The organism is Rhodococcus sp. NPDC054953, assembly GCF_053609225.1.
Genome location: NZ_JBSGXD010000021.1, coordinates 24979 through 82649 on the forward strand (window position 1 = coordinate 24979; position 57671 = coordinate 82649).

Consider the following 57671-nt stretch of genomic DNA (forward strand, 5'->3'; position numbering starts at 1 on the left):
CCCGGGGAGGGAGGGGGTGGGAACCTGGAATCTTGGGTGTGTTTTTCGTTCCTTTGGGGGCCCCCCTCAACACCGCCTGGCACCACCGGGGCGTTTCTCTTGGGTCCCCACGGTCGTCTCACGCCATGGCTTCGATTCGCCGCCCAGCATTGGCAGCGAACTGCCAGGTTCATCCCATGAAGCGACAAGGTGAAGCCGGTGTGATCGGTTGGTGAACGTCGTCCGACGTTCGACCGAGACCGAGGAAGGCCGATCCGATGGGACTGTTCGACCGTTTCCGCACCCCCTCCGCGGAGGGCAGGCACCGGACGGAGGATGTCCCCACCGATCCCACCGGTTACCAGCAGACCGCGAGCAGGCTGCACGCGTTCAACCGGTACGAGATCAAGTACTTCGTCGACGAGATGAAGGTGCCCGAACTGCGGGCCGAACTCGCCGCGCGGATGGACACCGACCCGTACTCGCCGCACGGCGGCTACCCGGTGACGTCGCTGTATTACGACACCCCCGATCTGCGGTTCTACTGGGAGAAGATCGAGGGCCTGAAGTTCCGGCGCAAGCTGCGGCTGCGGCTGTACGGCCCGCCTGCCGCGTGCACCGACGAGACCCCGGTTCAGATCGAGATCAAGCAGCGGGTCAACCGGGTGACCCAGAAGCGCCGGATCGCGTTGCCGTACGGGCTCGCTCAGCGCTGGCTGAACGGCCGCGAGGAGATCGACGGTGATCCGTCGCAGCGACCGTTCGTGAACGAGGTGACCACGCTGATCGGGAACCTCGATCTGCGTCCGACGGTGACCACCGGCTACCTGCGGGAGGCGTTCGTCGGCAGGGAGGCGGATCTCGGGCTGCGGGTCACGATCGATCACAAGGTGCACGGCCGGGATCGGGACTTCCATTTCGCCTCCGGTGCCGAGAACCGCTACATCATCCCACCGAAGCTGGCGATCGTCGAGCTCAAGGCGAACGAGCGGGTCCCCTACTGGGCGACGGATCTGACCGCGCGCCTGAACATGTCGGTGATCCGGGTGTCGAAGTATTGCCAGTCGGTGGAGGCCTTCGGGATGGCGCCGCGATCGCGGCACGGTGCGCCGGAGCTGGTGCTCCCGGACGGGTTCGACCGTCGGGTGCGGGCCGATCCGCTTCCTCTGTAACCCAGTGCGCTGCACGGAAAGCAAGACAGGAAACCCATGAATCTCAATCTCCAGGACCTCAGCGGTACCTTCAGCACATTCGACATCATCGTGTCGCTGTCACTGTCGTTCGTGCTGTCGGCGATCATCGGCTGGGTCTACCGGTACACCCACAAGAACGTGTCGTACAGCCAGTCGTACGTGCAGACGTTGGTGATGGTCGGCATGATCATCTCGCTGATCATGCTGGTCGTCGGCTCCAACATCGCCCGCGCCTTCGCTCTCGTCGGCGCACTGTCGGTGGTCCGATTCCGCAACGCCATCAAGGAAACCCGCGATGTCGGGTTCATCTTCCTGGTGATGGCGATCGGCATGACGACCGGCACCAGGTTCTATCTGCTGGCGATCGCCGCGACCGTCGCGATCTGCCTGGTGCTGCTGATCATGAACAGGTTCAGCTGGTTCAAGCTCGACGTGCAGCGCCAGGTGGTCAAGGTGCAGGTGCCGCCGGAGCAGGAGTACGCGGCCCTCGTCGACGACGTCCTCATTCGGTACTGCTCCGAGTTCGAGCTGGTGTCCACGGAGGCGGTCCGATCGGGTGCCCTGAACGAGATGTACTACACCGCCCAGCTGAAGAAGGGTCGCACGCCCGCAGAGCTGATCGCCGCCCTCGGCGCCGTCAACACCGGGCAGCGCGTGACCGTACTGACCGGATACGACCAGACGGACATCTGATGCCGCCGACGAACGCCGCCCGGCCTCCTGGTCCGAAACTCGGTCTCCGGCACCGGATCCCGACATCGCTCCGACAGCATTGGAAGTTGCTGGTGGTGTTCGTTGCGTTCGTGACCGTGATGGCCACCGTCTTCGGTGGCACCCGCATCCGACCGACGATCACCGGCGACGCCTCGGTGATCGCGTCCCCGATCACCGACAACATCATCGGCACGGTGAACCTGTTCGACGATGCCGTGACGCACCAGGTGTCCCTCGAGATCACCGATGCCGAGTACGACGACATGATCACCGAGTTCCAGACGACCGGGGACAAGAAGTGGGTCACCGCCGACCTCACGATGGACGGCACCTTCGTCAACGACGTGTCGATCCGGCTGAAGGGCAACTCCACCCTGATGGGGGTCAGCGGACGGGGCCCCGGCACCGACGGATTCGAACCGCCGGACGGCATGGGACCACCCGAGGGCATCGAGATCCCCGAGGGTGCCGACCCGATGGGCGCGATGGGTGAGCAGGCCTCGGAGGACGACCCGACCTCGCTGCCGCTGCTCATCAGCTTCGACGAGAACGAGGACGGGCGGGCCTACCAGGGCATGACGGAGCTGTCGGTCCGGCCCGGCTCCCCGGTGCTGAACGAGGCGATGTCGCTGTCGCTGACGGCCGGGACTGGGCAGCCGTCCCAGCGCTACGCGTACACGGTGTACTCGATCAACGACAGCGTCACCACCACCCGGCTGCTGCTCGAACACCCCGACGACACCTACGCCAACGCGCTGTTCGACTCGGACGGCTACCTGTACAAGGCGGATGCGAACTCCCGCTTCGAGTACGCGGGCGATGACCAGTCCGCCTACGCCGACCAGTTCAAGCAGATCAACGCCGTCGGCAGCGGGAACCTGCAGCCGATCATCGGCTTCCTGCGGTGGCTGGACACGGCGTCGGACGAGGAGTTCGACGCGCACCTGGCCGACTGGGTCGACGTCGACTCGTTCGCCCGGTACCTGGCAACCCAGAACCTGATCGTCAACGGCGACGACATGAGCGGGCCCGGGCAGAACTACTACCTCTGGTATGACCTCGACACCGGCAAGTTCACCGTCGTCTCGTGGGACCTCAACCTCGCGATGCAGGGGGACGCGACGGCCGGCCCGCACGACGAGGTTGCGTTGGCGATGGGGGCGGGCGGTCCGGGAGCAGGACCGGACGCCGGTGCGCCCGGTGCGGGCATGACCGCGCCGCAGGGCATGGCCGCGCCGAATGGCATGCCGCCGAGCGGCATGACCCCGCCGCAGGGCGGGCCGCCCGGGACGAGCAAGGACAACGCGATGAAGACCCGCTTCCTGGAGTCGGCCGCCTTCACCGCCGCGTACGAGGACGCCTACTGGGCGCTGTTCGACCAGATGTATGCGGGCGGGCTGGCCGCCGACCTCCTCGATCGGCTCGCGGTCACCGTCCCGGTCAGCGACGGGCTCACCGCGGAGGATCTGCGGGCCGACGTCGACGCGATGCGTACCTGGATCGACCGCCGCACCGCCGCGCTGACCGGGCAGCGCACCGGCTGAGCGACGCGCCCGGTTGCCTGCCCCGGAGGGCGCGCATGGTATTTGTGTTCCGCCTCGCCGACCAGCGGTCGGCCGGGGTAACGTTTCTTTACCGCTTGTGCATCTTTTCGACACATCCCGGTGCGACGATCGCGGCGTCGTTGTCGGGAGTGCAGGAAGTAAGGGGTTGGCTGAATGGGGCCGAGGAAGTTCGTGGCGATGGCATCGGCGGCCGTCGCGGCGGCAGCGGGGCTGCTGGTGGGGGCGGGTGCCGGTGCGGCACAGGCGGACCCGGCATGTCCCAGTCTCTACGTCGTCGCCATTCCCGGGACCTGGGAGACCGGCGTCACCCCCGACAAGCAGGCCGGTGGCGGCATGCTCGCCGACGTCACGAACCGGCTGCGCGGCGCGGACATCCGCACCGACTACGTGCGGTACGTCGCGACCGCCTTCCCGTGGGAGGGCGAGATGTACGGCGCGTCCAAGCAGCAGGCCACCGACTTCGCGCGCGGCATGCTCGAGGCGATGCAGGCCCGCTGCGCGGGCACCCGCTTCGGGATCATCGGCTACAGCCAGGGCGCCGACGCGGCCGGGGATCTGGCCAACGAGATCGGCACCGGGCTGAGCACCATCCGGCCGGAGCGCATCGCGGGCATCGGGCTGCTGTCCGACCCGAAGCGGTCCCCGACCGACGCGCTGATCGGCCCGAGCGTGCCGGGCGCCGGTGCGGGCGGGGCACGTCCCGGCGGCTTCGGCTGGGTCAGCGACCGCACCGTGACGTTCTGCGCGCCCGGTGACCTGTACTGCGCCACCGAGTCCGACGACTTCGTGACCCGGATGGCCGGCTTCGCCGCGACGAACGCGGACCCCGGCTCGTCCGATTCGCCGGACTACGTGCCGGAGGCCGGGGTGATCCTCGGTGATCTCGCCGGGGCGGGCGGCATGCCCACGCTGCGCGGCCAGTTGACCGAACGGGCGAACCTGGAGCGGGCGGCGGACCTGGCCCGGTTCTACGGTTCCGGCGCGCACCAGAACTACCAGGGCTATGCCGTCGACGCCGCGGGCACCACCCCGACGGCCTGGCTCGCCGGATGGCTGCGCGAGAAGGCCTGACGCCGACGGGTCATGCGGCGCGGTGGGTGATCCCCGTCGCCGCGTGACCGACGGTGGCGTCGCCGTCGACCATCGTGCGCATGAACGCGCGCTGCTGGGCGGCGCCGCGGGCCGCGGCACGGTCCCGTCCGCCGCGGCGCAGGGCAAGGACCGATCGAAAAGCGTTGAGCGGAAACCTGATCAGCGGGTACCAGGGCAGGGCCAGCGCCGGGAGGCCCAGGGTCCGCATCGCGCCGGGCCCGAGGAAGGCACTGGTGACCGACAGGTGCTGGGACCGCGCGATGCGTCTGCGCAGCGCAGGGAGGACGCGGTAGTTCCAGGACAGCGGGTCGTCGATCATCGGGACCGCGAGCTGGCGCGTGGTCTCGTCGGGTGTCGAGAGCGCGTACGAGGTGTGCAGCAGCACCCGCACCGCGTCCCGGAATCCGGTCGGCAGGAACTCGTCCTGCACCCCGATCAGCCACCCCACGTACCGCGTCAGGTGCGCGACGGCGTCGTACTCGGTGGGGCGGTACACCGTTCCCATCGCGATCGCGCCCATGCTGGGGGCGACGAGCGCGCCGACGACCGTCGCCGCCATGTCGGTCTGGTTGATCGGCAGCCCCCAGGCGCCGGGATCCCAGTCGGGGAGCGCCGCCACGTGCCGCCGGACCATCGCGTGGATCAGGCGCACCCGCAGCGTCGACCGGTAGCCCGCCCCGCCCGGCCGGAGCCCGTCCTCGCCGATCACGTCCAGCGCCCACTGGGAGGTCTCGGCGAACCGGGCGTTTGAGCCCTTCTCGAGGGCACCGGTGCGCAGCAGGGTCTGGTTGAATCCGGCGAACATGTAGCCGCCGAGCAGGGCGACGTCCCTGGCGATGTACAGCCCATCGGCGCCGCCGCTGCGCATCACCGCCGCGCCCAGCTCGATCGTCGGCCAGTCGACCCAGTCCGGGACCGCCTCGACCCCGGAGAAGAACGCGCGCAACGGTTCCGGCGCGTCCTCGATGGCGCCGATCCCCTCGGACAGGGCCCGCTCGAACAGCGGGCGCGCGGCGGACATCCCGGCCGCGTACATCCACTCGACCAGTCGGTCCGCGGGGGCGTCGCCGACCGTCAGGCAGTCGCCCATGCGGCGGAACTCGGCGGCATCGGGTCGTCGCAGTCCCAGCATCAGGCCGAACATCCGGATGCCGGGCGGGACGGTGCACGGTGCGTCCGGGTGACGGGTGGGCGGCGCGGACGTCATCGGGAGCCCTTCGATCGGCACGAGTTTTGGGCAACGCATGTTTTCCAAAACATAGGGCGACGGTAGAGTGCTGTCAATGGCACGGGGAGATGTGGTGCGGTCCTACGGCGGGGTCAGCGCGGACGACCGCCGCGCCGACCGGCGTCGCAAGCTGGTCGGCGCCGCCCGCCGGTCCTGGGGGCATGCGGGCCTCGGCGAGGTGACGGTGCGCGGGGTGTGCGCCGCGGCCGGTCTGCAGCCCCGCTACTTCTACGAGCAGTTCGCGAACCGTGATGCCCTCATCGTGGCGGTCGCCGACGAGGTGCGCGGCGAGCTGTTCGCCACCCTCGTCGACTCCAGTCGGGACGCCGACGGCACCCTCGAGGACAAGCTGCGCGCGGCGCTCTCGGCGTTCCTAGGCGCCATCGCCGCCGACCCCGACCTGCACCGCATCATGCGGACCGACCTCGCGGGCATACCCGGCCTGGAGAACCGCCGGGTGGACAGCCTGAACATCGTGGCGGACCTGATCCTGCAGTACGGCAGCGGAATCCCCGGTTTCGGGACGCCCGGCGGCGCCGACCCGCGGCGGTTCGCCCGGTTCGTCGCGGGCGGCGTCAATCACCTCGTCGAGAACTGGCTGGTGCATCCCGACGAATCACCCGAGGAACTCGCCGACGTGTGCACCCGGCTGTGTCTCGGTTTCGCGGGCAGGCCCGGTCGCCCGCTCAGCGGTAGCGGGGCAGCAGATCCCGCACGTGCCCCGTCTCGTTGACCGATGCCGGTCGGGCCTTGCCGTTGCGGGAAAACAGGATCCGGCTGACCGACGTGTAGTCGACCGGGAAGGTCAGCGGACGGTCCAGTCCGAGCAGGTGCTGCAGGTAGATGTTGATAACGCCGCCGTGCGCGACGACCGCGACGGTGTGCTCGTGGTCGGCGGCGGCGACGATCCGGCCCATCGCGGCGAGGACACGGGCACGGAAGGCGGGCTCGTCGACGAACCCGGGCAGGTGGCCCGCAAGGATCCGCGCGTACGCCTCGGGCGCCGCGGTCTTCGCCTCGTGGATCGGGATGTAGTGCGAGAGCTCGCTGTCGTACTCGGCGAGGCCGGGGTCGACGCCGACCTCGATCCCGAGCGTGCGGGCGAGCGGCGCGGCGGTCTGCCGGGCCCGCAGCTGCGGGCTGCTGATGATCCGGGCGACCGGATACGGCGCCAGCGCACCGGGCAGCCGCTCGGCCTGGGCCCGGCCCTCCGCGGTCAACGCCGGATCGGCGGGGCCGTCGACGGTGACGACGTGGTCGGGGAGGGCGTGGCGGATCAGGAGCAACTGCACCACCTCACCCTGTCATGCCCCGTGCCACCCGCCGCCGCGAAACGTCCCCCCGTGTCACGGGGGGACGTGCCGCGGGCCGGGTCAGGCGAACCGGCGCCGGTAGATCATCACCGCGGCGGCGTAGGCGACCACGAGGAGACCGCCGCACCAGGCGAGGGCGACCCAGACGTCGGAGCCGGCGGGGTGGCCGGCAAGCAGGCCGCGGATCGCGTCGACGATCGAGGTCACCGGCTGGTTGTCGGCGAGGGCCCGCACCGGTCCCGGCATCGAGTCGGTCGGGACGAAGGCGGAGCTGAGGAACGGCAGGAAGATCAGCGGGTAGGCGAACGCCCCCGCGCCGTCGACCGAACTCGCCGACAGGCCCGCGATCACCGCCAGCCAGGTCAGGGCCAGCGTGAACAACACCAGAATGCCCACAACCACAAGCCATTCGAGAAGGTTCGCCCCCGAGCGGAATCCCATCAGCAGCGCGCCACCGACCACGAGGACGAGCGCGCCCAGGTTCGCGACCAGCGAGGTGAGCACGTGCGACCACAGCACCGACGGCCGGGCGATCGGCATCGACTGGAACCGCTCGACGATGCCGCCCTGCAGATCATTGAAGAGCCGAACGGCGGTGTAGGCGACGCCCGAGGCGATCGTGATGAGCAGGATTCCGGGCAGCAGGTAGGTCGCGTACTCCCCGGTGCTCGTTCCGGTGCCGGAACCGGTATCGATGGCACCGCCGAAGACGTACACGAACAGGAGCATCATCGCCACCGGGGTGATGGCGGTCGTGATGACGGTGTCCGGGCTGCGGGTGATGTGCCGCAGGGATCGCCCGGTGAGGGCGGTGGTGTCGGCGAGAACGTGGGTGGTCATGACGGGTCCCTTCCGTCGGTGCCCGCCCGCGTGCCCGCGGGACGGCTGTCGGTGCCGACGAGGCTGAGGAAGACCTCCTCGAGGGTCGGCTGCTTCTCGACGTACTCGACCGTCGCGGGCGGTAGCAGCGCCTTCAGTTCGCCCAGCGTGCCGTCGACGGTGATCCGCCCCTGATGCAGGATCGCGATCCGGTCGGCGAGGTGTTCGGCCTCCTCGAGGTACTGCGTCGTCAGCAGCACCGTCGTGCCGTTCGCGGCGAGTTCCCGCACCGCCTGCCACACCTCGTTGCGGGCCTGCGGGTCGAGTCCCGTCGTCGGTTCGTCGAGGAACACGATGGGCGGGTCGCCGATCAGGCTCATCGCGATGTCGAGGCGTCTGCGCATGCCGCCGGAGTACGCGCCGACCTTTCGGTCGCACGCCTCGCTCAGGGAGAAGCGCGCGAGCAGACCGTCGGCGACCTTCGCGGGATCGGCCAGGTGCCGGAGCCGGGCGATCAGTACCAGATTCTCTCTGCCCGTGAGTATCTCGTCGACGGCGGCGAACTGTCCGGTGAGGCTGATGGATTCGCGCACCCGGTCCGGTTCGGTGCCGATGTCGCGCCCGTCGACTGTTGCGGTGCCCGCGTCGGCGCGGAGCAGGGTGGCCAGGATCTTGACCAGGGTGGTCTTGCCCGCGCCGTTCGACCCGAGCAGCGCGAAGATGCTTCCCCGCGCGACCTCAAGGTCGACGCCGCGCAGAACGTGCAGCTGGTCGTACGACTTCTCGACGCCGCGCACCCGGATGGCCGTGGGCGTGCTCATTGCTCGTCCTCCCGCTCGAGGTCCTCGATGGTCCGGGTGAGGCGGGTGCGCTCCTTGTCGATCCACCGCTTACCGGTGTAGGCCTGCGCGAACGTCTCGGCGAACTCGACCGGATCGTCGCCGACGATCGCCCGCACCGTGGTGCCATCGGCCGCGGCGCGTTCCCAGAGGTCGGCGGCGTCGACGTACATCGTGACGAGGGTGTCGCCATCGGTGACGCCCGCGTAGTAGGTCAAGTACCGCTCGAGCGCCTTCGCTGCCGCCGCGTACGGCTCGGGCAGCGCCTCGATCCGGGCCCGGTACTGCTTGAACTGCTTCTTCTGTTCGAGCGATCCGGTGATGCTCTCAATCCACTTCGCGGCCATGATCACTTCTCTCCTTCGTGGAGCTGCTCGATCCGTTCGGCGAGGAAGCTCCAGGTCCTCCAGAACTCGGTCAGTTGGTCTCGGCCCCTGTCGTTGAGGGTGTAGACCTTGCGCGGCGGCCCCTTCTCGGACGGAACCTTCTCCACGTCGACGAGGTCGCGCTGCTCGATCCGCACGAGCAGGGCGTAGATGGTGCCCTCCGCGATGTCCGCGAAGCCCTGATCGCGCAGTCGCGCGGTGATCTCGTATCCGTAGGCGGGTCGTACCGACAGGAGCGCGAGAACGATGCCCTCGAGGACTCCCTTGAGCATCTCGGTTGCCTGCTTGCCCATCGCACCTTCTCCAGTACTCGGTGTTGCTGACTACCGGTACAAAGTAACGCTGAGTAGTGGTACTTGGCAATACTTAGTAGCGAACTTTCTTGCGCTGCCACCACGCGACCGCCGCGGCGTAGGCGATCCACCCCGACACCGCAAGCAGCTGCAGCCGCTGCGCGTACCCGAGCAGCCAGACCTCGTCCCCGCGGCCGTCCGCCCGCACCGCCCACAGCGTCCACGCCAGCCCGGCGACGTACCCGACGACAATCGCGATGCCGGTCCAGCGCAGCCACCCCGGCCACCCGTAGCGATACGCGGCCAGGATGAACGCGAACACCGACACCGCAGCGGACGTCGCGGCAACGGTGCTCGTCGACGCGTGCAGCAGCCGGGCCTGGTCGTACACCCCGGCCGCCTCGAGTGCCGCGCATCGGGCGCTGGCATGCGCCGAACAGTGCAGCGGCATCCGCGAATCGGCGGCGGTCGCGATCCCGAATATCCCGAGCGCGACCCAGCCGGTGGTGGTGAGCGGCCGCCGCGGCAGCAGCGCGGCGGCCAGCAGTGCTGCGGTCAGCAGGATCGCGCCGGTCACCAGATCCGCCGTCCGGAACCAGAATCCGTACGGCTGGTCCAACGCGGCCAGCTCGCTGGTGTACGCGCGGGCCGGGTCGAGCCCGGTCGGCAGCACCAGTTCGAGCAGCCACGAGGTGTAGCTGACGGCGCCGACGGCAAGCAGCACCACGACAACGACCCGGACGCGGGCCGCGCCGGTCACTGCTTCGGCTTCGCGAGCGGGAATGCGAGGGTCTCGCGGATGCTGCCGCCGGTGATGAGCATGACCACCCGGTCCACCCCCATGCCGAGCCCGCCGGTCGGCGGCATCGCGTGCTCGAGGGCCTGCAGGAAGTCCTCGTCGAGTTCCATCGCCTCCTCGTCCCCGCCCGCCGCGAGCAGCGACTGTTCGGTCAGCCGGGCCCGCTGGTCGATCGGGTCGGTGAGTTCGCTGTACGCGGTGCCGAGTTCGACGCCCCACGCGACGAGATCCCACTTCGCGGCCACCCCAGGGATCGTCGGGTGCGGCCGGGTCAGCGGCGACATCGACGTCGGGAAGTTCGTGTAGAAGGTGGGGAACTCAGTGTGATCCTCGACGAGGTGCTCGTACATCTCCTGCGCCACCGCACCCTCGTCCCAGTCCGTCCGGTACGGGATCTCATGTCGGTCACACAGACGACGGAGATCGGAAAGCGGTGTCTCCGGACCGATTTCGACCCCGATTTGCTCCGACACCGCGCCGTGCATCGTCTTGACCGGCCACACCCCGGAGATGTCGACCTCGACCATCGCCCCGTCCGGCCCGGGTCGCAGGATGACCTCCCTGCCGTGCGCGGCGACCGCCGCCGCCTGGATCAGTTCCCGGCACAGCACCATCATCTTCTCGTAGTCGCTGTGCGCCTCGTACGCCTCGAGGATCGTGAACTCGGGATTGTGTTTGAAGTCGACCCCCTCGTTGCGGAACACCCGGCCGATCTCGAAGACCCGTTCCATCCCGGCGACGCACAGGCGCTTGAGGTACAGCTCCGGCGCGATCCGCAGGTACAGGTCCAGGTGGTAGGCGTTGATGTGGGTCAGGAACGGGGCCGCGTTGGCGCCGCCGTGCACCTGCTGCAGGATCGGCGTCTCCACCTCCAGGTACCGCCGTGCGGTGAGGGTGTCCCGCAGCGACCGCACCACCGCGCTGCGTGCCACCAACAGGTCCCTGGCCTCGGGATTGATCGCCAGGTCCAGGTACCGCTGCCGGACCCGGGTCTCGGGGTCGGACAGACCCTTCCACTTGTCCGGCAGCGGGTGCAGGCACTTGCCGTTCATCCGCCACTCCGCGGCGAGCAGTGACAGCTCACCGGTGCGGCTGCGGCCGGTCGTGCCGCTCACCTCGATCAGGTCGCCGAGGTCGAAGTCCGCAGTGAACTCGTCGAGCCGGTCGCCGACCGTGGCCCGGTCGAACAGCACCTGCAGATCCCCGGACCAGTCCCGGACCACCGCGAACGCGACCCCTCCGTACGGGCGGATCCGCTGCAGCCGACCGGCAATCCGGAGTCGGGTGCCGGCCGGGGACGCGGCGGCCGCCGCGACCGTGTGCGTCGGCGGGGACGCGACGGGATAGGCGTCCACGCCCTCGCCGGCGAGCCGGGCCAGCTTGGCCATCCGCACCCGCACCTGCTCCGGCCGTCGCGGCCCCGCCCCGGCGTTGGGGGCCGGTGCGGCGAGGGACGGGACACCGTCGGGCGCACTGCCGTCCGCGTGCAGCGTCCCGGAGCCCGCCACCGCGGCGGGGACCGCCTCGTGCACCCCGGTGTGCCTGCTCGCGTCGCGGCGGCGCAGGCTGGGCACGGCGAGGAACCCCTCGGCGATCGCGGACGCGACCCCCACCTTCGGCAGCACCCGGCGGTCCGCGAAGCACAGGTAGCGCGGCACCCAATCGGGTTGGTACTTCACGTTCGAGCGATACAGGGCCTCGAGCTGCCACCACTTGGACGCGAACATCAGCAGCGACCGCCACAGCCGCAGCACCGGTCCGGCACCGATCCGGGCGCCCTCCTCGAACACCGAGCGGAACACCGCGAAGTTCAATGAGATCCGGGTGATCCCGAACCGGTCACCGCCGGTGGCGAGGTCGGTGACCATCAGCTCCACCACCCCGTTGGGCGCCGTCGGATTCCGGCGCATCAGGTCGAGCGACACCCCACTGGCGCCCCACGGCACCAACGACAGCAGCCCGAGCGCCTCGTCGTCGGATCCGAGCGCCTCCACGAGCAGGCAGTCGCCGTCGGCGGGGTCACCGAGCCTGCCGAGGGCCATCGAGAACCCCCGTTCGGCATCGGTGTCCCGCCAGGCGTCGGCGAGGTCGATCACCCGGCGCATATCCTCGGGTGGAAGGTCCCGGTGTCGCCGGATCCGGACCGTGACGCCCTGCTTGCGGACCCGGTTCACGGCCTGACGCACCTGCCGCATGTCCCGGCCTGCGAGGTCGAAGTCGCGGGTACGGACGATCGCCTCGTCGCCGAGTTGCAGCACGGTCAACCCGGCCCTGGCGTATGCGGTGGCGCCGGCCTCGCTCGCCCCCATCACGGCGGGCGTCCAGCCGTAGGTCGAGGCGAGCGCGAGCCAGGCGTCGATGGCATGCGGCCACGCCTGCTCGTCGCCGATCGGGTCGCCGCTCGCCAGGCACACCCCGACCTCGACGCGGTAGGTGACGGCGGCCTTGCCCGACGGCGCGAACACCACCGCCTTGTCGCGTCGGGTCGCGAAGTAGCCGAGCGAGTCGTCCCCGCCGGAACCGGCAAGCAGTCCACGCAGCGCGGACTCGTCGTTGCCGGTGAGCGCGTTGGAGGCGCGCTGCGACCGGAACAGGACCAGCACCGCGGCGAGCAGCGCGACGGCCCCGAACAGGCCGAGCAGGGTGTTCACGAAACCGTGTGGGCGGCCGTCGAATTGCTCGTTGTCGAGCACCGCGAGCGCGGTGACCCGGTTGACCGACCACAGCAGGCGTTGATCCTGTGGGAGGCTGCCGGGGAACAGTTCCACCAGGCCCCACCCGAGCAGGGTGCCGACGGCGAGCCCGGCAACCAGCACCCCGAGTGCCTTCCACACCGCGCCCCGCCGCACCCGGGTGTAGAACTGCGGCCGCGCGGCGATCAGCACCGCGACCACCGCCACGTGCACGCCGCAGGCCACCCCGGCATTGATGTTGCGGTCGGCGACGGCCACCACGAGGTTCGCCAACCCGCTCAGGGACAGGTAGACCGTCAGCAACCACCACGCGATCCGCTTCCGGCTGGCGAGCGCCGCGGCAAGCAGTCCGAGCACCAGCGCCCACGCGACACTGGTGTCCGGTGCGTCGAAGTAGTACTCGTCGACGTACACGCGCACCGGATGGATCAGGTAGCGCAGCACCGGCGACAGGCTCCACAGGAACACCAGGACCGCGTAGACCCCGAGGGTGAGCCCGGCGATGTGCGGGACCCGGGTCAGCCGCGTTCCGGGCGGACCGGGCAGCACCCGCGCGGGCGTCGGAGTTGACGGTGCACCCACGGTGATCGGCGGCATCGTCCCAGTGTGAACGGTCCCGCGCCCGGGTGCCGGATGACATGGCCGGGTGCGCGAGAATGGGGTCATGTCCGCCGCCGAAGACGTCCCCATCCGCGACGAGGTCATCCGCCTCGGCCAGTTCCTCAAGCTCGCCAACCTGATCGAGTCCGGTGCGGAGGCGAAGGAGGTCATCGCCGACGGCCTGGTCACCGTCAACGGCGAGGTCGAGGTGCGCCGCGGCAGGCAGTTGCGGGCCGGTGACGTCGTCGAGATCGGTGGCATGCGGGCCCGCGTCGCGCACTGAGCCGCAACCCGACGGCTACCGTTTGGCGCGGCAACACTGTTGGCGGGCAGGCAGTTTCGGGATGGCCACCGGCGGCGGAAATTGTTCCGCGGTTCACCGGCCGGACACGCGGAATCCACCGGACCCGGTGCTCGGCCGCCTACCGTCCTGGCGTCCCAGCTCACCGACGGAGGTACCGCACCGTGTCCACCACACCGCTCAACCGTCGCTCGTTCCTCGGGCGCACCGCACTCACGGGGCTGGGGGTGGCGCTCGTGGGCAGCGTCGACACCCTGTTCCGGCCTGCCCTCGGATCGGCGGCCCCCGGCCCGCTGGTCGGCTACGGTCCGCTCGTGCCCGACCCCGCTGGGATCCTGGCGTTGCCGGTCGGATTCACCTACACGATCGTCGCCCGATCCGGGGAGACCCTGCTCGACGACGGCTCCCCGGTCCCGAGCGACCCCGACGCGAACGGTGTGTTCGCGCACGGCACCGGCACCGCGGTCGTTACCAACCACGAGATCGGCGGCGACGAGCCGTTCGGTGTTCCCGTCGTCGACGGCCTCACCTACGATCCCGGCGCGCGCGGCGGCACCACGACGACGATGATCGGTCCGAACGGGGAACGCCTCGGACAGTACGTCAGCGTCGCGGGCACGGTGAACAACTGCGCGGGCGGCATCACCCCCTGGGGCACCTGGCTGACCTGCGAGGAGACCGAGGACCGCGCCGGAAAGGACGGCGCGACCCTGGACCACGGCTACGTCTTCGAGGTCGACCCGGTCAGCAGGGACGCCAACATCGGCAAGAGCGGCATCCCGCTGAAGTTCCTCGGCAGGTTCGCGCACGAGGCGGTCGCGGTCGACCCCGGCAGCAACGCGATCTACCTCACCGAGGACGCGTCCAAGCCGAACGGGCTGTTCTTCCGGTGGACGCCGCCGCCGGGATTCGTCGGCGGCCGCGGCGCGCTGCACGCGCTCGCCCAGTCCGCGGGCGGCGACACCGCGGGCGGCTTCCAGGCGATGCGGTGCCTCGCCGACGGCGTCCATGTCCCGGACCTGTCCCAGGCGACCGTTCCCGGCGTCCGCTACCAGGTGCAGTGGGTCGACGTCCCGGACCGGGACGCGACGTCCACCTCGATCCGCAAGCAGCTCGCGAACGATCAGGTCACCCGCAGCCGCAAGCTCGAGGGCCAGTGGTGGGGCGACGGCGGCGCGTACTTCGTCGCCAGCTACGCCCGCACCTCCGACGGCAGCGCCGCCGAGCACGACGGTCAGGTGTGGTTCTATGACCCGGCCAGCGAGACGGTCGAACTGAAGACGCTGTTCGGGGTGAACCCGGATCCGTCCGTCGACACCGGCAACTACGACGGCCCCGACAACATCACCGTCTCGCCCTACGGCGGCGTGATCCTCGCCGAAGACGGCGACGGCATCAGCCACCTGATCGGCGTCGCCGAGGAGGGCGACCCGTTCCCGATGGCCCGAAACGACCTGAACGACAGCGAGTTCTGCGGGCCGGCCTTCAGCGCCGACGGGAAAACGCTGTACGCGAACATCCAGTCGCCGGGGCTGGTCCTCGCGATCCGCGGACCGTGGCGACGCGCGGCAGGCGGTTCGGTCTTCGGTTCGTAGTTCCGGCGGCCGGGGGCTGTTGTACGCCGTCCCGCGGTGCGACACTGGAGTGATCGGTCACGTCTGAAGGGTGGTGTGGCCATGAGAAGTTCACGCACAGTGCGCGCCGCGGTGGCGCCGATCGTGTTCGCGTCGGCCGCAGTTCTGTTGCTGCAGTGGGCGCTTACAGCTCCGGTGGCGTCGGCGCGGGTGACGTCCGCGGTCGCGAATGTGTCGACGCACACCTTCACGGTCGCCGCGAACGGCGAGGTCCGGACCATGCCCGCGTCGATGGGCAAGCCGGGGTACGAGACCCCGCTCGGCACGTTCGAGGTGCTGGAGAAGTTCCGGCACCTGGTGATGGACTCGTCCACGTATGGTGTCCCGATCGACTCGCCCGAGGGCTACCGGATCGACACGGAGTTCGCGGTCCGGCTCACCTGGGGTGGCATCTTCGTGCACTCCGCGCCGTGGTCCGTCGACTCCCAGGGGTATGAGAACGTCAGCCACGGGTGCATCAACCTCGGCCCGGAGGACGCGCGGTGGTTCTACGAGAACGTGCAGGTCGGGGACCTGGTCACGATCGTCGGCTGATCGTCGAACGGGCGGCTCCCGCGACCGTCACTGCGACGATGCCCCGGTAGCCGCCCGTTCGACGCGGCGCCGTTCAGTCCTCGGCACGGACCACGACGCCGTCGTGGTCGCTGTAGACCATCTCGCCGGGGTGGAAGGTGACACCGCCGAACGTCACCGGCACGTTCTTCTCCCCGGACCCGGTCTGGGTGCTCTTGCGCGGGTTGGTGCCCAGCGCCTTGATCCCGATCTCGAGGGTGCGCAGGATCGCCGAGTCCCGGACCGCGCCGTTGACGATCACGCCCGCCCAGCCGTTCGCGACGCCCTTGCCGCCGATGATGTCCCCGACCAGGGCGGTGTGCACGCTGGCATCGCCGTCGACGACCAGGACGCCGCCCTCGCCCGGCTCGCCGAGCGTCTGCTTGACCAGCAGGTTGTCCTGGAAGCACCTGATGGTGGTGATCCGTCCGGAGAACACCGCGTGACCGCCGAACTGGATGAACTGGGTGTCGCAACTGCGGATGTCGGGGCCGATCTCGTCGGCCAGGTCTGCGGTGGCTACCTGCTCGGTCATGTGCGTTTCCCTTCGTTGGCGGACACCGACGAGCGTAGTTACTCGCCGGTACCCCGGCCGTGCCGGGACTCGTAGTCGTCCCGGGTGCGGGCGGCCCGGCTGCGGGCCCGTTCCCCGAGCAGCTCGGGGTCGAGGCCGTGGCTGAGCAGGCGATGCCTGCGGTAGATGTTCATCAGCGCGATCGCGAAGTACAGCACCGGCAGCAGCAGCAACGCCATCATCGCCAGCGGAATCCAGCGCTCCCCGGGAATGAGCAGGTAGAACGCAACGAAGATCGGGATCAGCGGCAGCGTGAACCGCAGCACGTACCGCACCGACGAGCCCGGCCCCATCACGTCGTTGCGGACCCAGTCCTGCATCGAATCCGGCAGGGTGCGGCCGACCAGGTACCCGAGGTACTGGCCGAAGCTGGGGGTGCGGCGGTCGGACATGAGTACAGGGTAGGACGCCGCCCGGGTCAGGCGTGCCGGGCGGCGTTCGCGACGATCGCGTCGTGCACGTACTGCGCCAGCCCGGGCGCGACGTCGTCGTAGTGCTTCCGGAAGCGCTCATCGGCGACATACATCTGCGCCAGGCACACCTGCATCTCGTGAGAGCAGTCGTAGAACCGGTCGATGCCGGCCCGGTGCCGTTCGGCGAGCCCGGACGCGCGGTCCGAGTCGGCGGCGGCACCGTCCGCCAGGGCCGCGGCGAAGTCCGCCTCGATGGCGTCGGTCTCGGCCTTGATCGCCGTCCAGTCGTCCTTGGTGAACGCCGCCGTCCGCTGCCGCGACTGGGCCCAGGCGTCCGTATCGCCCCAGCGCTGCTCGGCCTCCGCCGCGTACTCCTCGCCCGGCCAGTCGTCACCGAAGACCTCGCGCTGCTCCTCGGGGGTCAGTTGAATTCCCATCTGCTTCGCCTCCATCATGTTCTCCACTGCTGCGACCATCCGATGCAAGCGATCGATCTTCTCCTCCAACAGCTTTCGCTGTCGCTGCAGGTGCGCCAGCGCATCCACCGACGGATCGTCGAGGAGGGTCGCGATCTCCTCAAGGGGGAATCCCAGTTCCCGGTAGGTCAGCACCCGATGCAGCCGCTCGACGTCGGCTGCCGAGTAGGTGCGGTAGCCGGACGGGGTGCGGCCGGACGGCCGGACCAGCCCGATCTCGTCGTAGTGGTGCAGGGTCCGCACGCTCACCCCGACCAGCCTCGCCACCTCCCCGACGGTCAGCCGGGATTCCCTGTTCTCGCTCACACCGGTCACCGTGCCGCCTCCCGTCGCGTGAGGGTCAAGCCCGCGTCCAGTGTGCACCGCGGACCGGGGGAGGGCCCGTCACCGGCCTGGTGGGAGCCGATCGGGGGGCGTGAACGGCCTCGCCGCGCGCAGCACCCGCGGGGCGCGGCGGGCCACGCTCAGCACCACCCGGTCGATCACGTGGAGGCTCAACGGTTTTCGATCGACGATGCCGGATCGGTCGCAGGTGTCCGCGAGCAGGAACAGTCGCCAGCGGCCGGGGACACCCTTGAGGTTGTGCTCGCCGCGGTCGACGAACACGAAGCCCGATCCGACGGCCAGATCGCGGACGGTGCGCGAGACATACACCTCCCCCGGACCGGCCGAGGCGCCGACACGGGCCCCGATGTGGACCGTCAGGCCGGTCACCTCGGTGCCGATGCCCTCCACCTCGCCGGTGTGCACCCCGGCTCGGACACCGAGCCCCAACTCGCGCGCCGCCCGGCACACCGTGCGTGCGCACCGGACCGCGGCGGCCGGGCCCTCGAACACGCTGAGCGTGCCGTCCCCGGCGACGTTGACCAGCAGCCCGCCCGCCCGCTCCACCTCGATCCGGACCTGCCGCTCGTACGCGGACCGCAGTGCGCGGTAGGGCCCGTCCCCGATTCGGGCCAGGGTCTCCGTCGAGCCGACCACATCGGTGAACAGCACCGTCGCGAGATAGCGTTCCGCGTTCACCGGGCGCCCGACCCCGGTCGCGATGTGCTCGATGTGGTCGAGCACCGGGATCCACGCCTCGCCCATCGAGGTGCCCGGCGGCAGCGGCGGCAGCACGTGCAGGGCGCCGTGCGGGATCGCCTCGGCCACCCGTCGCGAGGCCTCCAGCGGGACCGCGCTTCGCGCGGAATGCAGCACCCTGGTTGGGCACTGGATGGAGGACAGGGCGTCGAAATAGTCGATCCGGAACAGCCATTCGAGGTGCGCCCGTGCGGTGGCGGGCGTCGCGGAGCAGCGTTCGAGCAGTGCCATCAGCCGCCGGTTGAACGGCGAGTCCTGGGTGGGATCCCACATCGCGATGACCTGTCCGGATCCCCAGTTGTCGTAGACGGCGCGCCACCCGTCGACGAACCGGTCGCGGGCCTCCTCGGTCCACCCGCGCGGCAGGCCGTCGCCCTCACGGAGCGCGCCCTCGACGAACGGCTGCTGAAGCACCAGGCCCGCCGCCCGGTCCGGGTCGCGCGCCGCGATCAACGCCAGCGCGCCGCAGGTGCTGCCGATCCCGACCAGGGTCGCCCGCCGCATCCCGACCGCGTCCATCACCGCGAGCACGTCGTCGGCCTGCTGTTCGAGGGTGGGGACGTGGTCGACGGGGTCGGACAGCCCAAATCCGCGACGCTGGAAGTACACGAGCCGACAGAAGGTGGCCGCGCGCTCGAAGACGTAGTGGATGTGCGGATCGGTCCACATCAGGTCCGGGTGCAGGCCGATCTCCAGGAACAGCACGACGTCCGCGGGGCCCTCGCCCACGACCTGGTAGGCCAGCGCGTGCCCGTCACGCTCGACATACCTGGTCCCGGGTGGGTCCATGCGCCCCAGCGTAGTCGCGCCAGCGCACCCGTCGAAGACCGAACGGTCTGTTGGGGGTTGTCGGCACCGGCCCGGCGCCTCTATGCTCGCAGCGCTCGTGTCGCACCTACAGGGGGGTGGTCCGCGAGCGCATCAGTACACGTGTGGGGGCACGTCGCTACCGGCAGCCCTCACCGCATCAGGGGGAATTGTCTTGAGCTCGACTGCTTTCGGCGTGCGCACTCCGCGCCGCCCGCGTTCCCTCCCGCACCGGCGGCACGGTGCCGCCGGTGTTGCACCGATCGGAGGGACATCGACATGAGCCGCACCACATCGCAGGGTCCGCATCGCCGCCGCGCCGAACGTGTCGTGGTGGCCGGTGCGCTGCCCGTCGCCATCGCGATCGCCTGCGCTGGGGTCGCGGTCGCGGTCCCGGTCCAGCCCGGGGTCAGCGACACCCCGGACGCCCAGCCCGGCGTCGACGCCGAGCTCGCGCCGCCCGTCGTGGAAACGCCGCCCGCCGCCGCGCCGGTCCCCGAGGAGTCGAAGATGTACTGGGTCGCGCCGCCGGTCGAGTACGACAACGTGCCCACCCGGCCCGCCCCCACCCGGTACTACGAGGAGGAGCCGATCGCACCGGCGCGCGTGCAGCAGCTGCACCTGCCGGTCCCGGTCGCGCCGGTCGCGCCGATCGAGGCGCCCGCCGAGCGACTTCGACTCGGCGACTACATCGCCGACCGGCCGAACTGGCTCACCGAGGCGAACCTCGACCGGACCAACAACACCGCCGCCGCGTTCGAGGCGCAGGTCAACACGTTCTGGCAGTCGGTCGGCCTCGACGCCTCCCGCGCGGACCGGATCGGTGCCGCCACCGTCGGCGGCGCCGCGGTCGCCGGACTCGGCGCCGCCGCCGCGGCGGGCCTTCCTGCTGCGGTCGCGGGCGGACTGGTCGGTGGTGCGATCGGCGGCAACATCGGGGTGCCCGCAGGCGCCATCCCCGGGCAGGTGGTCCTGCCCGTGATCGGCCCGGTGGCGGGCGCCGTCGTCGGGGGCGCGGTCGGCACCGCGGCAGGAGCCGCGATCGGCGCCGCCGCCGTTGGCGTCCCGGTCGCCGTGGTGGCCGGCACCGCAGGCGCGCTGGTCGGCGGCGTCACCGGGGCCGCGTTCGGTGCCGGGGACACCCTCGCCGAGCCGATCGAGATGGAAATCCCGGACGCCCCGACCACCGATCCGGCCGCGGTCACGCAGGCGACCCGGGACACGGTCACCCGGGTGGAGTCGCTGCCGGGCGGCGACGCCGCGGTTGCCGCGGTGCGGGACGCCGTCGAGGTCGTGCCGCCGCAGGTCGCCGCCGCGGGCGCGGGCACCCGCGCCGCCGCGCTCGGCCTCCCCGGTGGCCCTGATCTGGTCCGGCGCGTCGAGGCTGCCGGGACGGCGGCGGCGGCCGCCGCCGCCCCGGTCTCCGGTCCGGTGGGGGAGGTGCTCGGCGCCGTCGCGGCCGGGCTGAGGTAGCACCACGGAGACGGGTGCGGCCGGGGTCGTCCGGCCCGCGTCCGCCGGGTGCGGCAGGAGGAGAGTGGGAACGCCGATGGATCCGTCGGAGGTGAGCGCGGGGGAGGGCGACCGTTCGTCGACGCAGGCGCCGGGGGTCGCCGCACCGGCGTGGTTGTCGCCGCCCCCGCCGTCGGCGTCCCCCCGCGCCGTCGACGCGGTCGAGGCGGAGGAACCGGCACCGGCCCGGCGGCGGTGGCGGCGCGGGGTCCTGCCCGTCACCGCCGCCGCCGTGCTCGTCGTTGGTGGGGTCGCCGCTGCCGGCCTGGCGCTGAACGCGGCGGACCGCTCGCCGCCCGGCACCGCGCCGGGCACCGCCGCCGCGGCACCGGACGAGCTCGCCTGGTGCGCGGGCCTCGGGGCGGGCCACCCGGCCGACCTCGACGCAGCCGATCCGGGGGAGGCGGCGATCGCCGGCTTCGAACGCGCCTACTACGTGCTGCGCGACGGCGCCCGCGCCCGCGAGCACGTCGCCCCCGACGCCCGGGTCGGGTCGGCGGAACAGATCGGCCGCGGCATCGCGGAGATCCCCGTCGGCACCACCCATTGCGTGCTGGTGAAGCGGGCCACCGACGGCGCATACGCCGTCGACGTGTTCGAACGCCGCCCCGACGGGAGCATCCAGCACTACCCGCAGACCGTGCTGACCGGGAGCACCCCGGACGGCACCCGGATCACCGCGATCACCCCGCGGGAGGGGTGACGGCGGACGCCCTGTGACGGCGGCCACGGACGCGGTAGGTTGTCTGTAACCGCCGAAACTACCAATCAGTAGGGGTACGAAATGCCTGCTCCGTCCGCCGCGACCTTCGAACGGCTCGCCACCCTCGTCGCCATCCCGGACGCCGCGGGCCGGCCAACCCGCCCGGTCGTCGAGGCGTTCACCGGGCGCGAGCTGGCCACCATCCCGATCGGCACCGCGCAGGACGCCGTCGACGCGATCGCGCGGGCCCGCGACGCCCAGCGGGACTGGGTCCGTCGCACCCCGGCCGAGCGGGCCGAGGTCTTCCACCGCTACCGCGACCTGGTGCTCGCCAACCGGGACGCGCTGCTGGACATGGCGCAGGCGGAGACCGGCAAGGCCCGCTCCTCGGCACTGGAGGAGGTCCTCGACATCGCGATGACCTCCCGCTTCTACGCGAAGCTCGCGCCGAAGGCGTTGAGGTCGACGCGCGTGCAGGGCATGCTGCCCGCCCTGACGAAGGCCGTGGTGCACCACCACGCGAAGGGTGTCGTCGGCGTCATCTCGCCGTGGAACTACCCGATGACCCTCGCCGTGTCCGACGCGATCGCCGCGCTGCTCGCCGGCAACGCCGTCGTCATCAAGCCGGACAGTCAGACCCCGTACTGCGCGCTGGCCTGCGTCGACCTGCTCTACCGCGCCGGCCTGCCGAGGGACCTGTTCGCGGTCGTCCCCGGGCCGGGATCCGTTGTTGGCACCGCCATCGTGGAGAACGCCGACTACCTGATGTTCACCGGCTCCACCGCCACCGGGCAGCTGCTCGCCGAGCAGGCCGGTCGCAGGCTGATCGGCTTCTCCGCGGAGCTGGGCGGCAAGAACCCGATGATCGTCGCCAAGGGCGCGAACCTGCGCGAGGTCACCGACGCCGCGGTGCGGGCCTGCTTCTCCAACTCCGGGCAGCTGTGCATCTCGATCGAGCGGATCTACGTCGAGCAGTCGATCGCCGCCGAGTTCACCCGACTGTTCGGTGAGCGGGTCCGGAAGATGACGCTGGCGCCGGGCTACGCGTTCGGGATCGAGATGGGCTCGTTGGTCTCCGAATCCCAGGTCAAAACCGTCTCCGGGCACGTCGACGACGCCGTCGCCAAGGGCGCGACCGTCGTCGCGGGCGGCAAGGCAAGGCCCGACCTCGGACCGCTGTTCTACGAGCCGACGGTGCTGACCGGCGTCACCGACGAGATGGAATGCGCCCGCACCGAGACGTTCGGTCCGCTGGTGTCGATCTACCCGGTCGCGGACGTCGAGGAGGCCATCGTGAAGGCCAACGACACCGAGTACGGGCTCAACGCCAGCGTGTGGGCGGGCACCAAGGCGGAGGGCGAGGCGATCGCCGCCCGGGTCCGCGCGGGCACCGTCAACGTCGACGAGGGGTATGCCCCGGCCTGGGGCAGCACCGCAGCCCCGATGGGTGGCATGGGGGTGTCCGGCGTCGGCAGGCGGCACGGCCTCGACGGGCTGCTCAAGTACACCGAGGCGCAGACCGTCGCAACCACCCGGGTGCTCAATCTCGGTGGGCCGCGCGGACTTCCGCCGAAGATCTGGGCGAAGGTGCTCGCCCCGTTCATCGCCGTGATGAGGTATCTCCCCGGGCGGTAACCCCTGAGCACTGCGGGACCGGCGGATCGCTGGTGAGATCGAGGGGGAGGGCGCGGTCGCGGCCTCCGGACCGCGATCTGGGGAGGCGTGATGGCGTCGGAGGTCGGCACCGAACCGGGAGCGGATCGGCGGGCGTGGATCGGGTTGGGGGTGCTGGCCGCCGGGCTGTCGATGATCGTCGTCGACGGCACGATCGTCGGCGTCGCGTTGCCGGTGATCATCGACGACCTCGACATGGACCTGACCGACGCGCAGTGGGTGAACAGCGTCTATTCGGTGGTGTTCGCGGCGCTGCTGCTGACGGCGGGCCGCCTCGGCGACCGCCTGGGGCGGCGCGCGATGTTCATCGCTGGCGTGGTGGTGTTCATGGCCGGCAGCCTGCTTGCCGCGCTCGCCGGGAGTGCGGCGGCGCTGATCGCTGCCCGGGTCGTGCAGGGTGTCGGCGGGGCGTTCGTGCTGCCAACGACGCTGTCGAGCGTGAACGCCACCTTCCGCGGCCGGGACCGGGTGATCGCGTTCGCGGTCTGGGGCGCGGTGATCTCCGGAATGGCGGCGATCGGCCCACTGCTCGGCGGCTGGCTGACCACCGCCTTCACGTGGCCGTGGATCTTCGTGGTGAATCTTCCGATCGGCGCGGCGGTTCTGGTGGGTGCGCTGCTGACGGTCCGGGAGACCCGCGCGACGATCACGGCGCCGGGCCTCGATGTCGACGGCCTGCTGCTGAGCGTAATCGGTTTCGGTGGCGTGATCTTCGCGCTCATCGAGGGGCAGAGCCTCGGCTGGTGGACACCGATCGCCGAGTTTGAGGTACTCGGATTCAGCTGGCCCGTCGACGCCCCGGTGTCGGTGGTCCCCGTCGCTGCCGCGGTCGGGGTGACCGCGCTGGTGCTGTTCGTGTGCTGGGAACGGCACCGGGCCGTGGGCAGCCACCGGTCGGCGATCCTCGACCTGAGCCTGTTCCGGGTGCCGACGTTCAGTTGGGGCAACCTGACGGCGCTGGCGGTCGCGATCGGCGAGTTCGGCCTGCTGCTGGTGCTGCCCCTGTTCCTCGTCAACGCGCTCGGCCTGACCACGATGGGCGCGGGCGTGGTGTTGGCGGCAATGGCGTTGGGGGCGTTCGCCTCCGGTGCCGCAGCCCGGCATCTCGCCGCCGCGATGGGCCCGACGCGGGTGGTGATCCTCGGGTTGGCGCTCGAGGCGGTGGGGGTCGCGGTGGTGGCGGTGTTCGTCTCGTCGACCGTCTCACCGTGGGTGCTGGCGGTGCTGCTCGCGGTGTACGGGTCGGGCCTGGGGTTGGCGTCGGCGCAGCTGACCGGCACGGTGCTCGCCGACATCCCGCCGGAGAAGTCCGGTGAGGGCTCGGCAACGCAAAGCACGTTCCGGCAGTTGGGGTCCGCGCTCGGGTCGGCGATCGTCGGCGCGGTGCTGTCGGTGTCGTTGGCGCACACGCTGACCGACCGGCTTGAGCCGGTCACGGCGGTGCCTGCGCCGGTGCAGGAGCAGTTGGTGACCGCGACCCGCGACTCGGCGGGCGGCACCATCGAGGGCCTGCGGGAACAGGGCGAGACCGGTCGGCTCGGCCCCGCCGGTCCGGAGGCGACGTCCGCGCTCGCCGAGGGATTCGGTGACGCGACCCGCATCTCGCTGTTTGCGGCGTCGGGGTTCCTCGCGCTCGGGTTGGTGAGCGCGACCGCACTGCATGTACGGACCCGCCGACTCTAGCGGCGATGACTACAACACCCACCGGCCTCGCCCGCCTTGACCAATTCCGAACGAGTAGCGCGATTCGTAGGGGTGTCTCGCGGTAGTCAGTGTCCGCACGTTAACGCGCGGTTCGGAGGTGCCATCGAATCTGTGTGATGACGGTGCCGACGAGGGTCTCGAACTGTTCGTCGGGGGTGGGCGTGGGGAACGTGGAGGCTTCCCGGAGCACTGGGATGTCCAGATCAGAGTGCTCGGTCAGCCACATTTCGGGGACGAGCGGGGCCCGTTCCGCTTCGTCAACGCCATCGGACGGATCGGTGCGGTGGTCGACCATGAGCGCGAAGGCGAGGATGAGCAGTGCCTGGTGACGATGCACGTCGAGTGCGGCAGGAAGGCTGAGGCCGACGGCGCGTAGGAAGGCTAGGAATCGGTCGAGCTGGATCAGTCGGTTGGGATGGATCGAGGCTGGCGGCGCATCCTCATCCAGGGCGACCAGGAGAGCTCGTGGCCAGCGGCGGTACAGCTCGCGCAGTGAGGTGGCGTAGTCCGTGACCGAGGCTTCCCACGCGTCGGGGTTCAGCTCCGGCGGGTTCCAGGCGGTGATCATCAGCCCGACGGCCAGGTCGATGACCTCCTGACGATCTTCGACGTAGTTGTAGAGCGCCCGCACGGTCACGCCCAACTCAGCGGCCAGCGCGCGCATCGTGATCGACCGGAATCCTTCTGCGCCAGCCATCTCCAGTGCCTTGGCTCCGATGATCTCGCGGGTCAGCACGGGACGACCCTTGCGGGTGGCTGGACGGCGACGCTGCGAGCTGGCCATGGCCCCATCGTAGGGCTTCCTCGCTAAACTTCACATGCGTTGACTTTTACCTTCCGACGACCCACGATGAGTAAGGCAACCCTTCACCGCACACCGAGAAGCCGAGGACCGCATGACAGCCGAGAAGTCCCGCCGCCTGCCACCGTTCAGCGGTGTCCTTGCACTGGTCATGGCCTCCACCGGGCTGGTGGTCATCGACATCACGATCGTCGCGCTCGGGCTACCGTTGATCAGCTCCGATGTCGCCGCTGGGGCCTCTGCCGAGTCGGTGGTGGTGACCTACATGGTCGCGATGGGGGCGCTCACCCAGGTTGTCGGAAGCCTGTCGGACCGGTGGGGCCGCAGGTCGTTGTTTCTCTCCGGGATCGTGGTCTTCACCCTCGCATCCCTGGCCGCGACACTCGCACCGACGCTGTGGTTCCTGAACGTGGCCCGCGTGATTCAGGGCGCCGGGGCGGCGGTCATCATGGTCAACGGCATTCCGCTGCTGGCCGGCCGCTATGCCGGCGAGGAACGCAACCTCGCCATCGGCGCCTGGGGGTCCTTCGTGACCGCGGCCGGGCTGCTCGCCCCCACGCTGGGCGGAGTCTTGATCGACGCCTTCGGGTGGCGGGCGATCTTCGCGATCAACCTGCCGCTGGGCGTCGCGACCTTCGCGCTGGCTGCTCGGGTGCTCCCCCGTACACCACAGGCGGCCACGCCCGATGCCGGGCCGGATTGGCTCGGCAGCCTGCTGCTGATGGCTGGCCTGGGCTCGGCCACCATGCTCATGCTCCGCCCCGAGGGGCCGTGGAGTAGCCAGGACGCTGCGCTGTTGGTCGTCGCTGTTGTGCTCCTGGCGGCGTTCATCGTGGTGCAATTTCGTGTGTCATCCCCGACGCTGGAACTGCGATTGTTCGCCCAGCCCGCCTTCACCGGGGCGATGCTGGCGGTGTTCCTCTCTCGGGTGCTGACCATCGGCGGCACGGTCTACCTCGTCCTCTACTTCGCCGATGCCCTGCGCCTGAGCCCGATTGCCGCCGGTCTGCTGATGACCCCGATCTTCATCGCGCAGATGATCACCGGAATGGTCGGCTCCAAACTGCTCAGCTATTGGGCGCCCGGCCTGGTGATCGGCCTCGGCTACGCGCTCAAAGGCGCCGGACTCATCGCACTCGCGCTGCTCATCACTCCCGACACTGCGTGGTGGGTGCTCCTCGTTCCTCTCCTGGCGTGGGGAGCAGGCGGCGGCATCGCCGGGGCTCCCGTGATGGCAGTCGCGGTCAACGTCACCGCTCCCGAACGGGTCGGCATGGTCGCCGGCAGCGTCTCCGCCCTGGCCTCCATCGGCGCCGGTGTCGGCACCGCAGCGCTCGGTGCCGTCTACACCCTGTACGGCGGCGCCGACCCGCAAGCGGTCACCGACGGCACCCGAGCCGTTCTCACCGCGTCCGCCCTGCTCTCCGCCCTCGCGGTGGCCACCACTCTGCTCCTGATCAACCCCCGCCGCGTCCCGGCGCCGGCCCGCCGCCACGAGGAACCGGCCGACAGGATTCCCGCGGGACTGGACCGCCTCAGGGAGCAGGAATCAGACACCAGAAAGGTGTAGACCACTGCATCGTCCCTCACGCAACAATGGCGACCGGTCGGCCAATGCTGGAGCAATGCCAAGGACAGCGCTTCGCGGCGGGAAGTCGTCGCCTGGCGTTCTCGACACCGCGCCTGTGAATGCTCACTGAGTTGCTGCGACGGCAGCTTCTAACGGGGGCGAGATACGGTCGCAGCCATGTTCCCGTGGGCCATGCGGGTGGTCCCTGCCTGTCAGGGTGAGTTGAGCCCTGCTCCACCGTCCCTGATTGAGATCTGACCCTCGACCATTGCGGGCGTGGTCCCGGATTCAGGACACGGCTGAGCTACTGGCCTGACCGGAATTTCCACTTGTGTCCGCGGTCGACCCTGCTCGGGCCTGTGGTCAGGTGACTGCTTGTTTTGAGCCGGCCGCGGTGTCGAACAGATGCGCCGCCAGGCCGAGTCCGGGCGGGAATGTTGATGGATCCAGGCTCAGCTCAGAGCGTCAAGAGGAATTGTCAATAGTTGTGGATCTGGGCTGAATCACTCCCCCGAAACGGGGGCGGTGTAGACGGAGATGCGTAGTCCGTCGTCGGGTAGGTGCAGGTCCGATGAACCGCCCCGGCATGTCCGGAGACCTACTGAAATGAGAACTCAGCGACGGGCTGAGTTCCGTGGTGACGGTAGTAGAGGGCCTCGTACTCGACCGGAGGCAGGTCCCCGCAGTGCTCGTACAACCGTCGGTGGTTGAACCAGTCGACCCATTCGAGGGTGGCGACTTCGACCTGGTCAACGGTCCGCCACGGCCCCTGCGCCTTGATCAACTCGGTCTTGTAGAGGCCGTTGATCGATTCGGCGAGTGCGTTGTCGTAGCTGTTGCCGGTGGCACCGATCGACGCGTCGATACCGGCCTCGACGAGCCGGTCGGTGAAGGCCACGGATGTGTATTGCGACCCGCGGTCGTGGTGATGAATCAGACCGGTCAGATCCCCGATGCCTTCCCGCTGCCGGGTCCAGATCGCGTGCTCGATCGCGTCGAGCACCAACTGTGAGGTCATCGAGGTGGCAGTGCGCCAACCGACGATCCGGCGGGCGTACGCATCGATCACGAACGCCACATACACCCACCCGGACCATGTTGACACGTAGGTGAAGTCCGCTACCCACAACACATTTGGCGCATCCGCGCAGAACTGACGTTGCACCAGGTCGTCGGGTCGGTCGGCCTGTGGGTCGGCGAAGGTGGTCCGCTTCTTCTTCCCGCGACGGGCACCTTCGAGGCCCAACTCCTTCATCAGCCGTTCGACGGTGCAGCGGGCGACGTCGATGCCCTCGCGGTGGCATTGCAGCCACACCTTGCGGGCTCCGTAGACGCAGTAGTTCTCCCGGTGAACGCGGGCGATCTCGACCTTGAGTTCGGTGTCGCGGACCTGCCGCTTGCGCGGCTGCCGCCGGCGTGCGCAGGCGTCGTAGTAGGTGGACGGCGCGATCTTGCATCCGTGTGCGGTGAGCACCCGGCAGATCGGCTCGACGCCGTACTCCTGCTTGTGCTCGTCGATGTAGTTGACGATCACCGATTGCGGCGGTCGAGCTCCGCCGCGAAGAAAGTCGACGCCGATTTCAGAATATCGTTGGCACGCTTGAGTTCTCGGTTCTCCGCTCGCAGTTTGCGGAGCTCTTCGGCCATCTCACTGGTGACTCCGGGACGCTTCCCAGAGTTGACCTGGTCGCGGCGGACCCAGGTCAACAGTGTCTGCGCTGACCCGATGCCCAGCTTCGCTGCGACGGACTCGATCGCCGCCCATTCCGACGAGTACTCGCTGCGGACCTCGGCGACCATCCGCACCGCCCGCTCACGCAGCTCGGCCGGGTACTTCCTCGAACCTGACATGACTCCATCCTTCCCAAGATGAAGTCTCCGGACTCACCGGGGCGATTCAGCGGTGAGCTTACCGACCTTCGTGCCCGCTGGTTTGCCGTCGAGGATGCCGGCGTCTTGTTGCTTGCGCCACTCGCTGATCAGCGACGAGTACAGGCCTTCTCGGCGCAGGTAGGCACCGCCCTCGTTGCTCTGGCAGGCCTGCTCATACGCGGCCAGGTGCGCGAGCTTGTCCGCCGGGGTGAACGCACGCCGACGGGGGCCGTCGGCACGAGGATGCGAGGAGTCCATGCGGGTATTGTCCCCGGCCACGGCCAGGCTGGAAATCGTCATCGAAGAGTTGATCCGTATCTCGCCCTGCAGGCGGGGTTGCTGTGAACCGTTGGACTCAACTCACCCTGACACGCAGGGCGCCGCCCGTCGCGGAGACTGGATGTGACCTGATCGCCGGGTGTCCCGAAAGCCCATCCCATCGACTGGATCCCAGATCAGGGCCCGGACACCTGCTGGGGGAAATGACGCTCCCACCACTCCTGGGACTTACCCCGTCCGCCCATCAGTGTGCGAGTTCAGCCCGCCCCTGTACGGGCTGAACTCGCCAGCTATCAGCCGATGTCGAGGCCGCTGTCCTGGTGGATGTCGGTGGCGTCGTAGCTGCCATATGCGGCGGAGTCGCCATACGCGTCGAGCCCGGATTCTGCGGCGATGTCCAGCTCCGGCAATCCACTCTCTCCGATATCCAGACTGATACCGAGCCCTCCGCCAGCGGCGATACCGGCGTCCCCGGAGGCAACGCCGTCAACGGACGTCACCGACACATCGGTGGTCCCGGCGTCGGTGTCCGCGGAGGCGTCGAGCGAGTCGTAGCTGCCGTAGGCGTCGTAGCCAGCGTCCGCAGCGACACCGCCCTCGATGACCGCGCTGATGCCCTCGGCCGGATCGAGGGTGACCTCAAGGCTCGAGCTGGCCTGCACACCAGCGTGGGTGGCGATGCCCGCATCGATCGACTGCGAGGAGACGGTGGTGGTGCCAGGCTGCTCGAGGAGGTCGCTCAGATCGATGCTCGTCGGGTCGAGGGGAGTGCTCATCGGATTCGATTCCTTATCGGCTGGGAGGCGAGCTGTTCTCGCCTGCTCACTGATAGTTGGATGCGGTCCGACCGTGAAAGGTTCCCGGGCGCCCAAAGTTTCAGGACAAGAACCGATGCCATCCAGGGACAGATGACCTCGGTGACCTGCCGGAGCCGCAGCAGAAGCCCAATAGTGGACACCCGGCTGGTACCGGGAGGCGGTCACGCGGCAGGTGTTACGCCTGTCGCGTGCGCAGTAGTGCGAGGGTGTCCGCGAGCTGCTTGCGGGCGCGGTGGATCCGCGTCTTCACCGTGGCCACGGACACCTGCTGGTGCTCGGCGATGTCGGCATACGGGAGGTCAGCGAACTCGGCGAGGACGATCGCAACACGAAAATCTTCGGGGAGCTGATTCAGTGCGGCGTGGACGGCATCGGTGAGGACGACGCGTTCATCGAAGACGGCGTTGTCGTCGGCGAGGTCGATCCGAGGACCATCGTCGTCGGAGTCGTCGAGGGTATCGGTGGTCTTGCGGCGCCGCACGAGCGCGAGGGCAGCGTTGGTGGCGATGCGGTGCAGCCAGGTATTGAAGCGAGCATCGCCGCGGAACTTGTGCAGGTTCTGCCACGCAGCGATCAGGGCGTCCTGGAGCGCGTCTTCGGCGTCGTGGATGTTGCCGGTGATCTGCAGGCACACATGCCAGGCGTTGGTGCGGTAGCGGCTGGTCAGTTCGGCGAAGGCTGCGTGGTCACCTGTGTGGCACGCGGCCAGTAGTTCCGCGTCATCCATCGCCGCCCCCAGCTCCCCACTCGTGATGTCGTCGGCGCGCTCCGCGGGTGCGCCGAAGGCGAATCGTACCGGCGGCACCGCGAGCCTCGGCGGCCACCGTGCCCCAAGGCCGGATATGCCCGAGTCGCCTCGATGGCCGAGACCAGTCAGTACAGGTCGCCGCCGATGTCCGGGCCGGCGCCACCGTCGAAGCCGTCATCGGTGGTGAGATCAACCGCGTCGACAGACAGGTCGGGGGCAAGGCTGTCACCGTGGTCGACAGGCAGGTCGAGGTCGTCGCTGTCGCCCGCGTTGATGGCGTCGTTCGCATCGTCGAGATCGACGGCCGCGTCGTCGTCGGCGGCGAGAGAATCATCGGCGTCGTCGAGGATGATCTCGCCGTCATCGTCTGGAATCACGGGGGTGTCGTCCATCTCGGGGACGAGGTCGGGATCGACGGCCTCGGTGGTCGGATCGAGCGCGACCGACAGGACCCGCTCCCACACGTCGTCCGGCAGCGGAGGCATCGCATCGGCCAGCGTCGTGAGCAGCGGCTCGTCCGGGTCCATCACTTAACCTCGTTGTCTTCTCGGGCTGCGGCTCGGCGCCGCGGGGATTGGGAGGATCGGGTGCGGTCACAGTGCCTGCGTCTGTGACCAGTGTGCCTGCTCAGCGTCGAGATGAGCTGAGGCGGATGATCGCGGACCGGTCGGCCGGCACCGCCGTGGGCTGGTCGAGCAGGCCGGAGTCGGGGGCATCGGTGACGAGCATCTGGTGACCGGAGTCGGCCCACGCCTGCTCGAACTGCTCGATGGGGACCTCGAGCTGGTTGCCCGACGGCACACCGGGGTCGGAGAGGATAACCACACCGCGGGTGTCGTCGATCCCAGCGACGACGAGCACATGATCGGCGGTGTCGTCCTCACCGGATTCCTGATCCGGTTGCCAGATTTCTCCTGAGTCGACCATGGCGATCACCCCGTAGCCGCCGTCGAGCCGGGCGCGGAGGTCGTCGAGGGAACTGTCGGTGATGGTGGCTGGCACGCCCTGGTCCTCGAGGAGGGCCTCGATGTTCGGCAGTGACATCCCGTCGCCGGGGTCGCCCATCAGACCGAGTTCGGTGGCGCGGTCGACGAGTTGCTGCGGGTCGGTGATGGTGGCGCCGGTGTATTGGGAGACGATCTGCGCGACCGCGGACGGGCCGCAGTATCCATCGACCTGCTGGTAGAACCAGTTGAGTGTCCAGGCCACCGGGTTGCCGTGGATGCCGTCGTCGCCGTCGGTGGCCGGATCCATCGACGCAGGTTCACCGTCCTGGATCTGCGGGTCGGTCAGATCGGGGATGTCGTCCGCGAGCACGGTTCCCGCAGTCTCACCCTCCGTCGGTGTCGAGGGTGCCGACGGGGTCGGCTCGGCCTCGGGTGTGGTCGGGATGTCGGTGTCGGTGGGGAGTAGATCGTCAGTGGCGGAGGCGGAGTCGTCGATCACCGTGGTGTGCTCGCTGCCGGACCAGATGTCGGCGGCCGGATCGAGGTCGTCCATCGTCGGATCCTCCCTGATGTCGTGGTTGATTCCCGGCTTTCGCGGAGGCGGGTGAAGCGTGGGTGCCGCACGGCCCCGGAACAGTTCCGGGGCCGTGCGGCCGGGAGACCGGTTCCGAACTAGGCCAGGTCGCCCGGGAGTTCGTCGGTGACCGGCGGCTCGTAGGTGTCGGTGCCAGTCTGGGCGTGGTAGCTGTCGCCTTCCGGGATCAGCGACTCGTAGGTGCTGATGTCGCCGAGGGAGCCGACCCCGTTGTCGGCGGAGGTCATGTACGACTCCTGGGTGCCGTCGTTGTCGTCGTCGGAGTTGGCCAGGTCGAATGCGCCGTCGCCGTCGGTGTCGACGAGGGTGGTGTTGACGATGCCGTCGCCGTCGGTGTCGAGGGCCACCGAGTCGAAGCGGCCGTTGCCGTCGGAGTCGACCAGGTGGGTGTCCGCCGCGCCGTCGCCATCGGTGTCGAACTTGCTGCCGACGATCCGCGTTCCGTCGCTGCTGATCTCGTCCTGGCGGACCGGCGAACCGGTGACCGGGTCGAGGTAGGTCACCAGGTCGACATCACCGTCGTCGTCCTTGTCCTCGGCGACGCGGACGGTGCCGTTGGAGTTGGGGTTGGAGGCGGTCTCGTAGGTGCCGTTGCTGTCGGTGTCCTGTTCGACGAGGGTGACGGTGCCGTCGTCGGCGACGTGGGTGATGGTCTCGATGCCGTCGACGCGGGCGTGGATGACATCGACGTTGCCATCGCCGTCGACGTCGCGGGGCGAGTAGTAGTCGATGTTGCCTTCGCTGGCGACCGGCTCGCTCGGAGCGGGGGCGGGCTCGGAGACCGGCTGCGCAGCACCGTCGACCGTGACCTCGGTGGTGGCCGTGGCCGTGGCGGTCGAGGAGGTCGTCGTGGTGGTGTAGGACGCGGTGGCCGGATCGCCGACCACGTCGGCGGTAGCAGGGGCTTCCTGCCCGGCGGGGGCGGACTCGGCGGAAGCGGTGGCTGCGGTGGGGTCGGTCACGGGGGTCTCCTCAGGTGCGGGTGCAGGCTCGGTGGCAGGTGCAGGTTCGGGGGCCGGAGCAGGAGCAGGGGCGCTACCGGAGTTGACGATCTCGTCGATCTCCTCGTCGACAGCGTTCGAGAGGGCGTCGAGCTTCTCGTCCGTGCTCAGATTCGGGTCGGTGGCAATGTCGGTCAGCTCCGCCTCGTACTCGGCGAGATCGGCGTCGGTGTACTCGTTGGGGTTGCTCATCTTCTCGTCCTTACTCGTCGTTGTCGCGATGTCCGCGCTCGGTGTCGCGTCGTTGTTGATAGTTGGATGCAGCCAACCCGCCGAAAGGTTCCCGCCAGTCCCAAAAACTTCCCCGAACCACCCCGGAAGCCTTCTGAACTGGCGGAACCCCGGCTCGGGTGCACACGCAAAGGGGGCTGCCGAACGACGTTACGTTCGGCAGCCCCCACGAATGCGCGGCGGAGCGTCACCCCTCGGCGGCCGGGTCTAGTTGATCAACCCGGCACGATTCAGGAAGGTCTTGGCGCCGTCGAGGCCCTGAGCGCCGTTGAACGAGGCCATCACCCCGGTACTGCTGTTGGCGTACCAGATCGAGAAGGTGTCGTTATAGCCCGGCCCGTCGATGTGTGCGGCCGCGATACGTCCAGTGTCCTCGACGATCTCATTCGTCTCCGCAGCGCTGTCGTTCTGGAAGCCTTGCCGGATCCCGATTACCCTCTTCTTCGCTTCCTTGGGATCCACCGAGACAATGATCGACGAGAAGCTGTCAGGAACGGTGACTCCCGCGGTCAGGGCGCTGCCATCCTTGATCGTGCACTGTAGCTGCAGGCCGCCGTTCTCCGTCTCACCAGAGGTCTTACATTCCTCAAGGTCGTTGCTCAATGCCGAGGGAAGAGCCGCCAGTACAGCATCCTTCGTCGACGGAGGAGTGCCAGCACCACCACCGTCGCCGCCTGAGGACACCAGCTCGGTCCCTTCCGCAGTGGAACTCCCGTTGCCCGCCGCGACGGTGGGTTCAGTCGCCGGTTCGTCACCACCGCTGAGAGCGAACACCCCCACCCCGACACCGATGGCCACCACCGCCACCGCCGCGGCGACAATCAGGCCCCACTTACCCTTCCCGCCTGCCGCGGCGGGCTGCGGTGCCGGCTCTGCTGGCACCCACCCGGGGGGGGCGGCCGCCGGGGAAGGACCCGCGGCGGGCCACCCCGGCCCGGGGGCACCGCCCGCGGCGTAGGGGTGCCCACCACCGGCAGGAGGCGGTGTGGGGCGCGGCGCCGAGACAGGCGCCGGTCCGGCCGCGAGGTGGGGACCTGGCTGGGCGCCGAGACCACGCACGATCGGTGCGGCAGCAGCAAGCGCACCCTGCGCGACCACGGTCTTCGGGTCATCCAGCGTGGCGATCGGACCAAGTTCCTTGAGGCGTTCGTGCACGATCGGAATCCGCGACGAACCACCCGTCAGATACAGGGCTTCGAGTCCGCTCGGGTCGCTGACGTGCGCGTCGGCCAACGTCGCCCGGGTCAGCGCAACCGCCTTCCCCAACGCCGGGGAGATCAGTTCCTCGAACTCCTCACGGGTGATCTGGAAACGCTCGACCCGCCCGGCCGCGGCGACGGTGATCGTCGCCGACGGCGCCTCCGACAGCAGTTCCTTCGCCCGGCGGATCGAATCCTCAAGCGCGTACCGCACATCCATCGGCGCCTGCGACCGCAGGTATCCGAGGAGCTCCGGGTCGCGGACCTCCAGCTGTTGGTCGACCCACCGGCGGACGAACGCATCCAGGTTCTTGCCACCGAGGCCGTTGTCGCCGCGGGCGGCGACCACGTCGAAGGTTCCCGCCTCGTTGGCTTCGAGGACCGCGATGTCGAGGGTGCCGCCACCGAAGTCGAACACCGCGATCTTCGTTCCCGGCGCGAGGGTGTTTGCCCGCGAGTAGTAGTGGGCCGCCGCCCGCGGCTCGGAGACCGTCTTGATCTTCGACGCGTCGAGGCCGAGTTTGGCGGCAGCGTCGAGCAGGACCTGGATCTCGCGCGGCGACCACGCCTCCGGGTGGGTCAGGACCAGTTCCGTCGGCGCGGTTCCCCCGTGTGCGCCGGTCGCCCGGTCCATCACCGATTCGAGAACCGCCGCCACCGGCACCGACGCGGGCATGTCGTAGCCGTTGACGTTGACCATGCCCTGCGCGACGACCCGCTTCGGTGACGGCATGTAGGCGGCGGGGTTCGTTTCGGCGCGGTCGGTCGCGACGTCGCCGACCTCGATCCGGTCCGGTGCCTCGACGAACACCGCCGAGGACATGGTGGTGCGGTTGTGGCTCAGCTGCAGGGCCTCCACCGACCCGGAGACCGCGGCGGTGTGCGCGGCCGCGGTGTTCGAGGTGCCGAAGTCGATTCCGAGAACCCAGTCACGCGCCGACATCAGCACTCGCCCTTCACAGCACCCCGAAGCGGAGTCGGACATGGGTGGCGGCGGGGCTGGGTCATGAGGGTCGGTCCTTTCACGGTCTCGTGAACAGTCGTCTGTTCACGGGTCGACTAGTTGGATGCGCGGCACGTTGCGAAAGGTTCCCGACTGTGGAGAAAACATCACCGGGGGTCGCATGCGCGAAGGGATGTCAGATCATCGACGCGATGAGGGTGACCCGGTCCGGGGCGAATCCCGCCACCTCCGCCGCCTCCCGCACCCGCTGGACCTGCTCACCACTCCACGCGCGCGGATGGGTGAGGGCCAACGCGTCGGGGCCCGTCACGACACCGGTGAGGCGGGCGTGAACCACCGCGGCACGGGCCACGGCCGCGGCGATAAGCATCTGCGGCGCGGAATCGGCCATCGCACGCTCCTGCGCGGACAGCGGCAACGGTTCGGTGCTTCCCGTCGCTGAGTCGATCACGGCGGCGGTGACACTGCGGCCGATGGTGATGATCAACATGGTCGAACGGTGCATGAGCCCCCCTCGGATACTGGCAGGTCAGCCCGCGAAGCGGGTGTAGGCGTTGACGAGGACCACCAGGGCGGCGTCCTCGGCGGCGGTCATCGTCGACAGGGCCTGCGTGTGCGCCCACGAACGCTTCTGCTGGGCCTGGGCGTGCACCTCGTCGGCGGTGGCATGGGGCGGCAGACCGAGTTTGCCTGCCGCGGTGGGCTGCTCGACCATCCGGCGCAGCTCGTCCGTCACCGGGGACGCCGGGTCGGCTTCGAGCATCGCCTCGAGATGCTGAAACAACACCACCGTGTGCAGGGCCGGATCCGAACGCAGATGGTCGGCGATCGACCGGATCTGGTCCCGCGCCGGATGCGAGTAGGCCAGGAGGTCGAGTTCACGGATGATCCGGCTCGCCCGCCGCACCGCGGCGAACGCACCGAGATGGTGGGCGAGGACCGTACGCAGGTGCGGGACACCGGAGCGGGCAACCAACCAGTCATTGAGCGCGGCGGCGCCGCCAGCGGCGATGGCGCGGCCGTGGAGCACCCCATACTCGCCGAGCAGCTCCGCCAACCGGCCCCGCACCTCCGGCGGCACCACGGCGGGGTCGTCGGAGTCGAGCAGATCGATCAGGTCCAGCGGTGCGACGCCGCCCAGCGCGGCCAGCGCACGAGCATCGGCTTCGGTCAATGCGCCGGTATGGGAGGTTTCGGAGAGCAGCCCGGCGATCGGCAGCACCGTCATCACCGAGCCACGCAACTGGTCAGCGAGCTTGACCGCGTGCACGGCGGCATGCTCAAGCGGATCCCGCACCCCCAACGCGCCCTCACCGAACCCGTCGGCCCGCGAGAGCACCCCAAGCGTGGTCAACGGGGTGAACCCGAGCTGACTCAGGAACTCGACCTCATCCGCCCGCGGCGTCGAATCGAACAGGAACACCGCCGCATCCGCGTCGACCGACGCGGTGCGGGTCTGCTCAAACCCATCGATCAACACCCGCCGGGTCCGGGCCTCGTTCTCCGAGGTCAGCGTCGCCAACCCGGGGGTATCGACGAGCGTGTAGTCGCGGATCGCCGCCGACGGCAGCCACCGGTGCAGGTACGCAACCTGATCCGGGTCGGCCGGAAGCCCGGCGACCTGCCCACGGACGGTGTCCACCGGGATCCGGGTGCCGTCGAGCAGCACCGCCTCGGCTCGAGACGGGGCGCCGTCCTGGTAGACCGCCACCACACTGGTGGCCTCGAGTGCGGCGGTCTCGGCGACCGGCGCACCGATCAACGCGTTCACCAACGTCGACTTCCCGGCCTTGAGGCGGCCGACGATCACAATCCGCGGAGGCGACCACAGAATCGCCCCGATCCGGTTGGCGTGGCCAGCCAACTCCGGACCGAGCGCAGCCAAACCGTGCAGGGCCCGGTCGAGGCTCGCACGAACCGGATCCAGCGGGGCGGCGGGCGCGGTCATCGGCTACCCCCGCCCGCGGTGGTGGTGAGTTCGGTGATCAACGCTTCGGCGCGGCCGATGTTGCCGGTGACCACCTTCAGATTCCCCTCCAGCCGGGTGAGCTTCTTCTCCCGGCTCGCCTTGTCGGTGCGGGCGGCGTCCTCAGCTGCCTTGATCTGCTTCTGCAGCGCCTCGATCGACGACTTGAGATGCTCGCGGTAGCGGATGACGATCTCCGGCCGCACCAACGCGATCGCCGAGTCGAGTCCGCGGGCGGTGGTGGTCTTGGTGGTACCGATCGTCTCCCGCATCCACGCGATCAGGTTCGTCTTGCCGGCGCGCATCGCCTTGAACCCCAAGTTGAATCCGACCCACGCGACACCGACGACGGCACCGACCCCGACGAGGGCGGACACCCCGATCAGCCCGCCGATCATCGATGACCCCATCACGCCCATGGTGATCATCGACGGATCAAGAAGGCCCTGCCGCTTGCCGGTGACCTGATGGGTTTCGACCTTGCGGCCGGACAGTTCCGCGAGAACTTGCGCGGAGATCTCGTTCCACACCACCTCGGACTCGAAGCGGGGTGCGACGATCTTGTCGTGGAGCTGTTCGAGGAACACGGTGATCGCCCCGGCCATCGCCGCCTGAAAGTCGTGTTCCATCTCGGCGGTGAAGTGCTGCGGATTCTTCCGCAGCACGGCCATCCCGTTCTTGTTGATCCGGGTGGTCCACTTCTCCCGAATCTGATCGAGGGAGCGGTCGAGGTCGTCGGTGGCGTTCTGCCGGATCAGCGTCATATCCCGCTGCAGGTGCAACTCCCACTGCTGAGAGTGATCCTTGAGTGACTGCAACTCTTCGAGCTGCGCGGTCAAGTCCGGGATGACTTCGGCGCCCTTGGTGAGTGTCTCGATCTGCGAGCTCATGTCGGCGGACAGGGTCCGCAGCCCCTCGACCGCAGTGCGCAACCCATTGGCAGCCGGAAGGTTCTCGGCGACCGCGAGCTTCGTGTGGATCAACCGGCGCAGTTCGGTGATCCCGGACCGCCGTTCGACGAGGTCACGGTCCGATCCGGGTGGCATCTGCGCGGCCAGGACCGCCCGCAGGCTCGAGACTCCCAACACCGGCACATCCCGGCCAAGATGCTCACGCAGCAGCGCCCGGTTCTGCTCGACGATCGGCTTCCAGCGGCGCACGTTCTTGTCGGTCTTGGTGACCACAACGATCAGCGACTCGACCGCGGACCCGGTATCACGGATGAACGCCATCTCCGGCGCCGTGATCGGGGTGGTCGCATCGCACACGATCACCAACACACACGCCTGGGCCGCCGACGCCGACGCCAAACCCGCGTACGACGGATCCAACCCACCGACCCCGGGAGTGTCGATCACCGTCACGTCACCGAGACGACTGCCAGCGACCGGGACGATCGCCCGCGTCGGCAACATCTCGATCCGCGGGTCGAGGACGTGGATGCCCTCGCAGGACACCCAGTCAGCAAGCTCCCCGTGCGGGATCTGCTCGGTGCGGTCGGGGAAGAGCAGCTGCGCGGTCCCGCCCGGCTGCTCGTCGGTCGCCTCACCCAGAGAGATCGTCGTCGACGTCGTCACGTCCACCCCGACGGGGGAGGCGTCGCGCCACCCCACCAAAGCGTTGACCAGAGAACTCTTGCCGCGCTTGACCTCGCCGACCACCACCACCGACCGGGTCTGCTCGGCCCCCGAAGCGCGGTGCAGCACAAGCTCACTCAGCTCGTCCTGCCCGAACGGCCGCAGGATCTTTCCCGTAATCGACGCCAACAGGGCATCGGCACGCTGTCGTGGCGTCGCGGCATCGCCGGTCGTACTCGGCTGCTGTGCGACGTCCACAAGGTTCCTTCCGCTGCGGCAGCACCGGCCGGGGTCGGCGGCGCGGGTCAGACACTAGCCCGGCCCCACCGCAGGCCCGGCGCGCAGGTCGCTCCCACACCCTCCTTTCGGTGTGAGCTGGGACACGATTGCGCAGGGTGGGGAACCTCCCGCCGCCGTCGGTGCATCCAACCTGATGACATCACCTCGCCGGGACTAACAAGGGTCGGCGGCGGGGACGAGGAAAGGACACCTGAAGGTGCGGACGACGACATGGATGCCGCGGGCCGCGGCCGCGCTCTGCGCGGGCGTGCTGCTCGCTGGCTGCAGCAACACCACAGACGACCAGTCAATGGCCAAGTCCGGCGGAGACACTGCCGCCGAGACCACAGCGGCGGTCGACCCGGCGGCCCTCGACACCGGCAGCTACCCGACCAGCCCGGCCCCCGAATACCCCCGCTCCACCACCGACAACATCATCGAGGTCGAGGGCCAGCGGCTCGCTGAGTTCACCGTCGCACCATGGGAGATCGACCCGGCATTGGTCTCGGGGAAGATGCCGACGATGGTCATGCGCAGCGGAAAGAACCTCGGCGTCGTCATCGGCAACGCCGCCGGCGACATCGCGTCGAACAACAAGATGCTCTACGGCTACGTGAGTACCGCCGCAACCAACACCCCCAACGTCACTGACGAGTCCAAGTCCGTGGTCAACGCGGCAATGCGGTTCCCCACCCCCGAGGCCGCTGCTACCGCTGCCCGCGAAATCCACACCCAGCTCACCACCGTCGACGACGGCGCCGGGATCGCGACCGCGGAGACCGTCGACGTGCTGCCCAACACCCTGGTCTCGACCCGGGAGAACAGTTTCCAGGCCGGACCGGAGGTGTCGGTCAACGCACTCACCCCACATGGCAACTACCTGCTCTACACCTGGGCGAAGGCGCCGGCCAACCAGAAGGACTGGACCGCGAAGGCTATTGCGAAGGCGGTGAGCCTGCAGGGGCCGCTGATCGACCAGTTCCCCGCCCAGCCGACCAAGGAACAGAACGGTGGAAAGTCCGCAGAGTTCCCGATGGTCGACCAGGACAAGGTCCTCATCTACGCGATCCCCGAGTCGGACGATCAGGCCAAGCTCGGAGACGACCAGGCCGTCTACGGCCCGCGCGGTATGTCGCACCGCTCGACGAACCCGCCACTGACCTACAAGGTCCTCACCGAAACCGGATCTGAGCACAACGCGGTCGCCAAGACCACCGTCTACCGTGCCACCGACGACGCTGGCGCCCAGCGCATTGTCCAAGAGTTCGGCAACGACCTGACCTCGCAGGGCTTCACCTCCGCACCCTCACCCCAGGGACTTCCCGATGCCGCCTGCTTCACCAAGGACACCCTCCAGGGAACCGCGGACTACTGCATGGTCGCCAACGGCCGCTATGTCGGAGAAGCCTCCGGCCTCGACAACAAGAAGGACGTCGATCAGCAGATCTCCGCGCAGTACCTCATCCTGGAGAAGGCAGACCAGAACGCCTGACCCGCAGGCGAGCCGAACACGCTCGCCGGCTTGACCCCCTCGCCCCGCCTGTGGGCCCGCACGTTGTGCGGGGCCACAGGCGTTTCTAGAGCACGCCGCCATTGCCGCAGATTTTCTTCGGCCGACCGGGAACCTTTCGGCCCTCTCGCCGCATCCAACCACTGTCAACAAGATGTGGAAACCCGCACAGCCTCAAGGAGACTCGATGTACCCGACCCAGAACTCGGTCCACCCCCACACCGGGTCCACAGCGCCCGCTTACTCGGCCACCCCGCCGCTGCCCGACTCGAACGCCGGATGGGCCGTGGCCGCTCTCCTGTTCTTTTGGCCGCTGTCTTTCGCCGCGTTCAACCACTCGTCGCGTGTCTACCCGCTGTGGGCGATGGGCGACTACGCCAGCGCCAAGTACGCCTCAGACCGCGCCAAATCCCTCGGCAAGATCTCTCTGTTCCTGTCGGTCATGGTTCTCACCTTGACCGTGGTGCTCTACATCGGCGCGATCGCATTCGCGCTGTCAATGTCCTCGGCGTCGACCTACTGACCCCGAACCGGCCAGGTCATTCTTCGCCGCGAGATTCCCTGCCCAGGCTGCGTAGATCGTCGGCGACCTGCTCCAACGCCGCGAGAACACGAACTGCATCCGGGTCGGCATAGACCCGGCCCAGCAGTTCAGGATCATCCGGGTACAGCCCGGCGTGAAGGTCCGCGAGAAACTCCACCGGCCACGGCGGTCCGTCCGGCGGTGGGGTGAGCGGGAAGTCCTCCGATTCCGATTCCACCTCAACATCATTGCGGATGGATCCCTGGCCGACTGGGATTCCCTCCGCCGCATCCGGGGTCGTCAACCCGCCGACGCCGGGCATCGTGCACATCGGCACGGCCATCAGCTAGGCCGCCGAGCATCCGACCAGCACTATCTGCGCTTCGCGTCCGGACCGAAGCGTTGGCCCTGACACCCGTGAGTCTGGGTGGTACCCATGGACCCGGGGCCGGTGCCCGAGCTGCCAGAGTGGGGGCGTTCGGCACCTGATCGTCGGCATGCCCTCCGGGGCAGACGCGATGGTCGGGATACCCACATGGGATGAGTGGGTGGGCTGTTGCGACCCCGGATTCGATCGCGAGTGCTCGGATTGCGGATGGACCTGGGCCTCGACTGCCGACGAACGCGATCGTGCCGCCTGAACCTCCGAGTGGCAGGACCTTGCGTGGTCGATTCCGTACGCTTCGGGGGTGGAGGAGATCGGTGGCGCCGCGGACAGCGAGGGGTCTGCTGTGGTCGTGGCCGACACGGTCGTCGACCAGTTCGCGCGGGTGGTGGAGCTGCTGGTCGCTCGACGCGTCGACGAGGCCCGTGCGGCGGTCCTGACCCTCGACATGGACGCCATCGAGGCGGTGCGACGCAGCAGGCTCGCCGCCGTGGCAGGCCGCCGGCTTCCGGCCGAGGCGGTGAGGCGCAACGAGACCGCACGCCGGTCGACTGAGCGACTCAAGCTCGCTATCTTCGAGCGGGACCGGTGGACGTGCCGGTTCTGTGGGGCGCGCACGATCGACCTGCGGGTGATGAAACGGGTGTCGGCCGCGTTCCCGGCCGAGTTGCCCTACCACCCGAACTGGAAGTTCGACGCCTCGCACCGGATCTACTGGACGCATACGAGCAGCCTCGAGCATGTCGTCCCGTTCGCGCGTGGGGGAGCCGACGACACCGGCAACTTCGCCACGACCTGCTACGCCTGCAACGCTGCCCGCAGCCACTTCCTGCTCGAGGAGCTGGGCTGGTCGCTGCGGGCTCCGAGCGAATCGGGGTGGAGCGGGTTGACCGAACACCTCGGGTCGCTCACAGCGTCCGGCTAGCTCAGGGCGGGCGGAGGCCCGACTTCTCCGGCGACGGGACGGTCGTCGAGATCCGCTGGCGCGTGCCGGAGCGATCGACTTCGCTGGTTCCTTGGAGTCCGTCGACCTGCGGGAATATCATTTTCATCGTTATCGGCCTTAAGCTGCGGGCCCTCGGCCTCGGCCTCGGCGCCTGCGCCGCGTTCGGCGACAATCCCAACCCCTCGCCAGAGACGCCGCTGGCGGGCGTCCCGTCCGAGCCTCCCGGCAGTTGACGGGGCGTCAAACGGCCCCCGACGTCGGCCCGGGGGTGGGTGCGGTATCGGTCCTGCACGTGTAGCCCGGCCCGCACGCTGGTGTCGGAAATTTGTCCCGTAGCGGATTTTCAGCTTGCATGTGCGGCAACCGAATTTCCCAAGTCTGTGCGAGCGTCTTGGGCGGCCAAAAGTTGCTGTTCCAAGTCGTCGCAAAGAGCAAAGAGCACATCCACGGTTTCCGCAATCCGAATCTGCTCGTCCAACGGAGGAACCGGCACTGCCAAGGCTCCAATTCGATCCCGAGTCACGTTGCTCATCGTGCTGGTTCCAGAAGACTCGGCCGAGTAGTAGCGCTGTACCTCGGTGCTGTCGTTCAAGATTGCCCAGTAACGAGTCGACGCCTTCGAGAGGAACGACAATCGAATGTGCTTGTCCGAGAGCATGAGGTGTGACTCAGTTTCGGTAACGATCGCCCCGCGGCCGACCAAGCTCTTCGAACCGCTAGCTCGAATCATCACGAACTCGCCCGGCTGAACCTCCAGTTGCGGCCGAGGTTCGAGGGCCGGCGGAAGCTTCTTGTTTGCGGCTTCTTCAAACACCCCTCGCGAAACCGCGCTCGTCTTGAGTACTCCCCACTCACCGGGACCCGCCTGTTCCACGAGGCACCGGGGACTCCAGCCCGAGTCGCTGGCAATGAAGAACTCATTGGCCCGCGCCCATATCCATCCTTCAGGAAGTGCGACTAAACCCTCACCCGGCGCCACCGGGGCGAACTTCTTCGGCTTGCGGATCCCCTTGGCCTTGACAAGGCGATCGCGCTCGGCCGCGATCTGCGTGAGGAGATCGGTGGCGGGCATATCGTCGGGGTCTTGGTGAGTCAGCCGTCCTCGAACGGCGAGATCGAGGATTGTCTGACGCATACGTTTCAGCGCTGCGAGGTCGCCTTCGCCCGGCGCGAGGTGGAGACCGATGTTGTCCACGAATGTCCCCACGGCCGCTCGCAGGTCGTCTGCCTGATCCGATTCCGAGACCCGGTGCAAGGTCGCGGCCAGCAGTGTCGAGCGAGCCTCGGTGCGAGTGGCTATCTGCTGTTCCATCTCGTCACACAGATCCGTGAGCTCGTCTACACGCTCAACGATGCGGTGCTGTTCCTCGATCGGAGGCAACGGAATGACAAATCTCTTCAGTTTCTCGCCGGTGAGGTGCTTGATGGTTGTTCCTGTGAACAGCTCATGCAAACGTCCAGAGTCCACTCCGTTGCGCAGAACCAACGCGACGAATCGCGGAGAGATGCCGCCCTCGGGCCGAACCCGATGCAGTGCCTTCTGGAAGACCATTACCCCGTCCGCGACGGCTGAGTCCCAAATTGCACACCGACCGGGCTCTCCGCCCTCCACGACGAGCAGGTCGCCATCCTGCAGCGAATACTCGCTAAGTTCCGCGTCCTCCAAGAGGATTCGCTTCACGTCCCCAAGTTCAAACCGACCCCACTGGACATTCGAGTTTCGGAGATAAGGCGTCGGCGTGCCAGTGTTCTTCTGGCCGTCCAACATCTTGCCGAGCCTGCTCTGACACACATCGCCCAGCCGGGCCCATGACCAACTCTCCGGAACGTCGAAGGCGTGCCCGTTTGCCGCGAGCGGTGGCAGCGCCGGCGGCTTACGGATCTCCTTGGCCCTGACCAGGCGATCGCGTTCACCGGCAATCCGCTTGAGAACTTCGGTGGCAGGTTCTTCTGTGAGTGCTTGGTGAGTGAGTCGCCCACGGACGGCGAGATCTAGGACGAGGCTCCGCAGCTTGTCGATGCCGCCAGGCGCATCGGCAATGTGGCCGAACGAGTCGAGGAACGTCTGCTTGTTCACTTCAAACCGTCTTCGATCGCGGCGACCAGCGCATCGCGAAGGCTGGTTCGGGTGACGTCGATCTCACCCAGCATGTCCTCGTACTCCTTGAGCAACTCGTCGGGATCGCGGTGCTCGGCGTCGACCTTGTTGGGGTTGGCGATGTCGAGGTTCCAGTCGCCCTTGATGTCGTCGATTGAGACCTTCCACGCGACCTCGGACTCGACGCGGTTATCCCACCAAGCCTTCTCGGCGTCGAACTCTTCGATGCGGATCGGCTTCGTCTTGGAGTAGTTCTTGTAGCCCGACGGGTACTGGTGCTCGTAGTACCAGATCTCGGTCGTGGGCTGACCCTTGGTGAAGAACAGCAGGTTCGTCGCGATGCTCGTGTACGGGTTGAAGACACCACGCGGGAGCCGGACCACGGTATGCAGGTTGCAGTCGGTGAGCAGCTTCTCCTTGATGCGAGCCTTCACACCGTCGCCGAACAAGGTGCCGTCGGGAAGGACGACGGCGGCGCGGCCGCCGTCCCTGAGCAGATGCTCGATGAGTACGAGGAACAGGTCCGCCGTCTCCCGGGTGCGGTAGGCCTGCGGGAAGTTGTTCTCGATGCCCGGCTCCTCGGTGCCACCGAACGGCGGGTTGGTGAGGATGATATCGACGCGGTCCGCGTTGCCGTAGTCGCGCAACGGCCGGCTCAGCGTGTTGTCGTGGGCGATGTTGGTCGGCACGTCGATGCCGTGCAGGAGCATGTTGGTCGTGCAAAGCAGGTGCGGGAGCTGCTTCTTCTCGACCCCGCGGATCGAATTCTGAAGCCGCGCTTCGTCGTCTGGTGTCTTCACATGGTTGACGCGGACATGCTCGATCGTGCCCGTGAGGAAGCCTCCGGTGCCACACGCTGGGTCGAGGACCCGCTCACCGAGTTTCGGGCCGACGATGTCGATCATGAACTGGGTGACGGCACGGGGTGTGTAGTACTCGCCACTGTTTCCGGCGCTCTGGAGGTCTTTGAGGATCTGCTCGTAGATGTCGCCGAACACGTGCCGGTCTTCGGACCGGTTGAAGTCGATCTCGTTGATCTTGTTGACGACCTGCCGGATCAGGGTGCCGTTCTTCATGTAGTTGAAGGCGTCCTGGAAGACGTTGCCAATCACACTCGCGCGGCCTGTCGTAGACGTCTCGGCGAACTGTTTGAGCGTCGGGAACAGATCGTTGTTGACGAAGGCGAGCAGGGTGTCGCCAGTGATGCCCTCCTTCGGCGCCGCCCATGTGCGCCAGCGAAGCTCTGACGGGATGGGTGACCTGTAGTGGGGATCGAGGAGTTCGGTTTCGGCCTCGCGATCGTCGAAGATCTTGAGGAAGAACATCCAGGCGAGCTGGCCGATCCTTTGTGCGTCGCCGTCGATGCCTGCGTCTTGCCGCATGATGTCCTGGATCGACTTCACGGTGCCGCTGATGTTGCTCACAAACGTTCCCTACTGCGCTTTCCCATAGAGGTGCTGCTCCAGCTCTTCGACGGCGGAGTCGTATCCAACCTTGCCCCCGAACTCGACAACGATCTCGATCGGGGTACCGATGTCGATGAACGGCCGGATTTGGAGAACTCTCGCATCATGGTCCGGCTCGAAGCCCTCGTCGGCGTACTTGTCGAGCAGAGCCTGGAGCGTCGCCTGGGCCTTGTCGGAGTACTTGGCCCAGTAGCCGGTAGCACGGACGTTGTCTGCTCGCTGTCGTCGCGTCAGTGGCGGTTGGTCGAAGGCAACGTGACAGACGAGATCGAAAAGGCTGAAGTCCTTGCCAACCTCCTCGGCTAGTGCCTCGAAGAAGACGCCCTGCTCTCGTAGCTCGTTGATGATCGCCTGCTTGCTCTCGGACTGATTCCAGCGCGTCAGGAAGGCATCGAGAGACGGATAAGCATCGTGAACCCGCTTGCGGGTGTAATCGGTGAGGCTCTCAGTGATGAGCTTGCCGTCCGGCCCCATGTACTGAACGCGCTCGGCAACAAGCTCGACCGGCACGTCACCTACTACGTATTTCGTGCGTTGGCCGGGCGGTTCCGGCTGATCGGCCGGCGGGTTGTTCGATGTCGGTCCGCCAGAACCGGGAGTGTCGGGATCATCCGGCGGGTCAACCGGATCGTCCGGACCGGGTGTGTAGATGACGACCGGTGCTCCGTCGAAGTCCGGGTCGGCGAACAACTCGGTAACGCGGCGGAAGTCCATGATTGTGAAGTAGAACTTGCCATGCTCTTCGTTGATGCGGGTGCCGCGGCCGATGATCTGCTTGAACTTGGTCATCGAGTTGATCGATTGGTCCAGGACGATGAGCTTGCAGGTTTGCGCGTCGACTCCGGTCGACATCAGCTCGCTGGTCGTCGCGATGACCGGGTAGCGCGATTCCGGGTCGATGAAGTTGTCGAGCTCGGCCTTGCCTTCGGCATCGTCACCGGTGATGCGCATGACGTACTTGCGGTTCTCGGCGACGAGGTTGCTGTTCTCGTTCACCAGGGCTGAGCGCATCCGCTCGGCGTGGTCGATGTCCTGGCAGAACACGATGGTCTTGGCGTATCGGTCGCCCGACTCTTCGAGATATTGGGTGACCCTTTCGGCGACCAACTTGGTGCGCTGCTCGAGGACCAGGCCGCGGTCGAAGTCGCGCTGGTTGTAGATCCGGTCCTCGATCACCTGGCCGTGCTTGTCCGTCTTTCCGTCCTCCGGGCGCCAGCCGGCGACATCCTTGTCGATGTCGATGCGCACGACCTTGTAGGGCGCGAGGTATCCGTCGTCGATGCCTTGCTTGAGCGAGTAGGTGAAGATCGGCTCGCCGAAGTAGGTGATGTTCGAGGTGTCAGAGGTTTCCTTCGGGGTTGCGGTGAGGCCGATCTGGATCGCGCCATTGAAGTAGTCGAGGACCTCTCGCCATTGGGCGTCTTCCCGGGCACTTCCCCGGTGGCACTCATCGACCACGATGAGGTCGAAGAAGTCGGGCGAAAACTCCCTGTAGATGTTCTGCGCGTCCTCAGTGCCGGTGATGGCCTGGTAGATGGCGAGAAAGATCTCGAAGGCCGGGTCGGCCGTGCGGTTGGTGATCTTCGTCATTGCGGTACCGAACGGCTTGAAGTCGTTGACCCGTGTCTGGTCGATCAGGATGTTGCGGTCTGCGAGGAACAGCACCCGCTTCGCGCGTTTGGAGCGCCAGAGCCGCCAGATGATCTGGAAGGCGGTGAACGTCTTGCCGGTTCCGGTGGCCATGACGAGCAGGGCCCGGTTCTGCCCGCATGCCACTGCCTCGACAGTCCGGTTCACGGCTTGGAGCTGGTAGTAGCGCAGTTCCTTGCCCTGGAAGTAGTAGTCCTGCTCGATGACCTTCCTCTCGGCGGTGTCGGGCTCGATGCTCTTCCATACAAGCCACTTGCGATGCAGCTCATCCGGGGAGGGGAACTCGTCGAGGGTCAGCTCGCGCTCGATGGCACCGGAGGTGATTGTCCGGTCGTGAAACAGGAAGCCGTCACCGTTCGAGCTGAACACGAACGGCACGTCCAGGCGATCGGCGTAGCCGTGTGCCTGCTGCATGCCGGCACCGAGGCTGTGGTTGTTGTCCTTGGCCTCGACGACCGCCAGCGGCAAGCCCGGCTTGAGGAACAGGACGTAGTCGGCGGACTTGGCGGCTTCGCGGGCGTGGAGTTTTCCGCGCACCACGATCTTGCCGGGTGCGATCGTGTATTCCTCGCGCATCTGGCTCTTCTCGGGGTCCCAGCCCGCGCGCACGATGGCAGGCGTGATGTACCGAGTCCGGATCTCGGTCTCCTTCAATGCCTTCTTGCCGAGTTCACTCACGACGCCATCACCATCATGGTCGTGATCCTATTGGCCGGGCCAGACGACCTTCGGGGCGATCGCCCCGGAATATATGGACACCAGAACTGGTCGATGCATTCACCGGGGCGGTTCAGTCGACGTGGCCTCGCCGACCACGGGATGCGTCAGAGCAGATGTATAGACGTCGTAGTCCAGTGCCGGCACCGTTCCGACGGCGTTGAGCCTTGCAACGAGCCGAATCGCAAACATCGCCAGTCCCACATCGGCATCCGTACGCTTGAGGCCTTCCGCGGCTGCTCCTTCGGGAAGCTCGAACATCCCTGCATCGAGGGCACAGCCGAGGTCCAGGCGGTGCGCTTCGTCCAGGTTCGTCAATGCCTCGACCAGCGGCCGGTCAAGTGGCGGCTTCCATCCGGACCCAGCGGCAACGATGCCAGCCAGAATGCGCTTGGGCTCGGCCGGTCTCGCGGTCTGCGCGAGCTGCTGGATGGGTGCCGACGTGCGGTGAAGGCGGCGAACGCTTGCAGCCTTCTCCGCTGCGTACTCGACGTAGCCCTTGTTGAGTTCGGGCTTGACCTCCAGGACTGCATACACACACTCGGCAGGAAGAAACAGCGTGCTGCCGTTGGTCCAGAACATTGGTGAGAAGTGGCGGTCGTGGATAACCAGGTCCATCTGCTGGCTCTCGTTTCCTTGACTGTCCACGATGAATGCTGAATTGACCGCGAAACGACGAGGCAGGAACTGCTCCAGTGCTTCCTTCCAGTCCTGCTCGTGGCCGTCACCGAGTGTTGTGGAATGACTCGTGAGATAACGGGCTCCGCGGAACTTGGCGAGCATCGTCTCGGTGGTTGTCCGGAAGGCCTCATTGAGATTGAACGGAATGGACTCGGTCATAGGGTCTGTGTTTCCTTCGAGTTCAGGCCAGCATCGCGGATCGCTCCAGGTCGCTGGCCGTGGTGTTGGTCGTGGATATGGGTGCGTAGTGGATTGAGACTTGGGCGCGTCGGATCAGTCGACTTGATCCAAGTCGGCAGCCGACCCGCCCATGTGCGGGGCGGGGCTTGCCGTCGGCGAAGGGCAAGACGATGAGCGCGACCATGTCACCGGCTGCCCTGGCAACCACCTCGAGACTCGCGATATCGATACTGCTCGGTGGGACGTCTGCGGGGTGGGTGTGCCAGTCGCCGACGAAACCGACGACGGGGGCAGCGCCAGCCTTCAACCGGGTCAGTTCGTCCGCGGCATGGTGCTTGAGGAGCTGGTAGTCCCGTCTGGAGCTGCCGGCATCGGTCACGACGGCCGCTCGCGTTACCACCACCTGGTCCTCCGCGCGGAAGCCAGCAAGAATGCCGCCGATCTCTCGAGGCAACGCGGTAAGACCGGCAGTCAGCATGACGTGCATGGCCTCGTCAGTGACGACAACGGATGGCGAGAAGGTCACAATGCGCTACCCCCGGCACGAACGATGCGCTCTTCGCCAGCGCTGTGGTTGTCCCCGAGGAGCGCGTCAATTGCGTGTCGCGCACCAAGCGCGGCCGCTTCCCACACCGCAGCGGGCGGGGTGGTGCTGACCGGGCTGCTGCAGCCGGACTCGTAGATACCCGGGCTCGCTGGTGGGAGCACGGGCGGCGGCAGGAATCCTGTCGGTGGTTCGGGCCAGTGATCGACTCGGATGGCATATCCGTCTGCAAGGACAGCAACACCTATCGCGTGTCCTGCTCCGGCTCGGGCCACAGCGGCGATCATCGGTGATGCAGTCGAGTCAGCGGACGCGTCGACGACCAAGTCGCTCGTCTTGAGAAGCTCGCACGCCTGCTCAAGAGACGAGACACTCGCCGATTCCGCGGTGATCGAGGTGGCAGCCGAGGGGCGTGTGGCTTGCAGCGTTTCCTTCACTGCATCTACCTTTGCCTTGCCCACATGTTCCTTGCCGACCAGATGCCGGACGACGTTGCCCGGCAAGACCGTGTCAGGATCAATTAGGCGCAGTTCTCCGACGCCACTGCGATGCAGGAGGTCGGACAGCACCGACCCAACGGCGCCGACACCGACGATCGTGACACGTCGTTGGGCGAGCACGGCACGTTGGGGATGCGATCTTGTCGTCAGCGCATCGTCGCCCATTGATGACGCTCGGTGCGCCTTGAGCGTCCAACCGGAGTTGTTCGGGACGAGACGGACCGCGAGGACACCGGAGGTACCTAACCGGCGGTAGATCAGCGCAAGCTCCCTAACGCCGTACTTCACCTCCCGAGCGAGTCGTGCACCAGCGTCACCAGCGGCGTCGAGAAGCGACGCCCAGTCGCGGATGGGGTGAGTGAGTTCGCCAAGGTCGAGGACAAGTACCACGCCCCGCGCCCACAAAGCCTGCCTGCCCATACGGCCACGCGGTACCTTCGCCGGGCGGTCGACTGCCCATGGCCCTGGGCTTCGACCACGAAGTTTGACGACGCAGCCCACCACCTTCTGAATGTCGCTGTAGAGCACGACTTCGCCGGTCGGCTCCAAGTACCGCTCGAGATCGAGAGCTGGAAGGTCGCCCGGCCAGCCAGCACGGTCCTGCGCCAGCCATGCTTGAACTTGGTCGAGCAACGCGTCCGGGTCTGCCCACGGCAGGCGGGTGTGGTCCTCTTGCTCGAAGAGACACAGTTGCCCTCCCCGCTCGCGGTGCCAGGAGTTCGACGGCTCGTAATACCCAGGAACGTCCACTCCCAACCACGTTTCAGCTTCGCTGCGCGACAGCGGCGTCACCTTCGGCTGGGCATAGGGGTAGTCACTATGGATCTGCAGGTCGACGGCGGTATGCACATCCAATCCCGTGACGTGGACCATGCCCCGCCAGGTCTCCCTGTCGTGGCTTGGAGCTTCGAAACCATGGACCGAGAGCACATCGACGAGCCGCTCCGTGGCATCCAGGCACGAGAGGCGAAGCTGTTCGTTTGCGTCCAGATGATCTGTCATCCGAACCGGCGGTCGCCCCCTGCGACCTGCGCGTCGCCGGCTCGCACACGAGTGAAGGACTTCCTCGTACCGTCCAGGTTGCAATCGTCGGGCGTGGGGAATACATAGTCCTGGATGCCCTGGTCATCAACAGCCTTGCCCAGAATTTCGCGGAACACCTTCGCCGCCTTGCACTTGTCGTCGGCATCGGCATCGAGGGCTTCCTGCGCGCGTGAGCCCGCATCGATGAACGCCGTTGCCAGCGCCTGCTTGTCGGCATCCTCACCGCGCACATACAGGCGCTCACCGGTAAGCGTCGGGTCTTCCAGTCCCAGACCCAGCACAAACGCGTTGTAGAGCAGGTCGCCCGTCTTGCGGAGGGCGGAGACGTAGAGCCCACCGAGCGTTGTGCCGGCTACATCTCCCGACTGGAAGGCGAGCATGGCAGCGATCTCGATTGTGAGTCCACCCGGCTTCTTCTTGCCCATCAGTGACCGGCGGGTCTGCCGCAGCAACTTCACAACCGGCACGTACAGCTTGTTGAACTCGACGTTGAGCTCGCTGGTCAACTCGGTCAGGCGCTCGGGGTTGGTTTCCTGCCACCCGTATTCCCCTCGTTTGGGCAGCTGCCACGCCTCCTCGCCGTACGGGCTGGTCCACGGCCTGGCAGGTACCGCGTCGACGTAGAGACCATCGAGGTCAGGGAAAGCTACCTGCAGGCTGCGTGCCTGACGAGCGACGCGCTCACGGCCGAATTCAGCCTTGAGGACCCGCTCGAACTCCCTCAGAAGCTCGTCAGGCTCCACCTCGTCGGGCAGATCCTCAAGGCGCCCGAACAGATCCACGTCCTTCATGCGGCGGATGCTGACGTGGCGCTTGTAGCTGCCGATCAGAACAGGATTCAGGCCCCACCCACTCAGGGTCTCGTCCGCCACGAGCACCTCGCGCACCTCCTGATGAGCTTGGGGAGCGTGCGTCTTGTCCTCTTCAGTCGGCTCGATGTTGCTCAGTGCTTCGTTGAATTGCGTGGTCAGCTGCGGCACTTCGTTGTCCCTTCACCTCTGGCAAGGAAGCCAGACCCATTCGGTGAATGACCCTAGCGGGGCGGTCCGACACGATGCCGCCGACGCAAACTGCTCGGTCTGCTCGATCAGGTCCGCCCGGAATCACGTCGGGTGGAGGCGACAGCCGTGGCCGCAAGAAGTGTCAAAGAGGCGGTTCCCGGCCGGGTCCGGTTCCGGGGGCACCGCCGTCGGCGGCAGGCGCTACTCGCAGTGTTTGGTGGCGCTGCATTTCACGTCGCCGGATCAGTGGTTTCAGTTTCAACCAGGGTTGCGCTTGCTGACGCTAGGCGACGTCAATCGGGCTGGCCGAGAGACTGTCCTGTTTGACGATCGTCCTGCAGGACAGCATGCGGAAGGGTTGACTCCATCGAGGCCAGCACGAGCGCCGCTTCCGAGTGCCCCGTATACCCGTCCTGCATGCTGGTCTCGCGCGGGCTGCTTATCCCGGACTGGCCTCCCGTCGCTCGCGGAATCTCGTGCAGTGCCCGCTGCGCGCGAGCGTTACTCAGCTCTTGTGATTCCAGGCCGCCATCGGTATCGGCGGGCACCGTCGGGGAGAACCGGACCCCTTGTTCTTGTTCGTATCGGTGGCGTCCGCGCCTTGATCACCGACGAGGCAGGCGTCGTGCAGGTCGACCGCGACCCGATCGAGGAGTGCTGCACCAGCACAGCATCTATCCCGACCGCCGAGCAGAGCTTGACACCGAGTGCCGCAGCAGACAGTAGGTTGGCTGCGGAGGGATCAAGGCGTGTGATCTTGCGGATCACCCAGGTCGTGGCGGACCACCTTCGGTCCTCGCTTGCAGATGGAACGGACATCTGCCGTCGGAATCCGTCGGAAAACTATCGTGGAAGATGGTTGGGTATCGCTGGTCGGCTGGCCAGGCAGTTCCGGAACCCACAGGCATGTCCGGTGACGGTTCCGGGGGTGTCGACGGGTCGTTCGAGGAGCTTGCCCTTGTGGAACAACGCACCGGCGCGGACCAACGCCACCAGATGCGGTGCGTTGACGGCCCGACACCAGGCCTGGACGGCCTCAATCAGCTTGTAGGCCAGCGCCATCCCCGCCGCCTTCGACCCCGGGCCCATGGTGACCTTCGTCCGCAAACGCACTGTCGCGAAGGTGGATTCGATTGAGTTGGTGGTGCGCAGGTGCGCCCAGTGCTCGGCCGGATACCGGTAGTGCTCGAGCAGCACGTCGGTGTCGTCGGTGATCTTCGCGACCGCCTCGGGTACTTCGCGCCGTAGTCCTGTGCGCCCGCCGCGATCGCGAGCTGTGCCTTGTCGATGTCCTCCGCGTTGTAGATGGCCTTCATCGCCGCCAACGCGCCCGGGTGCGCGGTCTTCGGGAGCGAGGACAAGACGTTGGACTGTTTGTGGAACCAGCAGCGCGGCTCTCGGGTATCGGGGAACACTGCCCGCAGCGCCTCCCAGAACCCGAGCGCGCACTATCGTTGGCCCTGGTAAAGATTAGGTAGACCTATAATTGGGGCATGAGCACGCCCCAGTACACCCATCGGCTGGCACGACGTCCGGGATTCGTCTTCGTCCGTGCCGCGCTGCGAGTCAGGCAGTTGTACGCAGACGCGCTCGCTCGGGTCGGACTCCTCCCCAACCAACATGCGATCCTGAGCACGCTCGAAGAGTTGGGTCCGGCTCACCAGAAGATGCTTGCCAGTCGTGTCGTCCTCGATCCGGGAGACATCGTCGCGTACCTGGATGGACTTCAGAACGGCGGATACGTCGTCCGTCAACGAGACCCCAAGGACCGGCGACGGCAGATCGTGGCGATTACAGATGCCGGTCGAAAGCTGCTTGCCGAGAGTGACCGGGTCCTCGATCGGGTCGAGCAGGAAGTCTTCACACAGCTCAGCGAGAACGACCGAGGCGAACTCGTCCGGCTGTCCGCGGTTCTGTATGCCGCGGCACACAAAGACGCTCCGCCAGCGCAACCGTGATTCCACTGGCGCTTCGGCCCAGCCGGAATTGTCCTGGGAATAAACGACGTCGCGGCGCCGGACCTCAACCGGTGGTGGCGAGGCCTGCGGCGAGGCCGAACACCACTGCGAGGGCGACCACCTCGATTGCCGAGCGTCGCAACGACTCCCGCTCGGTGGCACGGTGGGTCGCGGCGGCGGGCACCCAGGTGCGCCGCCACCACCAGCCGAGCGCGGCCAGGCCGGCCAGCGCGACGGCCTTGGCGAGCAGGATCCGGCCGTAGCCGGTGTCGACGAGCGCGCCCGGGCCGCCGAGCGCGACGGCGCCGTCGACGATCCCGGTCACCGCGAGGACCGCGACACACTTCCATGCCAGCGTCGAATAGCGCGGGAGCAGTGTCGCCCACGGGCTGCGGCCACGCAGCAGCCACGCCATCGCGACGAGCGGGCCGAACCACAGCGCCGCCGCGAGGACGTGGGCTGCCACCAGCACCGACCCGAGGACCTGCGCGGACATGTGCCCGGTCACCGGCCGGGCGAGCAGCGCGACGGCGGCGACCGCGGCCACCGGCGTCACCGACCGGGTGGAGCCGCTGCGGTGGCCGAGCGCCGCCGCGACCGCGACCGCGGCGGCGCACAGCACCGTCGCCGCCCCGACCTGCCCGACGCTGATGCCGCCAACGAACCGTCCGACCGCGGCCGGGGTCAGCGCCCCGACCGCGACCTCGGATGCCGCGGCGACCAGCAGGATGAGTTCGGTCGCCGCCCACGCCGCCGCGGTGACCGACAGCGGACGCCACAGCCGGGCATGCGGCACCGCGGGGCGCCGGTCGTCGCGTTGCAGCCAGGAGAGGACGCACAGGCCGAGCACGGTCGATCCGAGCAGGTCCGACAGTGCGCGGACCGCGGCCGCCGGGTCCGGGCCGTCCGGGGTCGCGAGCAGCCACGCCAGCGCGACACCGGCGGGGGCGGCGACGAGGCACGCCGTGCCCGCGCGCCCGCCCGGCAGCCGCGGCCGCCGGACGGACGCGCGGGCGCCGGACGTGCCTGTCACTTGCCGGGTTTGCGCAATGCGAACGCCAACCCGCCACCGAACACCACGACCGCTGCCCCGACGAGAACCCAGATCAGCCAGGACTGGCCGGAGCCGTCGTCGTCGCCTGCTGCGTCCTGCCCGCCGGGCTTCGGACCGGGCGTGCCGGTGCCCTCGACGGTCAGGGTGAACCTGCTGGTGCCGCTCACCGGGTGCCCGTCCGCGGACGTGACACGGTACGCGATCGTGTACTCGCCGGTCGGGCCGAGTTCCCCGACGGGAACGCTGATCGTCGACCCGGACACCACCGGATCACCCTTCGACCACAGGTTGCCGTCCGGACCGACCACGGTCAGGGTCGCGAAACTGCTCTGCACCGGCTCGTTGAAGGTCAGCGTGACCCGGTCGGGACCCGCCGTGACCTGCGCCCCGGCCTCGGGATCGGAGCCGGTCACCGCGGAGTGCGCTCCGGCGACCCCGACACCGAGGACGGCGGCCAGCGCGGTCAACGCGCCGAGCACCAGGATCCGGATCCGGGCGCTCATGAGCGCCTGCTCCGGATCGTGGCGCCGAGCCCGAGGGCGGCGCCAAGCGCGCCGAGGAGCAGGCCGATGCCGCCGAGCCAGCGGGCGGTGCTGTCGGTGGCGTCGACGGCGGTGTCGGCGGCCGCGGCTGCGCCGTGCGCGTCGCCGGGGGCGGCGGCCGCGCTCAGCGTCAGGCTCGGGGCGGGCTTGTCCGGTTCGGCGCCGTCCGCGCCGGGCTGCTGGTTCCAGGCGACGACCTCGCCGTCGCTGTAGGTCTGCACCGTGTCGAACGACACCGTGTCGGTCTCGGGGAGCGGCCCCGCCGACAGCGCGAACTGTTGGAACTGGCCGGGGCCGACGGACACACCGGGGTCGGCGGTCCAGGTCACCGAGGTGGCCTCCCCGGTGGACGGGTCCTTGACGACCTGCGAGGTCCAGCCCGGGATGGGTTCGGTGCGCGCGGACTTCAGGTTCGGCAGGGTGACCTCGAGGCGGGTGGTTCCGGCGGTCTCGGACTCGGTGGGCACCTTGAAGGTCAGCACCGTGTAGCCGCCCTGCGCGGCGTCGGGGGCCGCGACGGACACGTGCGCGGTGGCGACACCGGACCCGCACAGCAGCAGGCCAGCGGTCGCGCACGCGGTGAGCACGGCGCGGGAGGAACGGATGTTCATTTGTCTCTTTCGTTTCGGGGAGATCGGGTCATCGGCTGGTCAGGCCGTGACCGGGGGTCCCCGTCTCGAGAGGGCATGGTGGAGCAGTCGATGCGGGAGCGTCTCCGGCTCCGGGGGGGTGCGGCGCCCCGGCTCGGGCCGGGGGTCGGGTGTCGGGCCGCGCAGCACGATCCGCAGCACCCGGGTGATCGGCCCGTACAGCTTCTCCGCGGCCAGGATCAGCGCCGCGCACACTAGTGTCGCCGCGGCGTGCGCGGCCAGCATTGGGAGCGCGCGGGGTCCCTGGCCCGCGTGCTCGTGGATCAGGGTCGTCGACAGGGCCAGGTGCCCGGCGAGCTGTCCACCCGCCAGCGCCGCGACCAGGGAGAGGCGGCCACCGCGGTGGCCGCCCGCGACGCCCCCGGCGACCGCACCGACGCCTCCGCAGCACAGGACGAGCAGGGTCAGCGCCGCCGAGGTCGGGTGGC

The 57671-nt window shown here is 68.2% G+C and carries 51 protein-coding genes, 3 pseudogenes and 1 other annotated feature (1 of these 55 running past the window's edge); of the genes and pseudogenes, 17 read left to right on the plus strand and 37 right to left on the minus strand.

Features of this window, described 5'->3' with window-relative positions:
- The first annotated feature begins 257 nt into the window (after nt 1–257).
- The 4 genes from ACWF62_RS14855 to ACWF62_RS14870 all read left to right on the plus strand — a co-directional run bounded on the left by ACWF62_RS14855 (nt 258) and on the right by ACWF62_RS14870 (nt 4522).
- A complete protein-coding gene (locus ACWF62_RS14855) occupies nt 258–1151 on the plus strand; it encodes a VTC domain-containing protein (RefSeq protein WP_452630492.1) in 894 nt (297 codons plus the stop codon).
- A gap of 36 nt (nt 1152–1187) precedes the next feature.
- Nucleotides 1188–1865 carry a DUF4956 domain-containing protein gene (locus ACWF62_RS14860; RefSeq protein ID WP_452630493.1) on the plus strand — a complete coding sequence of 226 codons (678 nt, stop codon included), beginning with the start codon at nt 1188–1190 and terminating at the stop codon, nt 1863–1865.
- Nucleotides 1865–3430: a CotH kinase family protein gene (locus tag ACWF62_RS14865; RefSeq protein WP_452630494.1), complete on the plus strand. Its 1566-nt coding sequence runs from the start codon at nt 1865–1867 to the stop codon at nt 3428–3430. Before ACWF62_RS14860 ends, ACWF62_RS14865 begins: the two co-directional genes overlap by 1 nt.
- Before the next feature lie 174 nt (nt 3431–3604).
- Complete coding sequence (locus ACWF62_RS14870) at nt 3605–4522, plus strand: cutinase family protein (protein ID WP_378509293.1); 918 nt, start codon at nt 3605–3607, stop codon at nt 4520–4522.
- A gap of 10 nt (nt 4523–4532) precedes the next feature.
- Here ACWF62_RS14870 and ACWF62_RS14875 read toward each other — a convergent pair whose 3' ends face one another.
- Nucleotides 4533–5750, minus strand: a complete 1218-nt coding sequence (locus ACWF62_RS14875; RefSeq protein ID WP_452630495.1) for an oxygenase MpaB family protein — start codon at nt 5748–5750, stop codon at nt 4533–4535.
- Nucleotides 5751–5826: 76 nt separating this feature from the next.
- On the opposite strand from ACWF62_RS14875, the gene ACWF62_RS14880 reads away from it, so the two are divergent.
- The gene (locus ACWF62_RS14880; protein WP_452630497.1) at nt 5827–6504 is read left to right on the plus strand and encodes a TetR/AcrR family transcriptional regulator; all 678 of its coding nucleotides are present in this window, start codon (nt 5827–5829) and stop codon (nt 6502–6504) included.
- Here ACWF62_RS14880 and ACWF62_RS14885 read toward each other — a convergent pair.
- The 7 genes from ACWF62_RS14885 to lysX form a co-directional block, all read right to left on the minus strand.
- Nucleotides 6458–7063, minus strand: coding sequence for a histidine phosphatase family protein (locus ACWF62_RS14885; protein ID WP_452630498.1), 606 nt, complete (start codon nt 7061–7063; stop codon nt 6458–6460). The genes ACWF62_RS14880 and ACWF62_RS14885 overlap by 47 nt on opposite strands.
- Before the next feature lie 81 nt (nt 7064–7144).
- Nucleotides 7145–7924 carry an ABC transporter permease gene (locus tag ACWF62_RS14890; protein ID WP_452630499.1) on the minus strand — a complete coding sequence of 260 codons (780 nt, stop codon included), beginning with the start codon at nt 7922–7924 and terminating at the stop codon, nt 7145–7147.
- On the minus strand, nt 7921–8724 hold the full coding sequence (locus ACWF62_RS14895) for an ABC transporter ATP-binding protein (protein WP_452630500.1): 804 nt from the start codon (nt 8722–8724) through the stop codon (nt 7921–7923). The genes ACWF62_RS14890 and ACWF62_RS14895 overlap by 4 nt, the downstream gene beginning before the upstream one ends.
- Complete coding sequence (locus ACWF62_RS14900) at nt 8721–9089, minus strand: DUF1048 domain-containing protein (RefSeq protein WP_452630502.1); 369 nt, start codon at nt 9087–9089, stop codon at nt 8721–8723. The genes ACWF62_RS14895 and ACWF62_RS14900 overlap by 4 nt, the downstream gene beginning before the upstream one ends.
- Nucleotides 9090–9091: 2 nt before the next feature.
- Nucleotides 9092–9421 carry a PadR family transcriptional regulator gene (locus tag ACWF62_RS14905; RefSeq protein WP_378509286.1) on the minus strand — a complete coding sequence of 110 codons (330 nt, stop codon included), beginning with the start codon at nt 9419–9421 and terminating at the stop codon, nt 9092–9094.
- A gap of 73 nt (nt 9422–9494) precedes the next feature.
- The gene (locus ACWF62_RS14910; protein WP_452630503.1) at nt 9495–10181 is read right to left on the minus strand and encodes a DUF998 domain-containing protein; all 687 of its coding nucleotides are present in this window, start codon (nt 10179–10181) and stop codon (nt 9495–9497) included.
- On the minus strand, nt 10178–13510 hold the full coding sequence (gene lysX / locus ACWF62_RS14915) for a bifunctional lysylphosphatidylglycerol synthetase/lysine--tRNA ligase LysX (protein ID WP_452630504.1): 3333 nt from the start codon (nt 13508–13510) through the stop codon (nt 10178–10180). Before lysX ends, ACWF62_RS14910 begins: the two co-directional genes overlap by 4 nt.
- 67 nt (nt 13511–13577) lie before the next feature.
- Here lysX and ACWF62_RS14920 point away from each other — a divergent pair, with 67 nt between their 5' ends.
- The 3 genes and pseudogenes from ACWF62_RS14920 to ACWF62_RS14930 all read left to right on the plus strand — a co-directional run.
- A complete protein-coding gene (locus tag ACWF62_RS14920) occupies nt 13578–13796 on the plus strand; it encodes an RNA-binding S4 domain-containing protein (RefSeq protein ID WP_378509283.1) in 219 nt (72 codons plus the stop codon).
- 182 nt (nt 13797–13978) lie between these two features.
- Complete coding sequence (locus tag ACWF62_RS14925) at nt 13979–15409, plus strand: alkaline phosphatase PhoX (protein WP_452630505.1); 1431 nt, start codon at nt 13979–13981, stop codon at nt 15407–15409.
- Between the two features lie 137 nt (nt 15410–15546).
- Nucleotides 15547–15982: pseudogene (locus ACWF62_RS14930) on the plus strand (L,D-transpeptidase); the annotation flags it as partial.
- A 73-nt stretch (nt 15983–16055) separates the two neighbouring features.
- On the opposite strand, the gene rraA reads toward ACWF62_RS14930, so the two are convergent.
- The 4 genes from rraA to ACWF62_RS14950 form a co-directional block, all read right to left on the minus strand.
- On the minus strand, nt 16056–16535 hold the full coding sequence (gene rraA / locus ACWF62_RS14935) for a ribonuclease E activity regulator RraA (RefSeq protein ID WP_378509281.1): 480 nt from the start codon (nt 16533–16535) through the stop codon (nt 16056–16058).
- A gap of 38 nt (nt 16536–16573) precedes the next feature.
- Nucleotides 16574–16966, minus strand: a complete 393-nt coding sequence (locus tag ACWF62_RS14940; protein ID WP_378509280.1) for a DUF5313 family protein — start codon at nt 16964–16966, stop codon at nt 16574–16576.
- A gap of 26 nt (nt 16967–16992) precedes the next feature.
- Entirely contained in the window at nt 16993–17769 is a 777-nt protein-coding gene (locus tag ACWF62_RS14945; RefSeq protein WP_378509279.1) for a MerR family transcriptional regulator, read from the minus strand.
- A gap of 78 nt (nt 17770–17847) precedes the next feature.
- Nucleotides 17848–19335 (minus strand): adenylate/guanylate cyclase domain-containing protein, encoded by a 1488-nt coding sequence (locus ACWF62_RS14950; RefSeq protein WP_452630506.1) that lies wholly within the window; start codon nt 19333–19335, stop codon nt 17848–17850.
- Between the two features lie 297 nt (nt 19336–19632).
- On the opposite strand from ACWF62_RS14950, the gene ACWF62_RS14955 reads away from it, so the two are divergent.
- The 4 genes from ACWF62_RS14955 to ACWF62_RS14970 all read left to right on the plus strand — a co-directional run bounded on the left by ACWF62_RS14955 (nt 19633) and on the right by ACWF62_RS14970 (nt 24925).
- Nucleotides 19633–20826 carry an insoluble domain protein gene (locus ACWF62_RS14955; protein ID WP_378509277.1) on the plus strand — a complete coding sequence of 398 codons (1194 nt, stop codon included), beginning with the start codon at nt 19633–19635 and terminating at the stop codon, nt 20824–20826.
- 64 nt (nt 20827–20890) lie between these two features.
- Complete coding sequence (locus ACWF62_RS14960; RefSeq protein WP_378569572.1) at nt 20891–21568, plus strand: hypothetical protein; 678 nt, start codon at nt 20891–20893, stop codon at nt 21566–21568.
- Nucleotides 21569–21649: 81 nt separating this feature from the next.
- Nucleotides 21650–23203 (plus strand): succinic semialdehyde dehydrogenase, encoded by a 1554-nt coding sequence (locus ACWF62_RS14965; RefSeq protein WP_378509275.1) that lies wholly within the window; start codon nt 21650–21652, stop codon nt 23201–23203.
- 90 nt (nt 23204–23293) lie between these two features.
- Nucleotides 23294–24925 (plus strand): MFS transporter, encoded by a 1632-nt coding sequence (locus tag ACWF62_RS14970; protein WP_452630508.1) that lies wholly within the window; start codon nt 23294–23296, stop codon nt 24923–24925.
- 100 nt (nt 24926–25025) lie between these two features.
- Here ACWF62_RS14970 and ACWF62_RS14975 read toward each other — a convergent pair whose 3' ends face one another.
- Entirely contained in the window at nt 25026–25730 is a 705-nt protein-coding gene (locus tag ACWF62_RS14975) for a TetR/AcrR family transcriptional regulator (protein ID WP_378569576.1), read from the minus strand.
- 112 nt (nt 25731–25842) lie between these two features.
- Here ACWF62_RS14975 and ACWF62_RS14980 point away from each other — a divergent pair, with 112 nt between their 5' ends.
- Nucleotides 25843–27318, plus strand: a complete 1476-nt coding sequence (locus ACWF62_RS14980) for an MFS transporter (RefSeq protein ID WP_452630509.1) — start codon at nt 25843–25845, stop codon at nt 27316–27318.
- 598 nt (nt 27319–27916) lie between these two features.
- Here ACWF62_RS14980 and ACWF62_RS14985 read toward each other — a convergent pair.
- The 11 genes and pseudogenes from ACWF62_RS14985 to ACWF62_RS15035 form a co-directional block, all read right to left on the minus strand.
- A protein-coding gene (locus ACWF62_RS14985) for an IS3 family transposase (protein WP_452630510.1) occupies nt 27917–29169 on the minus strand; the annotation gives its coding sequence in 2 pieces (ribosomal slippage) (nt 27917–28887 and nt 28887–29169; 1254 coding nt in all).
- Nucleotides 28760–28888, minus strand: a sequence feature (AL1L pseudoknot). Its footprint overlaps the gene before it by 129 nt.
- 45 nt (nt 29170–29214) lie before the next feature.
- Nucleotides 29215–29448: pseudogene (locus ACWF62_RS14990) on the minus strand (IS3-like element ISAar46 family transposase); the annotation flags it as partial.
- 314 nt (nt 29449–29762) lie between these two features.
- Entirely contained in the window at nt 29763–30245 is a 483-nt protein-coding gene (locus ACWF62_RS14995; protein WP_452630511.1) for a hypothetical protein, read from the minus strand.
- Nucleotides 30246–30462: 217 nt separating this feature from the next.
- The gene (locus ACWF62_RS15000; protein WP_452630544.1) at nt 30463–31014 is read right to left on the minus strand and encodes an RNA polymerase sigma factor; all 552 of its coding nucleotides are present in this window, start codon (nt 31012–31014) and stop codon (nt 30463–30465) included.
- Nucleotides 31015–31160: 146 nt separating this feature from the next.
- Nucleotides 31161–31562: a hypothetical protein gene (locus ACWF62_RS15005; RefSeq protein ID WP_452630512.1), complete on the minus strand. Its 402-nt coding sequence runs from the start codon at nt 31560–31562 to the stop codon at nt 31161–31163.
- Nucleotides 31563–31662: 100 nt separating this feature from the next.
- A complete protein-coding gene (locus tag ACWF62_RS15010) occupies nt 31663–32535 on the minus strand; it encodes a C39 family peptidase (protein ID WP_452630513.1) in 873 nt (290 codons plus the stop codon).
- A 119-nt stretch (nt 32536–32654) separates the two neighbouring features.
- Complete coding sequence (locus ACWF62_RS15015; RefSeq protein WP_452630514.1) at nt 32655–33770, minus strand: hypothetical protein; 1116 nt, start codon at nt 33768–33770, stop codon at nt 32655–32657.
- A gap of 246 nt (nt 33771–34016) precedes the next feature.
- Nucleotides 34017–35951, minus strand: coding sequence for an Hsp70 family protein (locus tag ACWF62_RS15020; protein WP_452630515.1), 1935 nt, complete (start codon nt 35949–35951; stop codon nt 34017–34019).
- A 196-nt stretch (nt 35952–36147) separates the two neighbouring features.
- Nucleotides 36148–36462: a hypothetical protein gene (locus ACWF62_RS15025; RefSeq protein WP_452630516.1), complete on the minus strand. Its 315-nt coding sequence runs from the start codon at nt 36460–36462 to the stop codon at nt 36148–36150.
- Between the two features lie 39 nt (nt 36463–36501).
- On the minus strand, nt 36502–37920 hold the full coding sequence (locus tag ACWF62_RS15030; RefSeq protein ID WP_452630517.1) for a GTPase: 1419 nt from the start codon (nt 37918–37920) through the stop codon (nt 36502–36504).
- On the minus strand, nt 37917–39773 hold the full coding sequence (locus ACWF62_RS15035) for a dynamin family protein (RefSeq protein ID WP_452630518.1): 1857 nt from the start codon (nt 39771–39773) through the stop codon (nt 37917–37919). Before ACWF62_RS15035 ends, ACWF62_RS15030 begins: the two co-directional genes overlap by 4 nt.
- Before the next feature lie 238 nt (nt 39774–40011).
- Here ACWF62_RS15035 and ACWF62_RS15040 point away from each other — a divergent pair, with 238 nt between their 5' ends.
- Nucleotides 40012–41286: a DUF7373 family lipoprotein gene (locus ACWF62_RS15040; protein WP_452630520.1), complete on the plus strand. Its 1275-nt coding sequence runs from the start codon at nt 40012–40014 to the stop codon at nt 41284–41286.
- 205 nt (nt 41287–41491) lie between these two features.
- Nucleotides 41492–41827: a CD225/dispanin family protein gene (locus tag ACWF62_RS15045; protein WP_452630521.1), complete on the plus strand. Its 336-nt coding sequence runs from the start codon at nt 41492–41494 to the stop codon at nt 41825–41827.
- Between the two features lie 16 nt (nt 41828–41843).
- Here ACWF62_RS15045 and ACWF62_RS15050 read toward each other — a convergent pair whose 3' ends face one another.
- Complete coding sequence (locus tag ACWF62_RS15050) at nt 41844–42170, minus strand: hypothetical protein (protein WP_452630522.1); 327 nt, start codon at nt 42168–42170, stop codon at nt 41844–41846.
- Between the two features lie 346 nt (nt 42171–42516).
- On the opposite strand from ACWF62_RS15050, the gene ACWF62_RS15055 reads away from it, so the two are divergent.
- Entirely contained in the window at nt 42517–43137 is a 621-nt protein-coding gene (locus tag ACWF62_RS15055; protein WP_452630523.1) for an HNH endonuclease, read from the plus strand.
- Between the two features lie 364 nt (nt 43138–43501).
- Here ACWF62_RS15055 and ACWF62_RS15060 read toward each other — a convergent pair whose 3' ends face one another.
- The 8 genes and pseudogenes from ACWF62_RS15060 to ACWF62_RS15095 all read right to left on the minus strand — a co-directional run.
- On the minus strand, nt 43502–45235 hold the full coding sequence (locus tag ACWF62_RS15060; RefSeq protein WP_452630524.1) for a restriction endonuclease subunit S: 1734 nt from the start codon (nt 45233–45235) through the stop codon (nt 43502–43504).
- Nucleotides 45232–46680: a type I restriction-modification system subunit M gene (locus ACWF62_RS15065; RefSeq protein ID WP_452630525.1), complete on the minus strand. Its 1449-nt coding sequence runs from the start codon at nt 46678–46680 to the stop codon at nt 45232–45234. Before ACWF62_RS15065 ends, ACWF62_RS15060 begins: the two co-directional genes overlap by 4 nt.
- Before the next feature lie 9 nt (nt 46681–46689).
- Nucleotides 46690–49050 carry an EcoAI/FtnUII family type I restriction enzme subunit R gene (hsdR, locus tag ACWF62_RS15070; protein WP_452630526.1) on the minus strand — a complete coding sequence of 787 codons (2361 nt, stop codon included), beginning with the start codon at nt 49048–49050 and terminating at the stop codon, nt 46690–46692.
- A gap of 99 nt (nt 49051–49149) precedes the next feature.
- Nucleotides 49150–49929 (minus strand): DUF6602 domain-containing protein, encoded by a 780-nt coding sequence (locus ACWF62_RS15075; RefSeq protein WP_452630527.1) that lies wholly within the window; start codon nt 49927–49929, stop codon nt 49150–49152.
- 22 nt (nt 49930–49951) lie between these two features.
- Nucleotides 49952–50476 carry a Mov34/MPN/PAD-1 family protein gene (locus ACWF62_RS15080; protein WP_452630528.1) on the minus strand — a complete coding sequence of 175 codons (525 nt, stop codon included), beginning with the start codon at nt 50474–50476 and terminating at the stop codon, nt 49952–49954.
- Nucleotides 50473–51996, minus strand: a complete 1524-nt coding sequence (locus ACWF62_RS15085) for a ThiF family adenylyltransferase (RefSeq protein WP_452630529.1) — start codon at nt 51994–51996, stop codon at nt 50473–50475. The genes ACWF62_RS15080 and ACWF62_RS15085 overlap by 4 nt, the downstream gene beginning before the upstream one ends.
- The gene (locus ACWF62_RS15090; protein ID WP_452630530.1) at nt 51993–53018 is read right to left on the minus strand and encodes an SMODS domain-containing nucleotidyltransferase; all 1026 of its coding nucleotides are present in this window, start codon (nt 53016–53018) and stop codon (nt 51993–51995) included. Before ACWF62_RS15090 ends, ACWF62_RS15085 begins: the two co-directional genes overlap by 4 nt.
- 864 nt (nt 53019–53882) lie before the next feature.
- Nucleotides 53883–54484: pseudogene (locus ACWF62_RS15095) on the minus strand (transposase); the annotation flags it as partial.
- Nucleotides 54485–54532: 48 nt separating this feature from the next.
- On the opposite strand from ACWF62_RS15095, the gene ACWF62_RS15100 reads away from it, so the two are divergent.
- Nucleotides 54533–54997 (plus strand): MarR family winged helix-turn-helix transcriptional regulator, encoded by a 465-nt coding sequence (locus ACWF62_RS15100; RefSeq protein ID WP_378508579.1) that lies wholly within the window; start codon nt 54533–54535, stop codon nt 54995–54997.
- 64 nt (nt 54998–55061) lie between these two features.
- Here ACWF62_RS15100 and ACWF62_RS15105 read toward each other — a convergent pair whose 3' ends face one another.
- The 4 genes in view from ACWF62_RS15105 to ACWF62_RS15120 are tightly spaced (at most 41 nt apart) and all read right to left on the minus strand, a layout consistent with a single transcriptional unit that may run on beyond the window.
- Nucleotides 55062–55985, minus strand: a complete 924-nt coding sequence (locus ACWF62_RS15105) for a CopD family protein (protein ID WP_452630545.1) — start codon at nt 55983–55985, stop codon at nt 55062–55064.
- Between the two features lie 41 nt (nt 55986–56026).
- Nucleotides 56027–56554 (minus strand): copper resistance CopC family protein, encoded by a 528-nt coding sequence (locus tag ACWF62_RS15110; protein WP_452630531.1) that lies wholly within the window; start codon nt 56552–56554, stop codon nt 56027–56029.
- Nucleotides 56551–57204 (minus strand): YcnI family copper-binding membrane protein, encoded by a 654-nt coding sequence (locus tag ACWF62_RS15115; RefSeq protein WP_452630532.1) that lies wholly within the window; start codon nt 57202–57204, stop codon nt 56551–56553. Before ACWF62_RS15115 ends, ACWF62_RS15110 begins: the two co-directional genes overlap by 4 nt.
- A 39-nt stretch (nt 57205–57243) precedes the next feature.
- Nucleotides 57244–57671, minus strand: the 3' portion of a protein-coding gene (locus ACWF62_RS15120) for a hypothetical protein (protein WP_452630533.1). It continues 103 nt past the right edge of the window; the window shows 428 of its 531 coding nt (coding positions 104–531); its start codon lies beyond the right edge, outside the window; its stop codon occupies nt 57244–57246.

Coding starts and splice junctions, on each gene's coding strand:
- ACWF62_RS14855 (WP_452630492.1), top strand. CDS start 258: ATGGGACTGTTCGACCGTTTCCGCACCCCCTCCGCGGAGGGCAGGCAC.
- ACWF62_RS14860 (WP_452630493.1), top strand. CDS start 1,188: ATGAATCTCAATCTCCAGGACCTCAGCGGTACCTTCAGCACATTCGAC.
- ACWF62_RS14865 (WP_452630494.1), top strand. CDS start 1,865: ATGCCGCCGACGAACGCCGCCCGGCCTCCTGGTCCGAAACTCGGTCTC.
- ACWF62_RS14870 (WP_378509293.1), top strand. CDS start 3,605: ATGGGGCCGAGGAAGTTCGTGGCGATGGCATCGGCGGCCGTCGCGGCG.
- ACWF62_RS14875 (WP_452630495.1), bottom strand. CDS start 5,750: ATGACGTCCGCGCCGCCCACCCGTCACCCGGACGCACCGTGCACCGTC.
- ACWF62_RS14880 (WP_452630497.1), top strand. CDS start 5,827: ATGGCACGGGGAGATGTGGTGCGGTCCTACGGCGGGGTCAGCGCGGAC.
- ACWF62_RS14890 (WP_452630499.1), bottom strand. CDS start 7,924: ATGACCACCCACGTTCTCGCCGACACCACCGCCCTCACCGGGCGATCC.
- ACWF62_RS14895 (WP_452630500.1), bottom strand. CDS start 8,724: ATGAGCACGCCCACGGCCATCCGGGTGCGCGGCGTCGAGAAGTCGTAC.
- ACWF62_RS14900 (WP_452630502.1), bottom strand. CDS start 9,089: ATGGCCGCGAAGTGGATTGAGAGCATCACCGGATCGCTCGAACAGAAG.
- ACWF62_RS14905 (WP_378509286.1), bottom strand. CDS start 9,421: ATGGGCAAGCAGGCAACCGAGATGCTCAAGGGAGTCCTCGAGGGCATC.
- lysX (WP_452630504.1), bottom strand. CDS start 13,510: ATGCCGCCGATCACCGTGGGTGCACCGTCAACTCCGACGCCCGCGCGG.
- ACWF62_RS14920 (WP_378509283.1), top strand. CDS start 13,578: ATGTCCGCCGCCGAAGACGTCCCCATCCGCGACGAGGTCATCCGCCTC.
- rraA (WP_378509281.1), bottom strand. CDS start 16,535: ATGACCGAGCAGGTAGCCACCGCAGACCTGGCCGACGAGATCGGCCCC.
- ACWF62_RS14940 (WP_378509280.1), bottom strand. CDS start 16,966: ATGTCCGACCGCCGCACCCCCAGCTTCGGCCAGTACCTCGGGTACCTG.
- ACWF62_RS14950 (WP_452630506.1), bottom strand. CDS start 19,335: ATGGACCCACCCGGGACCAGGTATGTCGAGCGTGACGGGCACGCGCTG.
- ACWF62_RS14955 (WP_378509277.1), top strand. CDS start 19,633: ATGAGCCGCACCACATCGCAGGGTCCGCATCGCCGCCGCGCCGAACGT.
- ACWF62_RS14965 (WP_378509275.1), top strand. CDS start 21,650: ATGCCTGCTCCGTCCGCCGCGACCTTCGAACGGCTCGCCACCCTCGTC.
- ACWF62_RS14970 (WP_452630508.1), top strand. CDS start 23,294: ATGGCGTCGGAGGTCGGCACCGAACCGGGAGCGGATCGGCGGGCGTGG.
- ACWF62_RS14975 (WP_378569576.1), bottom strand. CDS start 25,730: ATGGCCAGCTCGCAGCGTCGCCGTCCAGCCACCCGCAAGGGTCGTCCC.
- ACWF62_RS14980 (WP_452630509.1), top strand. CDS start 25,843: ATGACAGCCGAGAAGTCCCGCCGCCTGCCACCGTTCAGCGGTGTCCTT.
- ACWF62_RS14995 (WP_452630511.1), bottom strand. CDS start 30,245: ATGAGCACTCCCCTCGACCCGACGAGCATCGATCTGAGCGACCTCCTC.
- ACWF62_RS15000 (WP_452630544.1), bottom strand. CDS start 31,014: ATGGATGACGCGGAACTACTGGCCGCGTGCCACACAGGTGACCACGCA.
- ACWF62_RS15005 (WP_452630512.1), bottom strand. CDS start 31,562: ATGGACCCGGACGAGCCGCTGCTCACGACGCTGGCCGATGCGATGCCT.
- ACWF62_RS15010 (WP_452630513.1), bottom strand. CDS start 32,535: ATGGACGACCTCGATCCGGCCGCCGACATCTGGTCCGGCAGCGAGCAC.
- ACWF62_RS15015 (WP_452630514.1), bottom strand. CDS start 33,770: ATGAGCAACCCCAACGAGTACACCGACGCCGATCTCGCCGAGTACGAG.
- ACWF62_RS15020 (WP_452630515.1), bottom strand. CDS start 35,951: ATGTCGGCGCGTGACTGGGTTCTCGGAATCGACTTCGGCACCTCGAAC.
- ACWF62_RS15025 (WP_452630516.1), bottom strand. CDS start 36,462: ATGTTGATCATCACCATCGGCCGCAGTGTCACCGCCGCCGTGATCGAC.
- ACWF62_RS15030 (WP_452630517.1), bottom strand. CDS start 37,920: ATGACCGCGCCCGCCGCCCCGCTGGATCCGGTTCGTGCGAGCCTCGAC.
- ACWF62_RS15045 (WP_452630521.1), top strand. CDS start 41,492: ATGTACCCGACCCAGAACTCGGTCCACCCCCACACCGGGTCCACAGCG.
- ACWF62_RS15050 (WP_452630522.1), bottom strand. CDS start 42,170: ATGGCCGTGCCGATGTGCACGATGCCCGGCGTCGGCGGGTTGACGACC.
- ACWF62_RS15075 (WP_452630527.1), bottom strand. CDS start 49,929: ATGACCGAGTCCATTCCGTTCAATCTCAATGAGGCCTTCCGGACAACC.
- ACWF62_RS15085 (WP_452630529.1), bottom strand. CDS start 51,996: ATGACAGATCATCTGGACGCAAACGAACAGCTTCGCCTCTCGTGCCTG.
- ACWF62_RS15100 (WP_378508579.1), top strand. CDS start 54,533: ATGAGCACGCCCCAGTACACCCATCGGCTGGCACGACGTCCGGGATTC.
- ACWF62_RS15110 (WP_452630531.1), bottom strand. CDS start 56,554: ATGAGCGCCCGGATCCGGATCCTGGTGCTCGGCGCGTTGACCGCGCTG.
- ACWF62_RS15115 (WP_452630532.1), bottom strand. CDS start 57,204: ATGAACATCCGTTCCTCCCGCGCCGTGCTCACCGCGTGCGCGACCGCT.